We start from the raw sequence: 57,671 nt of genomic DNA, 5'->3' as shown, positions 1-57,671 counted from the left end.
TGTTATATTGATCGGTTTCGACCATGTTTTACCATCGTCTGTGCTCTTTGCCAATACCAGCTGTGCGGTATGGTTTATATCCATTCCCGGATGGGAGCTCCACCAGGCACGTTGATTACCCATACCATGTGTCCATGCGGCAACCACCCAGACGGTATTCGTTTGAGTATCTACCAAAATAGAGGGATCTCCTACCCCATTCTGTGCTTTAGGCAAACCGCCATACTCACCAAATGAAAGCGGAAGACGCATTTTCTCCCAGCTCTTCCCTCCGTCAGTGCTACGACTCAAACCCACATCTACATATTCCTGTAAATCGACACTACTATTATATCGGACATCGTACACTCCCAATAATGTTCCTTTATTGGTTGTCACTAATCCGGGAATACGGAAGGAAGCAGAACCGTCATTACCAGCATGACGAACTCCGACTGCCATCCGGTGAGTAATAGCTTTCGGAGAAATAAATTTACAATAAAGTTCTTTCCCATCCACTTTTACAGCACGTAAATCAGAGACTATTTTAGTATGCAAAGAGGCATCTGTTTTTATCTGCAAACTGATCCAAAAAAAGTTGACACCTGGAAATAAATTGTAATTACCTCTTAATACAACTTTTTCCGATGGTCCGACCTCTGCACATTTTATGGAATAGGAAGGATTAGCCGCCAATGTCGCACCCGGTCGATGGCTGGATATGTACTCTACAGGGGCAAAGCGATTTTTGTTTTGATCTTGTAAGGCCTCTGTTCCTCCATAATAGAGTTTGATTGCCTGAACATCCGCTAAGTTGGTACTTTTACTGAAATCTAAAACAACTTCATCGAGTATCTTGCTTTCCTTTGCATCCAACCGGATATAGAACAGAACATTATCCTGCCGCTCTATCAAAACCGGGATTTGTGTTTCATGGATAAATACTGTGTCTGAAGCTTTTACGTCAAAAGAATAGCCTAATAAGACAAGGAAAAGTAAATAAAAAATTCTTCTCATAATGGGGGGTATTAGTTAGTTTAACGCGATAAAGATAAAACTTTTCTACCATAATACAGCTATGCAAACAGTTAACTTTCATTTTACCAAGTTCTGGTAGGACTAGTCAATACTTTGACCACCATTCTGGCTCTTGTCATCATTGATAAGGTAGGCCGCAAGAAACTTGTTTATTACGGAGTTTCGGGAATGGTTGTTTCTCTGATTCTCATCGGCCTGTACTTCCTCTTCGGAGATTCCCTGGGAGTATCCAGCCTCTTCCTGCTCGTTTTCTTCCTGTTCTATGTATTCTGCTGTGCCGTGTCTATCTGTGCCGTGGTGTTCGTGCTCCTCTCGGAGATGTATCCCACCAAGGTTCGCGGACTGGCCATGTCGATAGCAGGATTCGCTCTGTGGATCGGAACGTACCTGATCGGACAGTTAACCCCCTGGATGCTCCAGAACCTTACCCCCGCCGGAACATTCTTCCTGTTCGCCCTCATGTGCGTGCCGTATATGCTAATTGTCTGGAAACTCGTGCCGGAGACCACCGGGAAGTCGCTGGAGGAGATTGAAAGATACTGGACCCGTTCGGAATAAATATAAAACAGACCTTAATAACAATAAACTAACATTTTATAAATATGGATAGTAAGAATAACATTGGTCATTCAGCAGACATCTCTTTAACTGCTGAATTACCCATACCAATCTATAATGGAAATACGATTATGGATTTCAAAAAACTGGCAAGTCTGTACAAGGATGAGCTCCTGGACAACGTCCTTCCTTTCTGGCTTGAACATTCACAAGACCATGAGTATGGTGGTTACTTCACCTGTCTGGACCGTGAAGGAAAAGTATTCGATACGGATAAGTTTATTTGGCTGCAAAGTCGTGAGGTATGGATGTTCTCCATGCTTTACAACAAAGTGGAGAAACGTCAGGAATGGCTAGACTGTGCCATTCAGGGTGGCGAATTTCTAAAAAAATATGGACATGACGGCAATTATAACTGGTATTTTTCCCTCGACCGTTCGGGTAGACCATTGGTAGAACCGTACAATATATTCTCGTATACATTCGCTACCATGGCTTTCGGACAGTTGAGCCTTACAACCGGTAATCAGGAATATGCGGACATTGCCAAGAAAACTTTCGATATAATCCTTTCCAAAGTGGATAATCCGAAAGGGAGATGGAATAAGCTTCATCCGGGTACCCGTAATCTGAAGAACTTTGCCTTGCCAATGATCCTCTGTAACTTGGCACTGGAGATAGAGCATTTATTGGATGAAACGTATCTGCGGGAAACAATGGATACTTGTATCCATGAAGTGATGGAAGTTTTCTATCGTCCTGAACTCGGAGGTATCATTGTTGAAAACGTGGACATAGACGGTAATTTGGTCGATTGTTTTGAAGGCCGTCAGGTGACCCCGGGACATGCCATTGAAGCGATGTGGTTTATCATGGATCTAGGCAAGCGTCTGAATCGTCCGGAATTGATAGAGAAAGCCAAAGAGACTACTCTCACGATGCTTAATTATGGCTGGGACAAGCAATATGGAGGTATCTACTATTTTATGGATCGTAACGGTTGTCCTCCCCAACAATTGGAGTGGGACCAGAAACTCTGGTGGGTCCATATCGAAACGCTTATTTCCCTGCTGAAAGGCTATCAATTGACGGGAGACAAAAAATGCTTGGAATGGTTTGAAAAGGTACATGACTACACTTGGGAGCATTTCAAGGATAAAGAATATCCTGAATGGTATGGCTACTTGAACCGAAGAGGCGAAGTATTGCTACCACTCAAAGGAGGAAAATGGAAAGGATGCTTCCATGTGCCAAGAGGACTGTATCAGTGCTGGAAAACATTAGAAGAAATAAAAAATATAGTATCCTAATTAGTTCTAAATTTAATATTATGAGAAAAATTCTGTTTTTAATTTTAATGCTAAGTTCTGTCAGTATACAAGCACAGAATTTAATTGTGAAAGGAGTTGTCTCTGATGAATCCGATGTATTGCCAGGAGTAAGTATCTTTGTTGAAGGTACGTCTAAAGGAACAATTTCAGATATTAATGGAAAGTATTCTATTGAAGTAAAGAAAGGAAGTAAATTGGTTTTCTCTTATGTCGGTTACCGGACAGAAGAACTAGTCGCAAATACTTCTGTACTAAATGTAAAGATGAAGACTGATGCTATCCAGCTAGAAGAAGCAATAGTTGTGGGATATGCTAAACAGAAAAAAGCTACATTAACCGGAGCCGTATCTTCTGTTAGTTCTGAAACTATAACAAAAAGAAGCGTAGCATCCTTATCTACTGCTTTACAAGGTGCCATGCCCGGTGTGACTATTCAGCAAACTTCCGGTGAACCTGGTGGTGATGGTGGCTCTATTCGAATTCGCGGTATCGGTTCTATTAATTCAAATACGGATCCGCTGGTTTTAGTTGATGGAATTGAAATGAGTATCGACCAAGTAGACGCCAATACAGTAGAGAGCATTTCTGTTCTGAAAGATGCAGCTTCTGCATCAATTTACGGTTCCCGGGCATCTAATGGTGTTATCCTTATTACAACTAAAAGAGGACAAAAAGGAAAAATAACAACTACGTATAGTGGCTATCTGACAATTCAGCGCCCGACTAACATGCCCGAACCGGTGGCTGCATGGGAGTATTTACAAGCAGAACTAAATGCTTGGGATAATGCAGAAATTACAGTATCCGATGCACAAAGAGCTCAACAACTGCAACAGATAGAAGAACAAAAAACATTACGTCCAGATAATTGGAACAGGTATGATACAAATTGGAAAGACGAAACGATGAAAAGTCATTCAATCATGCATAATCATAATGTAACAATTAGTGGTGGTAGTGACAAACTGACTTTCTTCGGTTCTGGTACTTATCTATATCAAGATGGTTTGATACCTAATGATAATTATAGTCGTACCAACCTTCGTTTAAATGCAGATGCTCAAATACTTCCATGGGCTAAGTTTAGCATTGAAACAGCATTAAGACAAGGTAAAAAAGTAAATCCGGGTTTGAGTACTCCCAAACAGATTATCAATCAGTCTTTATATATGTTGCCCACTCTTTCTGCTGCCAGAGAGCTGGATGGAAATTGGGGATATGGAAAGAATGGAATGAATCCTACTGCGCAGGCATATGATAGCGGAGAAAAAATAAGTAAAGGTACGGATGCTGTAGTAAACGGTACATTAACTCTAACTCCTATTAAGGGATTGGAGCTTGTTGGACAATACTCTCGTCGTCAATCCACAAGTAGAGAACGAGCTTTAATAACCCCATATACAACGTCTTTAAAAGGCCAAATTATGGGATCATATCCAACAGATGATTCATTAACAGAGAGCTGGAGCGAAACCGTTAGAAATTATTATCGTGCACAAGCTTCGTATGAAAATAAATTCTTTGACCATTATGGAAAAATATTAGTCGGCTTCCAGGCAGAAGATAATCTGAACACTTCTTTCTCTGGTGGAAAAAGGGGTTTCGACCTAGGACGTTATTATTTAGGTAATGGAGATTCTGCAACCGCAACTTCCTCTGGTGGGGCAAATTCATGGGCTATGATGTCGTGGTATGCTCGTTTGAATTACAACTATAAACAGCGCTATTTACTGGAGGTGAATGGTCGTTACGACGGCTCTTCCCGCTTTACCAGAGATAATCGATGGGGATTTTTTCCTTCGGTATCTGCCGGTTGGGTCATATCTGAAGAAAACTTCATGAAACCTACCCGTAAAGTGCTTGACTTTTTAAAAGTACGTGCTTCTTACGGCCTTTTGGGAAATCAAAACATCGGTAATTATCCTTATGCTGCAACCATTGCTACTGGATACGGATACTATTTAGGTGGTGATGAAGCAGACAAAGAATTAGTATCAGGCGTTGCCCAAACGACGTTGGCTAATTCTAATATCAGTTGGGAAAAATCAAAGCAAATAAACTTTGGTATTGATTTCAGTTTGTGGAATGGTTTGTTAAGCGTTACAGCCGATTATTACATCAAAAATATTTATGATATGTTAATGAAGTTCCCATTACCATACTATGTAGGAATGAGTCCCGCGTATACCAATGCAGGAGATATGTCCAACAAGGGTTGGGAAGTGAGTGTCAGTCATAAAAATAAATTAAATGACTTTACGTATGGAGTAACATTTACTTTAAGTGACAACCGCAACAAAATTACTAATCTAAACGGACTTAATTCTCAAGATAAAACAATGGTAGAGGGTTATCCTAACAAAGGTATTTGGGGATATGTGACTGACGGATACTATAAGGACTGGGATGATGTCAATAATTCTCCAAAATTAGGAGATGCCCGTCCGGGATTTGTTAAGTATGTTAAAGTTTATCAGGGGGAAGATTCCGATCCTATGACAATTGATACTCGGGATATGGTTTATCTTGGTGACCCATTCCCGCACTTTGAATATGGCGTAACATTAAATGCTGGTTGGAAAAATTTTGATTTTACAGCATTCTTCCAAGGAGTAGGACAACGTGTAAATTACATGAGCGGAGTTGGTCTTAAACCTTTTGCCAATGGTTCAAATCTTTTCAGACATCAAATGGATTCATGGACTCCGGACAATCAGGATGCAGCATACCCGATTTTGGTTCCTGAAGCCAATGCGGGCCCTAACTATCAAAAATCTGATAAATGGGTACGAGACGCCTCTTATTGTCGTTTGAAGAATGTTGTTTTAGGCTATACTTTACCTAATTCATGGACTAAAAAATTAAATATTGGTAGCTTGAGAGTGTATGCTAGTGGACAGAATCTATTTACTATTAGTAATTTCTATAAGGGATATGACCCGGAGGTTGCATATAGCGGCTCTGTTGGCGGGGAATTCTACCCCATTATGCAAACATTTACGTTTGGTATTGATTTAAAATTTTAAATAATCAGATATTATGAAAAAAGCAATCAAATATATATTTAATAACAAGGTTCTGGCAAGTGGAGCTTTGATATTATCATTAGGGATAGCGGGCTGTAGTGACTATTTAGACAAAGAGCCTATGAGTGAATACTTATCATCCAACTTTTACAATAACGATGGTGCAATAGCACAAGGTGCTAATGGGTGTTACCAACGTCTACTGATGGACCATAGTAATACTAGTAGTATACCTTATTGTATATTATGGGATATGTATACTCCTTATGGTATCGAACGCGCAGACAATAGTTCTATCGGCGTTGGCAATATTGAGTTACGTACGAATTTCACAGTAGAACAAACGTGGTCTATTCTATACACTTCTGTAGCAAGATGTAATTCAGTGTTAGATGGAGCTAAGCCTTTTTATAATGAATTAAGTGATAAGGCCAAAACCTACCTTGCAGAAATTCAGGTTTTGAGATCTCATTATTATATTCAACTAGTTTCTTTATGGGGTGATATTCCATATTTTACATCTGCAGTCACAGAGGAACAAACAAAGCAAGTTTCTCGTACACCTTGGAAAGAAGTTGTAGATGATATATTAAAAACATTGGACGAAGCTGCGGATATTTTACCTTGGACAGCGGCCAATTATGGACGCGTCGATAAATCGGTAGCATTAGGACTGAAAGCCAGATTGGCTTTATATGCCGGTTCATGGTGTAAATTTGGTTTTGGTATGGATGGTGAAAAAGATCAGGCTAAAGCTACAGAATACTTTAAAATTGCAGCAGCAGCTTCTAAAAAAGTTATAGACGAAAGTGGACGTGATCTGGCTACTAATTATGCAGATCTGTTTACCCGGATAGGGCAACTAAAAGAAGACGTAAAAAAGGAAACAATGTTATTTATGATGTTTTCCAACCAAATTCATTCTTTTACCCAATACATGTCTCTAGGCGAACAAGTTCGCATGATTGGACAAAGTGGGCGTTTTCCTACTCAACAGTTAGTAGATACCTATGAAATGAAAAATGGTAAACGTATTGATGAAACAGGTTCCGGATATAACCCCAAGAAACCATTTGAAAGTCGTGACCCTCGTTTAAAAGAAACGGTTTACACTCATCATGACGTTATCATCGGTAATACTGGTGGAGATAATAAAATGAAATTCTTGATGGAAGTTTATAATCCTCAAACTACTTCTTGGGATAAAGACGGTAATGAAAAGTTGGTTGCCAACTTAGATTATGCAGGTGCTGTTGCTCAATATGGATATGTAAGTAGTGGTGTGGGATTTGCCTGGAAGAAATATAACCATTTTGATGATGAGGCAAACGCTAATCCGAGCTATAATATCCTGATTATGCGATTTGCAGAGATTCTTTTGACGTATGCCGAAGCAAAAATAGAACTTAATGAATTAGATGCAACGGCAGTAAATGCAATAGACCGCGTCAGAGCTCGTGTAGGTATGCCTGGTATCTTAAGTGTTGATCCGACACGTGAGAATGATCAATTAAAGATGCGTCAAATTGTACGTCGTGAACGTAAAGTGGAATTAGCCAAAGAGGCATTAATGTTATTTGATATGCGTCGTTGGAGAACAGGTGATATTCAGAATGCTGAACCCACTTATGGTTATCCGAAAGCGACAGGTGTAGATCCGGCTACAGGCAAATATCCTGATGGATATGAGCAGGCTACTCCGGATATGGTTCCTTCTTATGGCGCTTCAGGATCGGACAGAGATATCAATGATATTGCTAGTTATGCAGCATATGGTGATAAATTAAGATCTCGTGATAAAGGCCGTAGTTGGAATAATAGGCATTACTTATGGCCTGTTCCACAAACAGAGCGAAATAAATGTCCTTGGTTAGAACAAAATAAAGGATATGGTGAGTAATATCTAATGTGTTTAGTATGAATAGATTAATTATTATATTATCATTACTGTTAGTGCCGGTTTTTATATCGGCACAGACCGTAGTGACAATTGAAGCTGCAAGTCCGGATCCGACATTAACTGTACGCGGTCCTGAAAAGCAGATAGACTTATTCAATAATTCTGCCTGGGAAAAGCAAGAAAAAGGAATTGTCCTATTATCTACGGAATATAAAAAAGCTATAAAATCGACTCAAAGCACATATACAGCCGTAGTGATAAATGGAGATATGAAAGTGATTAAAGTCCTGAATGGTGTAATCTCTAAAAATGCTCAACCAGCATTTAGCGCTCCTTTGGATATAACATTGGGACAGGCAGAGTTTACATTAATTGGTTATGATACTGACTATCTAAAGGATGGTTACCGTAAATTTCTTGCCGAGAACTTCCATGTAGGAGATGTTGTAAAGCTGCGGATTGATGGAGAAGTACATTCATTGGATAAAGTGATTGCTTTTTCCAAAGGGAGTATTCCGCCTCAAATAGAATTGGATAATGATTTCTTATTTACTGTTGTAGGAAGTAAGACTACATTAAGCGGTTGTATTGCTAATTATGATAAAAAAGCCAATTATCAGTTGTTTATAGAAAACCGAACAGAAACAAAACCAGTAGCTGTTACAACAAAGGGGCTATTTCGTAATCAGTTAACTCTGAATGATGGTACTAATTTCTTCAATTGGATATTGAAAAAAGAAGGGAAAGAAATTACTCGTAAGTCTGTTGCCATATTCTCCAAAGTTCCAAATCAACAACAGAGTGAATTGGTTATGTGGGTGGAGCAGTTTCCTAATGCAAAGGTGTTAACTAATAGAGAAGCTGTAGCCACTATGGTTAATAACGCAAAGAAAGCAGGGTTCACTTCCATTGGGTTAGATGTAAAAGGACCAGAAGGATATGTTTCTTACCGCAAAAACGATCTTTCAAAAACTCCTTATCTAACTGCAACCAAAAATCCGAATAAACAAGTGAAGGATGATGGATTTGATTTGCTGGAGGTTGTACTCCAGGAAGCACATAAGATTGGACTCAAAGTCTATACTAGTTTTAATTTCTTCACAGAAGGAAATATTACTGTAAATGATTATGCCATTCTTCATGAACATAAAGACTGGGAGGAAATAGTGCAACGCCCCGAAGACAAAGGTAAACTATTGAAAATCACAGAAAGTACAAGAGGGAAAGAAGCTGCTAAAGGTAAACTGTTAGCTTTAGCTTTTGTAAATCCTTCTAATAAAGAAGTGCAGGACTTTCAATTGTTGCGCGTGGAAGAAGTTCTAAAAAATTATGATATAGATGGTATCGTATTAGATCGCTGTCGTTATGATAATTTATATGCTGACTTTAGTCATGTGACTCGAAACGCATTTGAAGAATACCTGGAGAAAGAAGGCAAAATTTTAGAGAACTTTCCTGCTGATGCTTTCAAAATAGACAAAGAAGGCACATTAGTAAAAGGTCAATTCTTTAAAGAATGGATTACTTTCCGCTCTCAAACTATTTGTGACTTTACCGGACGTATTCGCTCATTAGTAGATAAGTATAAAACTGAAAAGAATCCGGATTTAAAAATGGCAGCTTATGTAGGGTCCTGGTATGAAGTATATTATCAAAATGGAGTAAATTGGGCTAGTAATCAATTTAAATATGATGATCGATTATCATTTCCAGATAGTGAAATCTACGGAGAAAATTACAATAAAACAAGTTACTTAAACAATTTAGACTTTCTGATGATCGGAACTTATTATAAAACGCCTAAAGAAGTCAATCGATACATTACTCTAGGGAATATCCTTACATGTGGACAAATTCCATTGTTAGGTTCAATGAGTTTGCCTGATTTAAGTGTTACCGATCAGGGAAAAGTGTTTGGGGCTTCACTAAAGAATTCATCAGGTTTGATGATTTTCGATAATTGTTATGTTGATTGGAATACTTTTTTCGAACAAATGAAAATAGCTTTTTCCATTAAGAAAAAATAATGAACATATAATACTCGTGAAAGATGAAAAAACTAATAAACTTAATATTCAGTATGATGTGTATTACTACACTCTTTACTGTAACTTTTAGCTCTTGTTCAGATGATGACGAAAACAGAGCCTATGAATCTGTGCAAATAGTAGGAGTCAAAGTGAATAATGAATTATACACACCTTCTTCTGTCAGTGCAGCAGAGACGACTGTATTGATTCCCGCCGGAGTCGATTTATCTAAAGCTAAATTACAATTACTGGTTATAAATGGTACTGCTAATTTTATAGATGATCAGGAATACGATGCTCGTAAACCCCTTGATTTAACATTGAATGGATTTGATGGAACCACTGTACAAACAAAATTGCGCATCCAATCTCCTCCTAAATTGGTATCTTTCATAATAGAAGGAATGACTGTTCTTAATAGTGACATTCATACAGGTGAAGAATCATTGATTGTCCAGGTTCCGGAAGAAACTGATTTGACAACACTAAAGGTTACCATGGAATATATTAATGGAACAATTATGGACTTTCAGAATGGTGTTACACTAGACTATACAAATCCGAGAAGTTTTAAAATAAAAGGTGTAGATGAAGAAACAATCTATACTTATGAGTTTATTATCACTACGGAAGAAGTAGGTCCTGCATCTATAAAAACGATAACGATCAATGGAGTTGAAACAGATTATGTGCTTACGGATGATAAGAATGTAGCAGTTCCGTATATTCCAGCGTTAATGGATTTTACTTCTGTAAACGTAGAACTGACTACTGGATTTGGAAATAAAATAGATGAATCTTTCACTGGACAAGGATTAAATTTGATGAATGGTAACAATAAGGTTTCAATCAAAGGAAGTAATGGGGTAACAACAGAGTTCACTATTGGTATACCCCAAATTTCTGCAGAACCTGTATTCAAAAAAGACTATACAGAATTAGCCGGATTTGGATCCGACAACTTAATTAGTGTAGGAATTAGTGACCCTTATATTATTGCCGGCAACCATTCTTCAACTAAGAAAACCCCAGCATATTTTGACTATACAGGTAATAAAATCGAAAATTTGAATGAAAAAGGGTTAAGTATTGCAGGACATGGTATACGTCTAATGGCTACAGATGACAAAGGTAATATTCTTGGAACTTCATTGGCTTTATCTGGAGATAAACCTGTATTATATCGTTGGAGTAATGTAACAGCAGAAGCTAAAGAATTTATTTCATATGATAAATCAGCTCTTGGTGAATCTGCGACTCCTCGTTTAGCTGGTATTGGCATTATTGGTGATTTAGATGGTGATGCTACAATAGTTGCTACTAAAGCACAGTCAGTAGATGTCTTTGTTTGGAAAGTTACAAATGGAGTTGTGAATCCTACTCCTCAAAAATATGCGTTTCCTGTTGCTACTCCAAGTTACTATTGGAGCGTGGTTCCGATGCCTATAGGTATGACCGGATATATGGGATTCTTTAGTACAAGTGCAACTAATGGTCTTATTTGGATGAACAGTACTATGGGAGAAGTTTCCAGAAGTTCTGGAGTTAGAACCAGTGGTGGAGATGTAACAACAATTAATGGCCGTGTGTATGTAGCATATACAGCATATTCGGGAGATCAAAAAGGTGTTATGCGCATTTGTGATATAACTGATGGTAAATATAATCAAATATTCAATTATACAATGGAAGCATCGGGGGCTAATGGTAATGGCACAGCTTCTGCTTGTTTAATGGTGAAAAACAATGAACTATATGCAGTATTTGGCTGCACCGGTTCCGGCTTATACTTCTATCGTATAGCGTGTAAATAACAACTAATAAACAGGACCATACCTAATTGATATGGTCCTATTTAATCTCTTATCAATATGAAACAGAATTATAATCATATATTTTTTCTTGCTTGTCTCATTATAGGAGGCACAGCATGCTCTCATAAATACAGAACATCTTCTTCCAAGCCAATAGAAACGTTCTTTAAGAATGAAGTGAAACCTGAAAAGTTCATCGAATGTTTTCCCGGAGCCTATTATCGCAAAGTGAATTCCAGTAAGGATGTTTGGTTGGGAGTTGGAGGAACTGTTACTTTACCTCAATTATCATTCGATCAAACAAGAAAAAACGCAAAGAAACCGGGGCAATTTTTAGATAATCCATCTGTATACTTGGGAGGTAATATGGGAGATCAGGAAACGGATTTTGGATTAGCCTGGGAGGTTATTCGAGAGAAAGATGGTAAGCTATCCAAAGAAAGAAAAGCTTTTCGTCCGTTTATGAGACGCAGTGAACATATTAACGGACAAGAGCCGAATTATGCACAAGCCCCACCGGAAGATCAATATTATTGGTATCCAGGAGAAAAAGTAACAATGTATTTTCAAGTACTAGAACCCCATAAAGTACATTTTGTAATAGAAGGAGCTGGGAAACGTTTTGAATGTGACTATGACTGTGAAGGTTATATTCCGGGCGAATTGGGTACCTTTAAGCGGGTGAATGCCATTGACCAAGTTGCGAATGAAGGTAAACCGGCGCAAGCTACAAAAACAAAGGTGCTGAATAGTCGGTGGGATGAAAGTTATTATTTTAGAAAAAATAAAGATGGAATAGTGAAAGTGCCGATTCATGAAGGACGTTTCACAGATATGCGTTGCCCGGACACTCATTTCTTTGAAATAATATCAACTGACGAAGATCGAAAAAAAGGAGCAGAAACTATTAGTATTAATGGAAATGGATACTAATCCTCAAAAGAATATTATTGATTAACAAAAATGATGTAAGATGAAAAAATATTTATTCTATTCATTATTCGTGATTTTAGCTATGGGTTTTTACAACTGTTCCAGTAGCGACGATGGGGAACCGGAACCAGAACCCACAGATCCAATTAACACTTACTTTAAAGACGAGGTAAAGCCACAAGCGAGTATTGCTTGCTTTGCCGGTGCCTATTATCATAAAGCCGTAACAAGTAAAGATTTATGGCTAGGCATCGGAGGAACTATAAAGTTACCTACAGCTACTTTTGACGAAGATCGTAAGAATCCTAGTAAACCAGGACAATACCTTGATAATCCTTCTATATATTTAGGAGGAAATATGGGTGGACAGGAGACTGATATAGGTTTGACTTGGGAAGTTATAAAAGATGAACAAGGCAATATCAGCGCTGAAAGAAAAGCATTCCGCCCGTTCATGAGACGCACAAGTCATTCAAGTGGACAGGCATCTAACTATTCAAATGCTCCTGCGCAAAAAGAATATTATTGGTATCCGGGTGAGGAAGTTACAATTTCTATTCAGATCATAAGAAGTGGAGTTCTCAAATTTATTGTGGACGGTAATGGTAAGCATTATGAGTCAGAATATGAATGTGCCGGATACAAACAAGGAACTCGTGGAGAATTTAAACGTGTAAATGCTATTGACCAGGTATCTAATGAAGGAAAACCGACACAAGCCACGAAAACAAAAGTTGAAGGTGCTCAATGGAAGGAAAGTTTTTTATTCAGGATGTATGACGGTAAAATAGTAAAAGCTCCACTTCATACAGGAAGATATACTGATATGCGTTGTCCGGATGCTATGTATTTCGATATTAATTCAACAGAAGCAGAACAGAAGATTGGTGCTGAATCTGTAGAGATTAATGGTGCAGGATATTAACAAATAGATATATTTCAAATAATAAGTCATGAATAAAAGAGCCTTCTCTCTTGATGCATTAAGAGGATATGCCATTATTACTATGGTTTTATCGGGTACCATTGCTTCAGGAGTATTACCAGGATGGATGTACCATGCACAAGTGGGTCCCCGCTCTAATTTTGCATTTGACCCATCATTTTACGGAATAACATGGGTTGATTTAGTTTTCCCATTCTTTTTATTTGCAATGGGAGCAGCTTTCCCTTTTTCTATTGGTAATAAGCTGGAAAAAGGAGAATCTAAATTAAAAATAGCGTGGGATTGTATATTACGTGGATTCCGGTTAACTTTCTTTGCTATTTTTATCCAGCATATGTATCCTTGGGTAACATCTTCTCCTCAAGATGTGCGGTCGTGGTTGTTGGCCCTATCGGCATTTGTTCTTATGTTTCCCATGTTTATGAGAATTCCGGTTAAAATGTCTAAATGGTTGCGTGGAGGGATACAGCTATCTGCTTATATGTTAGGCGTTTTCATGTTACTTACTGTAAGTTATGCTAATGGCAGAGAATTTAGCCTGTCATATAGTAATATTATTATTCTAGTTTTGGCAAATATGTCTATTTTCGGTTCTTTGGCATACTTGTTTACGGCAAATAATAAATGGGCCAGAATAGCTATTCTCCCATTTATTATGGCTGTTTTTCTAGGAAGTAAAACTGACGGCTCTTGGGTGAAGGTCCTGATGAACTATTCTCCGATTCCCTGGATGTATAGTTTTTATTATTTGAAATACTTATTTATTATCATTCCCGGAAGTATTGCCGGCGAATACTTAAAAGAATGGCTACAAAACAGAACAGAGGCCGCTTCGTCTTTAGAAGAGAAAAGGAAAATCCCCCTAATTCTATTATTAACTACTGGGGTTATTATCTTTAATCTGTATGGTCTGTATACGCGTCAGTTATTATTAAACTTAGGTGGTACAGTTGTTATTTTAGCTTGTATTTATTGGCTTCTGAAAACAAGAAGTAACAACATGGATTATTGGAGAAAACTATTTGTTGCGGGAGCTTATTTACTTATGCTAGGTTTATTCTTTGAAGCTTATGAAGGCGGAATCCGTAAGGATGATTCAACCTACAGTTACTATTTTGTTACTGCTGGTCTTGCCTTTATGGCGATGATTGTTTTTTCAATTCTATGTGATATCTATAAATATCGGCGATTGACACGCCCATTGGAAATGGCAGGACAAAACCCTATGATTGCCTATGTAGCTACTAATTTGGTAGTAATGCCTATGTTGAATCTGATAGGAGTAGCATCATGTTTAGCCTATCTTCAGCAAAATGCCTGGCTCGGTTTCTTACGAGGAGTTATTATCACTGCATTGGCGACATTAATAGCTATAATTTTCACAAAACTTAAATGGTTCTGGAGAACATAATCGAGATATGAAACTACTAATAAAGAAAATAACGTATATCATCTTCATCCTGTGTTCCTATTGCTCTTATGGTGAAGCTAAAATTCAGCTCCCCTCTATTTTAGGTAACGGGATGGTGCTCCAACAAAAGTCAGAAGTAAGGCTGTGGGGGAAAGCTACACCTAATAAGAAAGTTACCATATATACCTCATGGAACGCACAACAGCAGGAAGTGAATAGTAATAAAAAGGGAGATTGGATAGTAACCGTCACAACTCCGGAAGCTGGAGGTCCGTACACTATTCGTATTTCAGATGGTGAAGAACTGCTATTAGATGATGTTTTGATTGGAGAAGTCTGGTTGTGCTCCGGTCAATCGAATATGGAAATGCCCGTGAAAGGCTTTCGGGGCCAACCTGCTGCAGAATCACAGAATACGATAGTAAATGTAAATCCTAATCGTTCATTACGATTGTTTACAGTGCAACGTGCATACAGTAGTATTCTGGAAGAGGATGTAACAGGGCAATGGGAAAAAAACACTCCAAAGTCTGTTTCTACTTTTAGTGCCGTAGCTTATTATTATGGCGATCAATTACAGAAAGTTTTAGGAATACCGGTAGGGTTGATTCATGCCTCCTGGAGCGGGTCTTCAATTGAGCCATGGATTAGTAAAGAAAATCTCCTGCAATTTCCCGAAGTCGATCTGACTCCGGCAGAGAATCCACAATTGAAATATGCTAATGGTACTCCTACCGTATTATACAATGCCATGATTAAACCGCTGGAGAATTATAATATTAAAGGAATGATATGGTATCAAGGAGAGTCTAATTCTGCACGGCCGGAACAATATCAGCGTTTGTTTGCTGTGTGGGCCAAGCAAAACAGAGCATTGTTCCGTTCGAAAGACTTGCCTATTTATTATACAGAAATAGCACCTGTTGCGTCACCTGTAGACCGACCGTTTCAGAGGGCCATCTTTCGAGAAGCGCAATTGGAAAGTATGCATGAAGTTTCTAATACAGGTATGGCATTCACAAACGATCTTGGTTCGGAGAAATTCATTCATGCGCCCAAAAAACGAGAGATCGGCCAGCGTTTAGCGTATTGGGCATTAGCTAAAACATATCAGTTAGAGGGATTTGAATATAGTGGTCCTATCCATCGTTCATATATGAAGAACGGAAAGATAATTGAAATTCTCTTTGATCATGCAGATGATGGACTAAACCCGGAGAATGAGCCTTTAGTAGGTTTTGAGATTGCAAGTGAAGATAGTATATTTTATCCAGCCAATGCCGAAATCATAAATGGAACCTCTCGTGTAAAAGTATGGAGTGACAAAGTGGCTCAACCAGTTTATGTACGTTATGCTTTCCGTAATTTTCTGCGTGGAAATCTGGTAAACAATGCCGGATTACCAGCAGCTCCTTTTCGGATGGACTTGCGAAAAATGGATTTTCAGAACCCTGAAAAGCTAGGATGGGCCCGTGTCACTACTTTTGGGAAGTTACCCGAATACATTAGTGTTTATCATTCTCCGGAATGGATTGAAAGTACACGAACAAATGCTTATATAGCAGTTGTAGATACCAAGAAAGGAGGGAGTTTGGATGTCGGAGGTGCAGATAGTGGGGTAAAAACTCCGATAGAATTTTACCAGTCAGAAAAAAGAAAACCATCTATTGTATTAAATGGAGGATATTTTGCTAATGGAAGGACTGTTAGTCTTATATGCAAAAATGGAAAAATCTTATCTGACAACATATCTGTAGTGAATCGCTTATTGGAAGGTAAAAAGACTGCATATTACCCTACCCGTTCAGTTTTCAGTCTTTATACAGATGGGACATATCATGTTGACTGGATATATAAATCGGCTCAACAAACCTATGCGTATGATATGCCGGCCTTAAACAGCTCCACACGTCCTCCGTTATCTGTGCCATCAAAAGGCTTTCCAAAAGGGGCAAAAGTCTGGACTGCCGAAATGGGAATTGGTGCAGGTCCTATATTAATCAAGGATGGAACGATTCGTAATAGTTGGGTAGAAGAACTATTAGACGTTGCAAGTGGTATAAATCCACAGACTTGTCAGCCTCGTTCTGCGGTAGGAGTTACGCAAGACGGGAAATTGATTTTATTTGTTTGTGAAGGACGCGAACAAACACCGGATATTCCAGGTATGACTCTAGCCCAACTTGCCCGGTTAATGAGATCATTCGGGTGTGTAGATGCACTTAATTTAGACGGAGGAGGTTCGAGCTGTATGTTGATTAATGGTAAAGAGACTATAAAACCATGTAATAAATATCATCATCAACGACCGGTTGCTACTGTGTTATTTGCAAGATAGTATGATCTAAAACTATGATATGATGAAAATCTTTATTAGAATATTATTGTTATTCTACTATGTCTTTATACTATTAGCCTGTGGAGATAAAAAAGAGTCTATTTCCATAAATTATATACTTATGGCTAGAGTAACCAATATGCAAACTGACGAAATTAAAATTGATACTCCCTCCAGGACTATTTTCATTAAATTGATAACAGGAGGAGATTTATCCAATGTACACGTAAATTTAACTTTGGCTAAAGGGGTAGAAATGGTAGAACCAGCAAATACAGAGTCCGTATATGATTTCACCAAGCCAGCTTCTGTTACTCTTAAATACAAAGAAGAGATAATAACATATCATTTTATAATAGACACTGAATATAATATTGTAGATCCGGCAACTTTGGGGTGGGTAAAATCGACCGAATGGGGAACTCTTCCCGATTATCTGGCTATATACAAATCACCTTCTACTTTAAAAGGTAAAAATGCAGTAGCTTACATTGCCGTAGCTGATATGGATAAAAATGCAAGTTTTAGTGTACTTGGAAATGCCACAGGAGTAAAAACACTCACACAATTTTATAATGCAGAATCTGTAAAACCTGCAATTGTGATGAATGGAGGGTATTTTGCTTCCAATGGCGCCACTGTGAGTTTACTCTATAGAAACAATGTAATGTTGGCTCCTAATTTGCAATCAATGTCGCGTTCGGATGGAACCTCAAATGTGGCATTTTATCCCACTCGTTCAGCTTTTGGAGAAATAGAGAATGGCAAATTTGAGGTAAATTGGGTATATACTGTATCTTCCGGTCAAACCTATGCTTATCCCGCTCCTTCACCTAATAAGTCAGGAGTTTCCCCTATGCAGATTCCGTCAGTAAATTATCCGGAGGGAGCTTCTATATGGAAAGCTAAAAATGCAATAGGAGGAGGTCCTGTACTATTAAAAAACGGATTGTATAAAAATACATGGGAGGCAGAATTATTCGATACTGCCAGTGGTATCGGACCAACCAGTAACAACCCACGTTCTGCTATTGGTATTACTGGAGATAACCGATTGATATTTTTTGTTTGTGAAGGAAGAAATAAGACACCTAATGTTCCGGGATTCACATTAGAGGAGGTCGCTTATATTTTAAGAGATCTTGGCTGCCTGGATGCTATGAATCTGGATGGCGGTGGTTCGAGCTGTATGTTGGTTAATGGACAGGAGACTATCAAGCCAAGTGATGGTGCACAACGTTCTGTAACAACAGCAGTAGCAATAAAATAGAGGTAATTATAGAATACTAGTAATTAACCAACCAATTATTATTTATGAGTAAAAAGTTAAGGTTTTGTTTATGTCTTTCGATTTTATTTATTAGTCTACAAAGTATAGCAAAAACAACAGAGCAAGGGATTCGGGGAGTCTGGGTCCCTGCTCCCCGTTTCACCCCTGTATTACATTCCTATCAGGGAGTGAAAGATTTTGTAAAGACATTGGATGAGTTGAATATGAATTCCATATTTCTTGTATCTTATGCGGAAACTAAAACGATATATAGAAGTGACGTGTTGATGCATTATTCTACTTATAAAACACAAGAAGAAAGTTATTTACTAAGTGGATATTCAAAGCAATATCAAAGTCCAACTAATGATCCGGTACGTGATTTGATTGATGAAGCTCATAAACACGATATAAAAGTGTTTTTCTGGTTTGAGTATGGCTTTATGGGAGAAGGACGTCCGATATCACCTAATAATCCTTTGTTAGCAAAGAACCCCCACTGGCTAGGAATAGACAATCAACAACACCCTGCTAATTATAATCAACATGATTACTATTTCAATGCCTATAATCCTGCCGTGCAGAATTTCTTAATAGAACTTATAGAAGAAGCATTGATGCTTTATCCTGATTTAGATGGTATTCAAGGGGATGATCGCTTTCCCGCTATGCCTCGGAATTCCGGATATGATACCTATACAGTTTCTCTTTATCAGTCACAACATCAAGGGAATAATCCTCCTGTAGATTATAATAATTCGGAATGGGTACATTGGCGTTTGGATATTTTAAATACCTTTGCAAAACGATTATATAAAAGAATCAAAGCAAAGAGCCCAAATGTAATGATTAGTTTCGCCCCAAACCCCTATCCTTGGTGTGAAGAGAATCTAATGCAGGAATGGCCTCGTTGGTGTAAAGAGAAAGTTTGTGATCTGTTAGCTGTTCAGTGTTATCGTTATAGTGTTGACGCTTATCGTGCTACGGTTTCAGAAGTTTTAAAGTATATACATCAGAATAATCCAAACCAATTGTTTGCACCTGGCATGATTTTGATGGAGGGAAGTAATTCCAAAATGTCTCCGGAACTATTACAAAAGCAACTTCGTATAAACCGAGAGTTGGGGATTAATAGTGAAATTTATTTTTATAATAAGGGGATTGATAATCCTTCTGTTAGGAAAGTCTTAAAACAGACATATTATCAGAAGATTAAATTTCCAGAAAATTAAATGCTATGATAAGATATATTTTAATTGGACTTTTACTTTGTGGACAAGCCATAAGCTTTGCCCAGATAATATACTATGATGCATCAAACTTCCCTCTATTAGGAAAAGTAACAGAAAACAATGGAGCACGATATGAAAGGTTTCCAGACTCATTAAAAAACATATCACGTCCTCCTCTCTGGTACTTGAGTCGTAATTCGGCAGGAATGGCAATACGATTTCGTAGTAATTCCACTCATATAGCTGTGAAATGGGAGAATCTCTTCAATAATCATATGAATCACATGACTGATACGGGAGTGAAAGGACTTGATTTATACTGTTGGGAAGGTAATGGAAAATGGAGATTCATAAATAGTGCCCGTCCAAATGGAAAAACAAATCAAGCAACAATCATTGCTAACATGCAACCGGAAGAGAGAGAATATATGCTTTATCTTCCTCTCTATGACGGTTTGGTTTCGCTATCTATAGGGATTGATTCGTTAGCTACTATTGATCAGCCTTTAATTGATTATCCGATTCGCCAGAAGCCGATTGTATTTTATGGAACCAGTATTCTTCAAGGAGGTTGTGCTTCACGTCCCGGAATGGCACATACAAACATTATATCAAGAAGATTAAATCGTGAATGTATCAATCTGGGATTCAGTGGAAATGCACTTTTAGATTTAGAAGTTGCCAAAGTGATAGCCGAGGTAGATGCCAGTGTTTTTGTTTTGGACTTTGTGCCTAATGCTTCTGTAGAACAGATGAAAGAACGTATGGAGACATTCTATCTTATCATTCGTAGTAAACATCCGGATACGCCAGTTATTTTTATAGAAGATCCTATTTTCACTCATACACTTTATGATGAGAGAATAGCTAAAGAAGTGCAAAGAAAGAATGACACATTAAAGGAGATATTCAATCGGCTAAAAAAAGAAAATGAAAAGAATATCATTTTTATTTCTTCCAAAAATATGCTGGGAGAAGATGGAGAAGCTACTATAGACGGTATTCATTTCACAGATTTAGGCATGATGAGATATGCAGATTTAGTTTGTCCAATCATTAAGAAAGCAATCAAATAAAATAGTGACGCTATCGGCTCGGTATAGCGTCACTATTTTTAATACTCCTAATAGATGGCTTTTTATATGTTATATCGGTAAAAACAAATCTCCAAATATCAAAATGGTAAAATATCATTTTGGTATTTGAATGATGCTATAATTGAATTTATTCAGCTTGTTAACTGGACATAGAAAAGAATCGCGTAGATTAAGCATTAGTATTATTCAGAAATTAAAGAAATCCTTCCTTTGTAGAGCACAATCATTTCTATTTAATATCATGCATTACATAGTGAATATATTTATCAATCTTTTCGTGCTTTTTGTTTAATAAAACAAATTCATCAAAGCACTTCTAATAAATCAATAAATCATGTTTTTACGAGCAGAATATGCTTCCTTTTAAATGTACGTGACGTTTCTTTAAAACCAACCGTGTGTTTCTTTAAAACTAACCGTACGTTTCATTACAATCAAGCGTGTGTTTTTCTATAATAATACGGTAATTTATATGCAAATGACCGTTCTTTTATTCGTAATTATGCATATAAATACCGTATTTTATTGTTTTCTCTTTCTACTTTCTCTCATTTACAAAAAGTGAGAAATAATAAAATCAAAGAAAGAACGACAATATGTCGATCAATTTGATATAAACTAATCATATTGATATTTATGTTCTCCAAAACCATTTGATTTTTGTGAAGAACATAGTTACTAAAACAGCCAAAGAAGTAAGGATTACTCCTTGAAGAAATCCCAACCAGGCATTTTGTTGAAAATAAGATAATAATGAAGCAATTCCAAGTATATTAGCCAATGGCATAATCAACAAATCGCCGACCACATAAGCTATCATCGGATTCTGACCGGACATCACCAAAAAACGAGTACTTTTCACACACCGGAAATAATCACAAACGATACTTAGAAATAAAAGAGCTAGAAAAGCCAGTCCGGAAGTGACAAAGAAATAACTAAAAGTAGTTGGATCTTTTTTAATACCATCCTGGAAAGGCTCAAAGCACAAACCCAGAAGAAGTAAATATGCCCCTGCGTTAAACAACTTTCTCCATAATAAAGCTATTCCATCCACTTTACGTGGAAATATACACTTACCAGCTAATAACAATAAAACAGTAAACACAAGGTTGACAACCAAATTACGAGTGTATAGACCGTAAAGATTGCTAATGATGATAACAACGGATAATATCATCAACATAATACTCATTTTATGATAAGGAGATGTAGCATAATCATCCGTCTCTTTTTGATATGCTTTCATCCACTCCGCTAAATACTCCCCGGCTATACTGCCGGGAATAACGATAAATAAGTATTTCAAATAATCAAACCGATACATCCACGGCAGAGGAGTATAATTAAATACACTCTGTGTCCACGAACCGTCAACCGTACTCCCTACTATCATAGCCATCAGCAATATCAGAATTCCTAAACGCATCCAACGATTATGCATTGTGAAAATGTAAAGGATAGAACCGAAAATAGCCATATTAGCCAACAGCAAAATGATAATGTTGCTGGAGAATAAGCTGAATGTTTTCCCATCCGCATAAGAAGTGGTAGCCAACATAATGGCAGCGACAATGTAAGCTCCCACTTTTATTGAAATATGTACCCAATCCGGCATTTTCAAAGGAATGCGCATGAACATGGGAAATAGAACAGCAAAACAGAGTATAGCCAGCAGCCATGCTCTCATATCTTGCGGAGAACTTAACATATACGGATAAAAATGCTGGATGAAAATAGCAAAGAAAGTCAACTGAATCCCCCGTTTGACAGCTTCATAAACCAGTTTTAACTTTGAATCACCTTTTTCAGCACGCTTCCTTATGGAAAAAGGAAACGCGGTTCCCATAGCGAACAGGAAAAAAGGAAACACAAGATCTACCCAAGTAATACCGGGCAACAGAGGATTAAACACATGATCTGGCGGAGGCGTTTGAGCATGACTCATCCAACCGGGAAGAACATGCGTTACGATGGTAGCCGAAAGCACCATCGTAATAATCGCATATCCCCGTAAGGCATCTAAAGCTAAAGCTCTGTTGTTCATAAAGCTCCCCCCTCGCGCATTCCTTTTTCTACTTCTTTCCAAAGATTCTTTTGGATGATGTGTACTATATCAAATACCATTAGTCCATCCGATCGACGAAGGTTCATCTCTATTGTTTCGGATAATTTCCCCGGATTATCATAGAACTGATCCACCAAGATGCCGCCCATAAACTTGTTGTCTTTAAGAATCTGACGCAAGTGCTGACAGGAACCTTCTACACAGTACCATGTACCGGCTTGAGCCTGCGAATCTGTCTCGTTCCAGATGTTGCGGTTCGTTTTCTTGTATTCCTCTATCGTTATGTCTGTATAGTAATTTCCGGTTGCATACAAATCGATCAGTTCCGCGTATCCGTAATTTTTATATTCGGGAGTGGCCCAACTGAAGTCTTTAGCCGGATCATACTTTTTGCTGGCGAAATTAACTCCCACTTCATAGTAAGACGGATACCAAGCTCCGGTATATGTGCCGAAAGAAACTTTTGGATTGGCGGCTTTCACTTCCTTACGTGCCAATGCCATAAAATCAGTAATGTTTTTCGTTCTCCATTCCATCCATTTCTGGAAATACTTTCCCGGTTGTGTGATAAACTTCCCATCCGTATTCTTCTTCCAAACAAAAATATCTTCGGGGAACTTCGCCATTTTCTTACCTATATACGCTTCAAACTTTTCGCGTGAAAGCGGTGAGAAGTCGGCTGTTATACCATCATAGCGTACGCGGTCGAGCATCAAGCCATCCAAATCAGGGTATTTGGTCACTACTTCTTTCAGTACATTTAGAATATGCGCACGATACTCCTCATTCAGAGGATTAACCATAGCACCATATTTTTGTTTTTCTTCCGTAATCGGAATAATGCCTTTATCGGGAGTATATACCATGGATGCCCAGTCCGGATGTCCACTATATACCATTCCACGATCGAAATAATTGTGTCCGGCACAGAATACATTTAATGAAGCATGAATCTCAAGCCCCAATTCGTGCCCTTTTTTAATGAAGTATTGCAAATAATCAAAATTCCCGGCCTTTGCGCCTTTCCACTCTTTCATTTGTGAGGCAAACTGACTTTGATAAAGTACTTCTCCCGTAATGGGCCGTATATCCACTATTGCATGAGTGAAACCTACTGATTTGATTTTCTCCAAATAATAGTCAATCGAGTCTTTATGGCTGAAACGTTCGAAGTTAGCTTCGGCATCGAACCACATTAACGCAGGTTTCTTTTTGATTACAATCCGGAAAGGAGAAGCAGGAATAGCCGCATTATTGCATAATTCTCCCAACATATAATTCCGGAAACAATAACGTACCTCTATGGGGTCATTGATCGAATCATTCCAGACCTTTACAGTAGAAGAACCATTGATAATTTCCGCTTTGGCCGGTCGGAATATACCATCCGTCCCCACTATTTCAAATCCTTTCACGTTTTGATTTTCCGGAGTCAATCCTTCTTCACCATGTTCAAAGTCTATTTCTACTACATTCCCTTTTACCCAGTGGGATTTGTATATAGGACCGGAATATTGAATACCTTTACGATGATACGTTTTTGCCAATGCCCAATAAGCCAGTCGTTCACCGACCTTTATCTTATAGGGCGAATGAATAAAGTTTTCACTCCCGGCATCACCTGTGGTCACCATTCCAACATTTGGAACAGCTGACATCAGCTCCAGCTGGCATTGACGGAACCAAGCCCAATCCAGTTTATCATTGCCTTCCGATTTCCATGGTGCAATCTGTACGTAATAAAATGGCATTTGGGGATTGTTGAAGAATGTTCTCCATTGAGAAACCATTGCAGGAAATAATCTCTTATATAATCCGGGATCGGGTGTGTTTGCTTCACCTTGATACCAAATCACTCCTTTAACAGGAAATCCTTTCCATGGATTCACCATTGCATTCCACAATAATGTAGGAGTCCCTGCCGTCCACCCGAACTCTTTCTGTGCTACATCAGGCAATGCTATTTCCGGAAAGCCCGATAAAGTCTCTTTATTCATCCAAGCCTCTATTTTTGACATGCTCCAGGAACAATGTATCAGACCGACAGGAACATCCAAAGATTGCTGTAACTGATTGCCAAAGAAATAGGCAGTTGCACTGAAATCAGCAACATCTTCCGGAGAGGCTTCTTTCCATTCTCCGTCCACCCCAGCTTCCTGTGGAATGGTACTCCAGGCATTTTTTACAGTATAGAAACGCAGTGGACGTTTGGGATTAGCAGATACAATGTATGGTTGGGAACCAAACACAGGCTGTCCACGGAATCCTTTCACTGGCATTTCCATATTCGACTGTCCGGAACAGAACCAGACTTCTCCTATTAAAATATTCTGCAATGTGAGGTCCTCTCCATCCGAGAACGTAATACTATACGGACCTCCAGCTACCGGTGTTTGGAGAGAAAGTTTCCATTCACCTTTTGCATCAACATTCGTTTGGATTTTTTTATTATTCCATGAAGCGGTAGCCTGCACACGTTTTCCCGAAGTCGCTGTTCCGGAAAAAGTAACTTCCGATTGTTGCTGTAACACCATATTATCCCCCCAAATGGAAGTAAGGGTTACTTTCGCTTCTGTTTTCAGGAGAAACGAGAAGCATATCAATAATATAAAATATTTGGCTTTTAACATATGATTCTTATTTGTTTTCGACAGCTTCAGTATACACATTGCCGAAGCGATCTGTTACTTTCACTTCTATTTTAGCATTTTTATTACGGGGAGTAGCATGAAATAGATGTTCGGTAAGAACTGGGGAAATCCATTCATATTTCACCTTTTCTTTGTCAGAACAGATTGCTTTGGCTGCAGGATCATATCCTTTGTAGCGTTGCATTTCTCCCATTCGCTTTCCGTTTTCATACCATTCCACTTTCCACTGTTCATCCCAGTTCCATACGTTAGCAATAATATCGGAAGGGTACTCGTCAGATGATCCGGCCTGATATACATGTAATTGATGCTCTTTCGGGTAGCCTGCACTTTTATATAGCCATTTCACTTGGTTCCCGTCTACTTCATATACCCCATATCCCCTCGGAGTACCATCCACATTAATATCTGCACGCCACCAAGTACCGCATACGGCAGCTGTGTTATGTTCCATTAATGAGTCATTAAAACATACGTTTACATTAAAATGTGTATGTCCGGAAATGATGTGGGCATTATAACCTTCCAATAATTTATATAGTGCAGCTGTATTGACCGTTTCATCTTGATCTAGCGTGTTATATCTTAGCTTCTTCTGAAGACTGGAAGGAATGTGCATCACTACAAAGACAAGTTTGTCTTTGGGCACATAAGAGAGGTCTTTCTCCAGCCATTGGAAAGTACGTTCATCAATGTAACCTATATATTGATAATCACGGTTGACATAAAAGCAATTGTCAAGCACGATATAATGAGCATTACCTTTATTTAATGAATAGTAGATAGGACCGAAATAACTTTCGAAAGTGCGATAAGAATATTCAAAAGTACGCCCTCCATACGTCATGTCGTGATTACCAATTGCCCGATAGATGGGAATCTCTAATGATGATACCGTATCTATATAGGAAGGATATAAAGAAGGAGTATCTCCTACGATATCCCCACAATCTATGCCGAATACTTCTTTTTTGCCCATATACGGACGAATATATTCTTTCATATCTTGCAGATATTTAGCATAAGCCTTTACGTCATCTTCGGAAGTAACCTGCGCATCTGCCTGCACCAAAAACAAATGATTGATCTCATTTTGCGGATTTCTTACCAATTCGAAGTCGTAAATATCTTGCTTGGCCGGATTCAGCTTCTGATAGAATAAAGGTATTGTTTGTTCTGTTTTCGGTAAATATCCGGAAGGAGTGGATAAATAAATGAAACGAACATCCCTATTAGGGGGGAGAGTATATTGGCCTTGTTGGTCAGTCAACACACAGTCTATTCCGTCGGTCACTACTACCCCCGGGACTCCTGTCCCATTACAGGTTACTTTCCCGCGAATAGGGTTAGAAGGAATCTGGGCTTGTAAATTCAAGCCCAGACCTATTAATAAAAAGAATTGTAATAAATATATTTTCATAATTAGTTGGTTAGTTCAAACCTCATTCTTCGATAGATTCCAGATATTTATCAAAGCCTGTTTTAAAAGCGTTCCAATAGTCGTATTTCTTAACGTGGCAAAGGTCGAAGGCAAAGAAGCCGTCACTATTACTGATACAAGCATCAATAGCATCCGGAATTTTTGCAGATTGTCCTCCGTCAGTCCATCCGGTACTGTTACCGATATCTGGTCCGCCTGCAAAAGGTACATCTCCTTGTAACAGTTCACGTCCATTCTTACAAAAACCTTCCATGGTCCATTCGCCACTTCCATATATATTGTTCACGGAAGCATAAGCACCCAAAAAGATATAGTCCAAATGGTCCGCATATCCATAATTCTTATAATCGGAAGTAGCCCATTTCGGATAATAAGCGGAGGTGTTGTATTTAGGGCTGGCCCAGTTCACGCCTGATGTATAGTATGTTGAATACCAGGCACCAACATAAACTCCAAACTTGATATTGTTATTGACAGATTTAACTTTCTCGCGTGCCTTTACTATGAAATCATGAATAACTTTCGCTCTGAATTCCAACCACTTCTTAAAATAAACAGGCTGGTCAGAAGGTATTTCATCCGTACCGGGTGCCATAATATCTGCCGGGAAGTTTGCTACAGTTTCACCGATGTATTCTTCGAACTTCTGTTTGGAAATATCTGAAAAATCGCTTTCTAAGCCATAGTCATCATAACGACAACGATCCAATATGATGCCATCCAAATCATATTTAGCCAAGTCGGCCAACAACTGTAAAACAAAGTTTTGTACATCATCATTAGCGGGATTGAAAAATTTCGCTCCATAATCGGTTTCATCGTCCAACAAATCCATCGTATTGGTTAGCCCGTCAGCTAGATTAGCTACACTAGCCCATCCTTTTTTTGATTCATCACGGAACAAGACTCCATCATGTCCTAAATTATACGGACATAAATAGCCTCCTACAAATGTATTGATAGAAGCATTCACTTTTAATCCTTGTATACGAGCCTCCTCAATAAATGCCTGTAAATAATCCCAAGTTTCCGTCCTTTCATAATAACTATATCCGGAATTACCCCATACATCCATACGTTTCACCTGATCTACAACATTAGTATTGAATAATACATCTCCTGTAGTGGGACGTACATCGACAATAATATCAGTGAATCCTGCCGCTTTTATCTTTTCCATATCTTTGGCTATGTTTTCCTTACTATTGGCATAGTCAGGAAAATTAGCAGCCGCATCAATCCAAATATATCGTGGCTTAGCTTCTGCAACATCCGGCTCGTCCGGCTTTTCTGTCGAATTATCGTTCCACGGCCATCCGGGAATTCCATCAGAATCATCACTACAGGAGGTTATTGTAACTGCTCCCAAGAAAGTCAATATTAGTATTTTTAGAAATTTTCTCATATCATACTTGTTTTATTAGGTAGATACTGCCTGATATATCCGCAGTACATTTTTTATTTAAGAGTGACTACTGATGCTACGGATCTTTCGTCTCCGCTGGAGTCACTTGTCTTGATAGTCTCTTGCCCATTGACTAACATGCAACTGGAACCACCGCCATCCAAATTGATAGCATCCGTACATCCCAGTGTTTTCATGATATTAGCTACATTTTCGGTGGTCATACCGGCAACTCCCGTTGTCATTCCATCTCCTTCACACACAAAAAGAATCATTTTCTTATCATTGGTGATACCAATAGCCGAACGAGGTCTGTTCACCGTGGCCCCAATATCTGATAAGATTTCTTCTTCGTATGTATTCTTTATGTTTCCATCCAACAGAAGTACGGGGCCACCGCCTATTCCTGTTTTAGCATTTAAGACAGTTCCTGTAGACGGAAAATTTTCGTCAGGAGTTGTTTCTGATTTTACCGGTGAGGGCTCCGAATACCAATAAGTAACATTGGATAGTGTTGTGTAAGTCCACATTGATTTGAATGAGCCATCATTCATTTCACAGAATGCAGCTAATACAGGATACCAGAATGGACCGTTAGTCCAATCTTCTGCTGTTACATCATTGTTCTTACACACCATTTCACCGTTACGCCATATTAGGCTTAATGAACCCTCATAGAAGAAACCTCCATTGATTACAATCGTGGAGTTATTTTCTTCATAAAATTCTTTTGGCTTTTTCAATCCTGTTTTTTCTCCTAATACACCAAATGTTGCTTTACTCATATTACCCACAGCAATATAAGCTATCGCCTTTTTGCCTTCCAATGTTTCCGGTGATTTATATACGTTGATATGTTCAGGTAAAGTTCCATAAGTGTCTTTTACATTAGTCCAGCCCAAATTTACAATATCAGGATTGGCTTCAACAGGTTCAGTTGGAGTCTCCGGCTCTGCCCATGGCCAATCCGGAATATCAGTGTTATCATCACCACATGCTATAAAAAAAGGTAGTAATAATAACAACCATGACATTTTTTTCTTTGTTGACATATAGCTACTCCTTTAAATGATTTACGGATTTCTTTATCCCATATATGACGAGTAGATACTTTCTCATCATATATGAGATAAAGAGATTAATTATTTGTCGATACAATCAAATTCATATCCTCCGATAACCTTACAGTTGTTATCCACGTAGTAAGCACGGAGCTTATATCCATCTGTTGTCGGAGCAAGCAATACATCACCTGTTGCAGCTACACCATCGGATGAATTGTATGAGGAAAGTGAAGGATTGAATGACAGAGCATCTGAAGTAGATATTGTACCAGTGAATGATCCGTCTGACGTTACATCATACATATATAAGCATGGAGTTCCACCCCATTGCGGGAAATGAGCTGTACATACCAATACAAGATATTGTGCATTATTAAAGCTTCTTGTATCCAGACAGTTGTTATTCATTGCCCAAGAATTACCATTGTCGGAGTCTTCCAGAGATTTACTTGCATTATTATTTGTTCCATTCACCCAATAAAGAATGTTAGAATCATAGTATGACAAAAAATAATCACTTTGAGCAGTAGTTCCTTTAGTCACAACTTTAGTGTTTGATGCGGGAGCTCCCCAATTACCTACACCATTCACTGTTACTACTTGAGGACTTCCCAATACACCGTCTGTTATAATCCAACGAACAAACTTATTGGAACCTGAACTGGCTGTTCCGTCACAAGTAGCAATAATAGAGGCATTAGTATTAATATCTCCTTGAATAGACACTTTCGTACCCATATCTAACCCTGTATTATTAGTATAAGTAGTCAATAAAGTTGGAGCAGTCGTAACAGAAGAAGTCTTATAGATTGAGAAAGACTTGCCATTAGTAGCCTTCGTTGCTAATAATATATTTCCCCTACTATCACTTGTCATACATCCTAAAGATGCAACACTCACACTACCCAAAGTTACATTACCAATCTTATTTCCCGTAGATGCATTGTAATATGCAGGAGTTGTGGTACCATCACCCAAGCAAACTACCAGATTATTTCCGGAAACAGCTAAAGAAGGTGCATTTGCTCCAGTCCAAGGTAAGCCGATAACTCCCATATCCAATTTAAATAATTCTGTCTCACTACCTTTTCTATATCCGTAAGGAATCTTATCCGGTACTGCTTTTTGAATAGTATAAGTTTGCTTTGTCACTCCATCGTGAGCAATCACTGTAAGCTCAACAGGTGAATTAAAATTAAGAGGCTCTGTTTTAGGATCCGGAGACATGGTCGCATGAGCCGACAGTGAATAATCTGCCAAGCAAGAAGATAAATCTTCCGCAGAGATTAAAGATACAGTTTTGTGGTCTTCATCAATAATACCTGTAATGTCTTCAGACGGTATTGAGAAACTTAATAACTGACACTTAGTAGACTTAACTCTTTCGCCTGTGATGCAGATTTGTTTCTTATATCCTTGAGCGTCTGTATAAGTGAAATAATTCTCTTTAGTCAGATCGAGAATTGAAAGAACCGGTTCAATAGTACAGTTTGGTGCCAACTTTGCCTGAATCCTCATCGCTTTCATATATTCTGAAGTTTCATTATCACTATTTTCCGGATAATACCATGGCATAGGAATTACATACTTATCTACAGAAGCATCTGCAATAGTATATACCACAGCCTCTTTATCCACGTATGGCCCAGAAGTAAAGAGTGCAGTCAAGCTCGTGATTCCCTGTCTGTCCGCAGTAGGAAGCACATATTCCGGATCCTGGCAAGAACTCGTGAGAGCCAAAATCCCTAATAATAGATATAATATATTCTTTTTCATAATGTTTTCATTTTAGATTTATTGCCATTCTGCATATTGAGTTACCGCACCGTTATTGTCCAACTCTGCCTGTGGCATTGGGAAACGATACATCTTAGTCGGGAAATTACGATCTTTATCATCACATTCTGTATAAATGTAAGTGAAAGACCCATTTGCATTTTTCTCTATTTTCATTCCATGAAGACGAATACCGGTAAATGCTGTCGCAGATAATTTCCAACGACGCATGTCCCAATAATAATGTCCTTCATAAGCAAGTTCTACTTTGCGTTCCTGACGGATGGCTTTCATTAAATCATCCCCACTTTTGTCTGTGTAAGACAATCCCACTCTGTTACGAATATCTTTTATGTCTTTATTTGCCTTATCCGTATAGCCATTCAGATGATAACATGCTTCTGCATGATTCAGTAATACCTCTGCGTAACGAATTTCTGTCCATGGCTGTGTACTGGCTTGTATGGAAGTAAAATTATGAGCTTCATCTACCAGTTTACGTAAATAATACCCGGTAGTAGAACGTCCTTCCGGTTTGGCATCTGTTTTCCATGCAGCCCAACCATCAGTACCGTTTACGAAAGATTCTATCGGTCTGCCTTTCCATGTTGCTCCATTATAGAGAATGGTAGCTTTAAAACGTGGTTCCAATTTGGCATAAGGAGGAGTCGTTGTAGTACCTTCAGCAGTATGCCATGCACTCCAATCGGGGAAGCCACTACCATCTGCATATTCATACGATTCAACCATTTCTTGTGTCGGGGTACCGAATCCTCCGGTCATGGAATTGCCGTCGAGCGCTTTATCACCTCCAGGAACCATATATCCATCAAAGTCATGAGTCACAGTGGAACTCTTATCATAACAATATTGTAGAATGGCTTCTTTGCTTCCTGCTTTAAAGGCATTTGAATAGTCTTCTTTTGCTTCTAATTCATAACCCATTCCCATCACCTTTTCAGCTGCAATACGAGCGTCATCCCATCTTTCCGCATACAACATAGCTCTCGATAACATTGCATAAGCAGCTCCGCTAGTTAAACGTCCGTTAGGAGTTTTATCAACAGGCAAATGTTCACCGGCATATTTTAGATCATTATATACAAAATTCCATCCGTCGGCTTCCGAACTAACTGGCATATCCTTTTTTATATTATCCAGATTCTCATCGTATATAATCACTTCTTTATAACGCTTTAATAAATCTGTATAGAGATACCCTCTGAAGAAACGCATTTCAGCTTCCAAGCGTTCTTCATCAGCCTGACCAAATGAAGCATATTTCTTTAATTTGTTGATACCTTCATTGACACGGCGCACATATTCGTACATCGTCCCCCAGTTGCCAAGGTAAGTACTAACATAATTCACTGTGAGAACAGAACCTCCATAAGCAATTTCACTAGGTATCTGACATTTAGCCATATAATTGTAGGAACCATATTTAAGCTGATCTGTCAGAGCTTCTGTCATTCCTGCCAAACATTGTCCATCCCTGTAGACTCCTAAATAATCTATATAGCGATAGAAATCGTTGACTGCCTGTTCTGCATAGTCGAGTTTACTCCATACAAGTTTATCTGATGCTCTGTCTGTTGGAGTCATGTCCAGATAATCACTACATGAGCCAAGCCCTAAAGAGGCTCCCAACAATATGATACTTAATACTTTTGTTTTCATAATAGAACTTTTAAAGGTTTAGAAAGTCAAAGTTATACCGCCCATAATGGTGCGTTGTTGAGGATAGTATCCGTTATTTACTCCCGGAGATTCAGGATCGATTCCATCAGGAAGACCGGAAATCGTGAATAAATTAGAACCTTCTACATAAATTCTAAGATTCTGAATGCCGACAGGACTCATCCATCTCTTGGGGAATGTGTAACCCAATTGTGCGGATTTGAGACGAAGGTATCTACCGTTACGCAACCAGAAAGTGGAAGCTAATCCATTATCTCCTCCGTGTCCTTGATTACCCAGTGTAAGTCGTGGGAATGTTCCATTCGGATTTTCTACTGTATATGCATTCTGAACCAGATATAGTGGTGAGTTGGCACCTTCTTTAAATGCCTGTGTCCAGACTGTATTATCGTCATATCCATTGTAATAAGTTCCTGTCAACGATACATCAAACAGTGCACCTCCAGTAAATTGTGCACTTAAATCGAATCCATTCCAAGCACAATTCAGGTTCAAACCGTAAGTTAATTCGGGACGATTGCCACGTCCAACACGTGTTCTGTCATCTTCGTCTATTTTACCATCACCATTTAAATCTCTGTATTTGATATCACCGACATTAGGACGAGTGCCATACCAGGCTGAATTGTCTATTTCTTCTTCCGAACGGAATAAGCCATCTGCAACCCACACAACAGAAGCATCAACACTACGTCCTGTGCGTTTTCTCCACTCTACTGTGTTCGGACTATCTGGATAACGGAGATAACGGTTTCTTGCAAATGTCAGATTGAAGCTTGCGCCATAGGAGAATGGCTTACCTGCCAAGTTTAATTTATTACGATGGCTCACCGTTACTTCAACGCCTTTGCTATCCACCTTATTATAGTTGGCATAAGTATAATAATATCCTCCCATAGATGGCGGGTAATCGCCTCCCATTGCTGTCAAAATATCATAGGTATAATTATAGAATGCGTCAAACTCCATTCCCAACAGACCATTCCACATCGTAAAGTCAAATCCTGCATTGTAGGTTAAGGTGTTCTCCCAAGTTAGAGTAGGATTGGCAATTACAGAGGCGCGTAATGCTTGCATTACTTTTCCATTCAGAATTGTCTGGTATGCATTTTTGTTACCATCCATCAAATTGTAAGTACTAAGGAAAGCATACGGACTCACTGCATCGTTTCCTAATAAACCGACAGATGCACGTATCTTCATATCATCCAGAAATGTCAGACTAGACATAAAATCTTCTTTAGATATTCTCCACGCTACTGACGCTGACGGGAAGAATGCCCAACGTTTCCCACTAACATTGCCGGCAAATTTGTAAGAACCATCATATCGACCTGTAAACTCTGCCAAATACTTATTGTCATAGTCATATTTCAAACGAAAAACATAACCAATACTACGGTTTGCATCACTGTATCCCGAGATTGGAGAGTCTGCCGGTTGTCCAAAGCTCAATTCCGGTAGTTCAGAGAAACTCATGTTCTTATTATAGCCGGAGAAACTGTTTTCTTTATAATCCCGGATTTCTGCCAATACCATTGCTTCTACATTATGTTTTCCGAAGGAGCTTGCATAGTTTATACTTCCTTGGCCTACCATTTGATGAGAACTATACTGTCCTTCACCTAAATTTATTCCATTTGCTGTGCCGCGAGGATCGTCTGCTTTAGACCAAGTCCAATCTGCTGTCGAAGTCGGCATTTTATGTATATATGTGGAGTAAGGCGTATTCAAATTCTTATTATGAGAAGTTGTATAGTCATAAGCTCCGGTTACTTTTACACTCAAACCTTTAACCCAAGGCACATTGTATTGCAATGAGATGTTGGTCTGCAAATCAAAGCTATTGGTATGCTTGTATCCGGATTCATAAATAGCAGCCAACGGACTGTTGGGCAGACTTGTGTTATTCTGTGTAGTAGCAGTATAAAGTCCGTCATATGTTTCCGGCAAATAGGGATGCATCATTATAGTCTGATGAGCTACTGACAACCAACCTTGTTCACCCAATTCGGAATTAGAATCCGTACCGCCTGAAGCATATCCCGGAGTTTCACGTTTACCGACATTTCCTGCAATACCTAAACTTAACTGGAAGTTCTTAGCCAGTTGAGTCTCAAGATTAGTTCTTAAATTGTATCTCTTGTAAGAGAAATTGTCAATGTTACCTTTTTGACCTAAATAACCCACAGAAGCAAAGTAACGCATCTTATCACTGCCTCCTTGTATGGTTACATTATGTTTCTGGTTGATACCAGTTCCAAATACTTTATCAATATAGTTAACATTATCCCATCCGTCAGTAGGATCACCATTCAACATAGCTTCCACATTCGCCTTTGTAAAAACGGGATTATATTGACTAATGTTTGAAATGCTTCCATTAGCCATTTTATCCATCATGTCAGCCATATTATAATAATATGCAAATTGAGGTCCATTCATAAACTGCGGGAAGTTTGCATTCATAGATGCTCCTATTGAACCATTATAAGTGATTTTGGATTTTCCTTCCTGACCTTTTTTTGTAGTTATAATAATAACACCACCGGCTCCTTTTAATCCATAAACAGCTGCAGAAGCTCCATCTTTCAAAACAGATACACTTTCGATATCATTAGGGTCAATATCATTAATAGAACGAGGCATTCCGTCTACTATATAAGTAACATTATAAATAGAGCCACGAACTCGTAATGTAGCCTGATCGTCTCCGGGTTCACCAGATACTTGAACAGATGAAATACCTGGCAAACGTCCACCTAAAAGACTCGACACATTGGTTGCCGGTGCTTTCAGCAGTTCGTCGCCTTTCACCGCAGATACGGCTCCGGTTAAAGATTGCTTCTTGGCAGTACCATATCCTACCACAATCACTTCATCCAAAGCTGCCACATCATCTTTCATAACCACATTAATGGTCGTCTGACCTGCTACCTTTATTTCCTGATCTGACATTCCAACATATGAGAATGATAAAATGTCTTTTGCGGTGGCCTGAATGCTATATTTTCCATTTACATCTGTAATAGTGCCATTAGTAGTTCCTTTTACGACAACACTTACTCCTGGTAGCGGTTCTCCTATACCATCAGTAACAGTTCCTTTCACTAAACTCTGTGCATGACTACTGATAGCACATGCAAATAGCGCGTATATTGAAAACATAAATATTTTCAATATACGAGAGTTCTTCTTGATTTTTGAGTTAAACTCTGTCATAGAATTAATTTTTAGATTATTAATATAGATTGGTTAACATATCCATTATTGTTTATAGCTGTTCCAATACTTTCCAGCATTGGTATAACCCTCTTGGTACATGGAAACATCCTTTCCATTTTCCTCCTTTGAGTGGTAGTAGCACTTCACCTCTCCGATTTAAGTATCCATACCATTCGGGACGCTCTTTATCTTTAAAATGGGTCCATGTATAATCGTGTACTTTTTCAAACCATTCCAGACATTGGTTATCTCCGGTCAATTGATAACTCTTCAGAAGAGATATGAGTGTTTCAATATGCACCCACCAGAGTTTCTGGTCCCATTCCAGTTGTTGGGGAGGACAACCGTTACGATCCATAAAATAGTAGATACCTCCATATTCTTTATCCCAACCATATTCAAGCATTGTAAGAGTGATATTCTTAGCCTTTTCGATTAATTCCGGACGGTTTAGGCGTTTCCCTAAATCCATTATAAACCACATGGCTTCAATCGCATGGCCAGGGGTAATCTGCCGTCCTTCAAAGCAATCTATCAGATTACCATTCACATCTACATTCTCAACAATGATACCACCAAGTTCGGGACGATAGAAGACAGACATAACTTCATGAATACAAGTATCCATCGCTTGTTCCAAATAGTCCTTGCCTAAAATATGCTCAATTTCCATAGCAAGATTGCATAGTATCATCGGCAGGGCAAAATTTTTTAGATTACGAGTGCCCGGATGAAGTTTATTCCATTTACCTTTCGGATTATCTACTTTGGAAAGGATAATATCGAAGGTTTTCTTGGCAATGTCAGCATATTCCTGATTACCGGTTGCAAGGCTTAATTGCCCGAAAGCCATGGCAGCGAATGTATATGAAAAGATATTGTATGGTTCTACCAATGGTCTACCCAAACGGTCAAGGGAAAAATACCAGTTATAGTCTCCATCATGTCCATATTTTTTTAAAAACTCACCACCTTGAACGGCACAATCCAGCCATTCCTTACGTTTTTCCACTTTATTGTAAAGCATAGAGAACATCCACACTTCGCGGCCTTGCAGCCAGATAAATTTATCTGTATCGAAAACTCTTCCTTCACGATCCAAACAGGTGAAGTAGCCTCCATATTCATGATCTTGTGAGTTTTCAAGCCAGAAAGGAAGAACATTATCCAAGAGTTCATCCTTGTATTGATTTGCCAGTTTCTTAAAATCCATACATCTTTTATTATTAAGTTATTAAGGTCTTTTTGTTTTACTATTCCGAACGGGTCCAATATCTTTCAATCTCTTCCAGCGACTTCCCGGTAGTCTCCGGCACGAGTTTCCAGACAATCAGCATATACGGCACGCACATGAGGGCGAACAGGAAGAATGTTCCGGCGGGGGTAAGGTTCTGGAGCATCCAGGGGGTTAACTGTCCGATCAGGTACGTTCCGATCCACAGAGCGAATCCTGCTATCGACATGGCCAGTCCGCGAACCTTGGTGGGATACATCTCAGAGAGGAGCACGAACACCACGGCACAGATAGAAACGGCACAGCAGAATACATAGAACAGGAAAAAAATAAGCAGGAAGAGGCTGGATACTCCCAGGGAATCTCCGAAGAGGAAGTACAGGCCGATGAGAATCAGAGAAACAACCATTCCCGAAACTCCGTAATAAACAAGTTTCTTGCGGCCTACCTTATCAATGATGACAAGAGCCAGAACGGTGGTCAAAGTATTGACTAGTCCTACCAGAACTTGGTAAAAAAGAGAATCGCCACCTGAAAGTCCTGCATTTTCAAAAATAGAAGGGCCGTAATAAAGCACTGCATTCACTCCCATAAATTGCCCTAAAATGGCAATACAAACACCGATAATAACAGCTTTGAAGATTCCAGGCTTCATTAATAACGACCATTCCGATCTCGTTTCAGAGGTCAGTACAGATTTCGTTTCTCTTAATTGACTTTTCGCTTCTGTAATTGAATTATATATTTTTTCTAATATATTTACAGCCTTCAATTCCTTTCCACGTACGATTAACCAGCGAGGACTTTCCGGAATAAAGAATATGATTATGAAGAATAAGATTGCTGGCAATGTTTCCATACCCAACATACCTCTCCATACTTCAGTTATAAATACTTTATTCAACCAATCCACACTCAATTGCGTACCACTCTCCGCCCATGCCAATAATTGATAGTTAACTAAATAAGCTCCTAAGAAACCGACTGTTACAGCCAACTGATACAATGACACCAGGCGTCCTCTATACTGTGCCACGGCTACTTCAGATATATAAAGAGGAGAAACAATGGAAACAACCCCTATCCCTACTCCACCTATTATCCGATAGATCACCAATTGAGTAAAATCGGCAGATAGTGCACACCCCAAAGCTGATGTAGAGAACAATACGGCTGAAATAACCATCGTAAGTTTTCTTCCTAACTTATCACTTAAGATTCCTGCAAAAAGAACACCTACAATAGAGCCTACTAAAGCACATCCTACATACCATCCCTGTTGCAACGTATCTAACTGAAATAGTTGAGTCACCTGGGCAATTGTTCCCGATATAACCGCGGTATCATATCCGAACAAAAAGCCTCCCAATGCTGCCACAACAGAAAGGAATATAAGATAACCAAAATTGATTGTAGACTTCATAACATTTATTTTATTTCAAAATATTCTTTATATCTGTCATATAAATGACCAGCTTGCAAATAGGCTGACTGTGGACTCATAAAATGAGAAAATTCAAAAGTAATAGCCTTATCATATCCGGCACGTTTGGCAGCTTCCAGTTTCAGCCGAAGTTTATCAAACTTAATGGGTAGAAAACGAATAGGCATATCACGGTCAAAAGATTCGGCATTTGTCCAACATTGCATACCATACTTATCTGCTAATTTTTTATTGACAGAAAAGAATGCATCCAATTCATCATAATCAATATGACCATCTTGAAATGCACATGCATCTACCACATCATGAATTCCATCAAAAATTTCATCCCATTCTTTTTCGTGTTGTTGTACAGAAACGGCATCTTCTTTAGTCATTTTCGTCGTTCCCATTATTGCTTTCTTTCCATCAATCCAAGGCGATATAAAAGTCGGCAATCCATTAGATATATCCTTACATTGTTTTCCTAATGTATGGAAAGCACCAATCGCACCTTTCGTTGCCCGACTTATTTCACCACTGATATACCATCCTCCGAAACTTTTATACTTGGAACCATAATTTTCCCAGACCTCATCAATCACATATTTGTTATCTTCCACCTCCCAAGTCATATCTCCTGTGTCCCAGTATTTGCCCGAATCGTATAGTCCAAAATAGAATTTCATTCCGTACTTTTCAGCCAAACGCAAAAACATATCTACCAAATCAACAGAAGGCATATAACACCCCTTCTTCAGCAGATAAGGAGAAGGAAAAGTTACAAATTTACGATAACCCGAACGGATCATTATTACCGTATCAATTCCTATATTTTTCATATGCTGAAAATCCATGTCCCATTCTTTCTCACCCCAGTTTTGATGTGGAATATCATGTGAAATCTCATCCAAAAAAGTTCCGGTGATTTTTAATCCATTGTTTTTAGGAACAATGAGTTTACTTTCCAAACCATCAGCTACCACTACTGTACTGGCACTAGCCTTTGAAGTACAAGATTCAAACAAAGTTGGTACAGCCAAAGCTGATGCACCAGCTAATGTCGCTTTTTTTAGAAAATCTCTTCGATCTAATGTTTTCATATTAGTTTAATTAAAACAGCAGTTAACACTTATATTATCATTACCTATTGAATATACTGTCCTGTAATATCTACTTTTTTATTATTGAAAGGATCTAATATCTGATCAATCAAAATTGCCATTTCACTTCGTAGAATATCTCGATCCATATCAAAATTCTTCAAATCAAATTCATCCCATATCTCTTCTACTCTACCCTCCTTTATTTCGATACCTTCTTTTTCGGCAATCTCTCCTATCATCTCTGTAGCTTTCTGAATTGATATGGTGTTATTACCTTCAATAACTTGCTTATTGACAAAGGGATAGACATCACCTAATCCTTCCAGTTCATTCGCCAATAACAAAGTATCTGCTCTGAACCACATTTGATTAGCCCAATCGACACTTTTACCTATACCCTTCAAAATTCCTGTAGAACCTACACGTTGCAACGATTTAAACATCGGATGATCTATTGCAACATCTAAATAAGGCAATAAATATCCTTTCGCGTCCAATATTGCATTTTGCACTTCACGAACAGACACCTCGCTAATACTCTTATTTTCTTTCACTGCAAGGGCTGCCAATGCTCCCGCTGCTTGTCCGATCTGCATAACCATCGGTTGCAAACGAGTGGTACCATTAATTATATTAGAAACAGATATTGATTTTTCAGCAACGATCAATCCTTCAACATCTTTTGGAATCAAAGTTCCTAAAGGCAAACCGTATGAAGGTACCGGATGAAAATAAAGATTAGGCAATTCTTCATATCCATGATAACGGGTATGATGATGATCCACAGGATAATTTCCTACAGCGATACAAGTACGATAAAGAGGTTGGGACTGTTTGAACGGTTCACAAACATGATTTAGACTAAAGCGCACTAATCCATGGATTCTCCTAGACTCTCTATGATAAGGAATAAAGGGTAATTTGTCAGCAGTAGGATATTCATCGTCAGCTAAGCCCAATGTATTAAAACCTAATTCATGTTGCAGAAAATAGACGAAACACATCGTATAATGTTTTGCATATTTCAGAGCTTCTTCACGTTCCTCACGGGTCATTTCGACCAAGTTTACATAATAATCATTGCCTTCTATCGGCCAATTAATCATGTATTTATTATTAGGAAGTTTTCCATAAGTTATCATCATTTCCTTAGACCATACACGATCCGGCTCTTTAGGCGTGATACAAACAGGACTGGCACAAGCACAAGCAAATTCATCCTTATTATATCCTTCAGGACAAGGAATAGTCACATCTTTGCCATAATCTTTTAAAATTGCTACATATGTAATATCCTGAACTATATTATTTTTCTCTTCCGGAGCAATATCTTCCTTTGTATCATGACGGCTTTCCATACCGATATCATACTTCACACCGCACATTTTTGCTATATCCCCTAGCTCGGTACCATCAATCAATATTTTAGCACTTACTTTTTTAATCGTATGATCTTGCATCTGAATTTGAGCAATCCAAGAATCATTTTCTCTCTCCAATTTGACCAAAGTAGCATTATGCCATACTTTTAGATTTTCCTCTGCATTAACCATTTCATGGAAAATTTTATTTCCAACTGAAGGTTCAAATAACACTGAACTCACCCAACCGGTTTTTAGAGAATCAAGTCCACCATAATAATCTGCCAAATGTCCGCGAAACTCTCCAAATAGGCCTGCCGGTAAATCATAGTTTCCGTCAACAGCACTTACACCTGCAGAAGTGAGCATTCCACCCAGCCATTCTGTTTCTTCCACTATCAATGTCACAGCCTCCATTCGAGCAGACTGAATACCAGCAGTTACCCCACTAGCACCACCACCAATAATTAGCACATCAACAGAATCATCTGAATGAGAGCATGCCGTGAAACACAAAGCAAATAATAAACACAGACCTAAAAAATAGTTTCTCATACTTAATTCATTTAAGGATATAGACTTTTATTAATAATATCACGGCACAAATATAGCTATATTTATTAAATAAACAATAGATAATAAAATATTTTATTAATAAAATCACTATTGCTTGCATTATTAATTAATAGATGGGGTAATTACCTTATAAATCATCATATTTTATTTATTATATCCGCGTTCAACCATAACTACATTATCCTATATATAAGTCCATTACACAATATATAGGGAATATAACATACAAGATATTCTAATTTTCAAGGTTCCAAAACCATATATTAATAAAAAAATTAATTATCTTTGTGTGAATTACCAAATATGCATAGTTATGAACCAACAATTCTTGAAAGAAATAGAAAAGGGCTCTAAAAGCGCTCTCGTCAAAAAGAGGATTATTACACATTATATATATAATGGCAGTTCTACAATTCCCGATCTTTCAAAAGAGCTGGATTTAAGTGTACCGACCGTCACCAAATTTATTGGTGAAATGTGTGATGACGGATATATTAATGATTATGGCAAATTAGAAACAAGTGGTGGACGCCATCCCAATCTCTATGGGCTCAATCCGGAATCCGGTTACTTTTTGGGGGTAGACATCAAAAGATTCGCCGTCAATATCGGACTAATAAATTTCAAAGGCGATATGGTAGAATTGAAAATGAATATACCTTATAAGTTTGAGAACTCAATCGAAGGGATGAATGAGTTATGCAAACATATTCTTAATTTTATAAAGAAGCTCACTATTAATAAAGAGAAGATCTTAAATATTAATGTCAATGTGTCGGGACGTGTAAATCCTGAATCAGGGTATAGCTTCAGCCAGTTCAATTTCGAGGAAAGGCCGTTAGCAGATGTATTATCCGAAAAATTGGGATATAAAGTAACTGTTGATAATGACACGCGTGCAATGACTTATGGTGAATATATGCAAGGCTGCGTGAAAGGAGAAAAAGATATCATTTTTGTGAATGTAAGTTGGGGAGTAGGTATCGGAATCATTATTGATGGTAAGGTTTATACTGGAAAATCCGGATTCTCCGGTGAATTTGGACACATGAGTGCTTATGATAATGAAATAATCTGCCATTGCGGCAAAAAAGGCTGTCTGGAGACGGAAGCTTCCGGTTCAGCACTTCATCGTATTTTATTGGAGCGTATTCAAAGTGGGGAAAGCTCCATACTATCTACGCGAATCACAACCGAGGAAAACCCGATCACTCTTGATGAGATAATTGCTGCCGTGAATAAAGAAGACCTGCTTTGCATTGAAATCGTAGAAGAAATCGGGCAGAAACTAGGCAAACAGATTGCCGGGTTAATCAATATCTTCAATCCGGAACTAGTAATTATAGGTGGAACTTTATCTTTAACCGGTGATTATATCACACAACCTATAAAAACAGCTGTACGCAAGTACTCTCTAAATCTGGTTAATAAAGATTCAGCCATCATCACCTCTAAGTTGAAAGATAAAGCAGGAATCGTCGGCGCGTGCATGTTGGCACGCAGTAGAATGTTTGAAAGCTAGTTTTATCTTCTACGCTGGGAGAAAAAGTTATCTATAAAGCGAACGATATAGACTACAGCTACTCCGGCGACAACTAAAACAATAATACGACTCAACATAGATTACATTTTTATATTTCACATCTATTACATACACAGGATTTTCCTTTTTAAGAACAGGAAATCCTGTAAAAATTAGAACGCTGATTATTAAATAATAATCAGCGTTCTAATTTGAGAGCCGCTAGCCAGACTTGAACTGGCGACCTACGCGTTACGAATGCGTTGCTCTACCAACTGAGCTATAGCGGCGTTTGTCTCTCGTTTACGGCGTGCAAAATTACAGCTTTATTTGAGAAAACAAAAAGAATCCGATTATTTTTTGAGCTTAATTTTTAAATCAACTTTTGTTGACGTTATCTAAAACTTTTCTTTGCGTTCAAATTTTCCGTCCTCGGTATAGTACTTCCATGTACCCTTCGGTTTATTATTTGCATACTTTCCACGAAGTTTCAATGTCCCATCTTCATAATATTCGCGGTAACGACCATGGCGTTTCCCTTCTTTTACTTCCGCTTCACTCTTCAATGCTCCCTCCGGATAAAACTCCCGTAAAACGTTTCCTTCAAACTTTTCGATATAGAAACGTTTCAGTTCGCTCATCTGCTCTTTTTCGGTCTCTGCATCTTCGTTCATTTCCTTATCATCTTCATCGGTAGCAATAGCAACGTCAACCTCTTCCAGTTGATATGGGCTATAATCCATCACATACTGCAAAGAAACCGACTGATCCTCTCCTATAATCTGCATAGTCCAGTAAGGAAATGAATACAAAACGTCTTTGTTTGATTGTATTTCATTCCATGTAGCAGGATTCATCATCGGTTTCAACTGGGAATAAAACTTGCGCACATCTGTATATAAGAAAATAGTAGAACTTGATTTTAAATATGACAGTGCATTTTCAAAACCCGGATTATTTTTTAATAAATTCTTCTGCTCGTAATCTTCTACAAAGGAAAGTAAAGAAGCAGCTTTATTACTAAAAACTACATAATCGTCAACATAAGTATAGTATGGCTTCTCAAATTTATCAAATAGCTTTCCAAAGAACAAGCGAAAAAAGCCTTTCATTTCGACATAATTAATCTCGAAATCCTTATAATTAGCAGTCTTAATCTTAACCGGAGTACGTCGCTTAATCTTCTTTTCAATGAATTCCATGTTCTTACGGGCATCTTTAATACTTTTAGCCCTGATAGCCAGAATCAGTTCGGGATCATGTCCTAACAAACCTGGTTCGGATTGGGTAATAGCAAACTCTCCTGACATCCAACTCAAAAAGTTTTCTTCCAAAGATATACCGAATAACCCTTCTATCTTTTTCCGGGAACTTTGATAAGAATCATACAACTGTTTATTGTGAACCGACAGTGCATTCTCCAGTTCCTTTACAAAGGTCACCGGACTATTGAAACCTATATTCGTATAAAGAGCTGTCCGCCCGGACAGAATCTCATGTGCTTTCATTTTATGTTTTCCCGAATTCAACAAAGCAGTGACATAAGGATCGGCAGAATCTTTTTTCAATGTATATCCTTTCACTTCCATCCGCTCCTTATTCGTATTTAAATAAAGTCCGGCAAAATTCATGGAATTGCTAAACAGATCAATGTACTCATTTCTTGTACCTAAATAAATAGACATAAATTGAGGTACACGCGCATAATTGACGAAAACCCTGACAAGCCCCTTACCGGAAACCAACTTCTCTGTTTCAATAAAAGACTGATCAAGCCCGATTTTAGGTTTATTACGCGAATCAATAGCCGACTCGACAAGTCCGGATGTGTATGAACCAACCAAATGATTATCGACAAAAGCAATATAGAAAATATCCCTCGTCTCGGGATCGCGCATTTCAAGGATATTAATGCTATTATGCATCCGATTAGTCACAGTAAAACCACTCATAACCAATACGGTTTCAACCTGGTCTTTCAATAAGTCCATCTTTGATGTCTTCTGCATATCCAGAATAAGTAGAAAATCCCAATTAGTGGGACGAGTCTTATGGAGCGAAATAAGCATATCCCGCTCACCAACAAGCGACAATAATACCTTATTGCTTTTAACAACGGAATCCAGCTTCTCCACACTTTTCGTCACCTCCTCAAAAGATTTCGCTTTCTTCAGGCATTGCCACGTCTCGCTTCCACTAAACTTCTCCCAATCTTCAATCGGAGCCGATGACTGAATAATAAATGCCGCATCTTCCGGAACCAGATAGATCTGCTGAATATTACGATCAGGTGAGACAAATAAATAAACTACGGAATATACAACATATACCGCCAAAGCCAATGCAGTCACAACTAAAGTTCTCTTCACTATTTTCGAGGTACTTTTTTTCTTCTCCGGGCCTGCATTTTGCTCTCCTTGCCCGCAATTTAATTCATCCATTATTGAATTGTTATAAACTTGAATGGACAAAAATAGTAAAAAAGATGAGATTAATTAGTTAATTCATACTCATTTAGTGAATTAGTTCAATAAACAAGATTTTATAAAAAACAGTATAAAGGAGATATCCTCCCTCCTATTTTTATAAAAAACTATTCTGAATAAAGCATAAACCATTGACTCGTATCGTAAATATGTACTAACTTTACAGCATGAAAAAGAAATTCCAACTCGAAGTTCCGGGAGGAGCCGATAAAGTCTTACTTCATACCTGTTGTGCTCCTTGTTCATCAGCCATTATTGAATGTATGATGCAACATCACATCACCCCTGTTATCTATTATTGCAATCCTAACATCTATCCGCTGGAAGAGTATATGATAAGAAAAGACGAATGTACACGCTATGCCCAATCATTGGGATTGGAGATAATAGATGCTGATTACGATCATGAAAACTGGCGATGCCATATAGCAGGAATGGAGCAGGAACCCGAAAGAGGAGGACGCTGCCTACGTTGCTTTAAACTACGCTTATTGGAGACCGCCCGTTATGCACATGAACATGGTCTTTCCGTAATAACCACAACGCTTGCTTCCAGTCGTTGGAAAAGTCTGGAGCAGATTAATGAAGCCGGACAATATGCCACCGCTTCATACCCGGATGTCACATACTGGGAACAGAATTGGCGGAAAGGCGGACTTAGCGAACGACGCATCGCCATCATTAAAGAGTATAACTTCTACAACCAACAATATTGCGGTTGTGAATTCAGCATGAGAAAAGAAGAATAAAACAAACCCGCCATCACCAGCTAACCAATGAATCGAAGTAAAAAAGGCAAAAACAGAAAGCTATTCAAAAAGAAATCACATTCCAATAACAGATTAGGATGTATCATCGCCATTATTGTGCTCATACCTATTCTTTTTGGCGTCTACTTATATTGCCAACAGATTAATATCCAGAAAAATAATGAACTGCAAACCGATACCTCCCTTCAAATTCCACTTGGCAAAGATCTGGAGACACCCATATCATTAGTTCCCCTGCAAGAACAAATCATCCGACACAGCGGATATACCGTATCATATAACAAAGATTTAAAAATACCCAACTGGGTCTCTTACGAACTAACCCGGGAAGAAACCAAAGGAAAAGAAAAAAGAGGCAATCGTTTTATCGCCGACCCATTAGTGACAGGCCCGATTGCAACTAATGCCGACTACACCCGTTCAGGTTATGATAAAGGCCACATGGCTCCTGCAGCAGATATGAAATGGAGCCCTGAAGCCATGAAAGAATCATTCTATTTCAGCAATATGTGCCCCCAACATCCCCAGTTAAACAGAAGAGGATGGAAAAATCTGGAAGAAAAAATCCGGAATTGGGCTATAGCAGATAGTGCCATTATTATTATATGTGGACCTATTATTGAAAAACAACCTAAAACGATTGGGAAAAATAAAGTCGCAGTACCTCAACGGTTTTTCAAAGTAGTCCTATCTCCTTTTGCCAAACCAATACGGGCTATCGGCTTCTTATTTAACAACGAGCAGGCAGTAGAACCTCTATCTTCATATGTAGTCACAGTGGATAGCATCGAGAGCCTGACTAACATGGATTTCTTCGCACCTTTACCCGATGAGATAGAAAACAAAATAGAAGCAAATGCAAATTATTCCCTCTGGCCGAACTAATTAATAACTCGCTTCACTAAGACTAACTTATCTACATACAAATTCTGATTCGTTCCACAATTGTAGAACGAATTAATAATCGCAATACAACCTAATACAATCAGCACATTCAATCTTTAAATATTAGAAAAGTCCGGAGTAATTCATCCTCTTTTCAACGATTCATTATAGAAAGGGATTACACCTATCCAAATTCTTTTTATCTTTGACGAACTTTTTAAATATACCTCAAAAGATGAAGAGAAAAAAGAGAAATATTCTACTATCAATTCTAATCGGAGCATTCCTCCTTTGTGCAATTGCCGGAGGCACCTTTTATTACTATCTGTTTGCTCCTCAATTTCATCCATCTAAAACTGTATATATTTATGTAGACCGGGATGACACAGCCGACTCTATCTATCATAAAATACAAAAATTCGGGCATGTCAATAAGTTCACCGGATTCCAGTGGATGGCAAAATATAAAGATTTCGATCAGAATATCCATACCGGACGTTATGCCATTCGCCCAAATGACAATATCTATCACGTATATAGTCGCTTTTCCAGAGGCTATCAGGAAGCGATCAACCTTACCATAGGAAGTGTCCGGACATTAGACCGGTTAGCACGAAGCATTGGAAAACAACTCATGATAGACTCTGCCGAAATCGCCAGCCAGTTATTCGACTCTACTTTCCAGGCTCAAATGGGATACACAACCATAACACTCCCCAGCCTTTTCATACCTGAAACCTATCAGGTATATTGGGATATGAGCGTAGACGACTTCTTTAAACGAATGAAGAATGAGCACGAACGCTTCTGGAACAAAGAACGTCTGGCACAAGCCACCGCTATCGGCATGACACCGGAAGAAGTCAGCACTCTTGCTTCCATCGTTGAAGAAGAAACCAACAACAATGAAGAAAAGCCAATGGTAGCCGGATTGTATATCAACCGTTTACATCAAGATATGCCTTTGCAGGCAGATCCTACCATCAAATTTGCACTACAGGATTTCGGTCTGCGCCGAATCACCAACGAAAATTTAAAAGTCAATTCCCCCTATAACACCTACATAAATACCGGACTGCCTCCAGGCCCCATCCGTATCCCTTCTAAAAAGGGAATAGACAGCGTATTAAACTATACCAAACATAACTATATCTACATGTGTGCTAAAGAAGATTTTTCCGGAACTCACAACTTTGCATCCAATTATGCTGACCACATGGCAAATGCAAGAAAATACTGGAAAGCCCTGAATGAAAGAAAGATTTTCAAGTAAATTTGTGATAAAACGAACGGAAAAGCCTATCTTTGCCCGATAGATTAACAAACTGTGATCAACACTAAATAAAAGAAATATATATGAGCAAGCAACTCTTACTTGGCGATGAAGCCATTGCACAAGCTGCACTGGATGCCGGACTTTCAGGTGTTTATGCCTATCCTGGTACTCCTTCAACTGAAATTACGGAATATATTCAAATGGCCCCAATAACGACCGAACAGAATATACACAACCGTTGGTGCGCCAATGAAAAAACAGCGATGGAAGCTGCGTTGGGTATGTCATTCGTTGGTAAACGGGCATTAGTTTGTATGAAGCACGTAGGTATGAATGTAGCTGCCGACTGTTTTGTCAACTCTGCCATCACAGGCGTGAAAGGCGGATTGATCGTGATAGCAGCAGACGACCCCAGCATGCACTCTTCGCAGAACGAACAAGACAGCCGTTTCTACGGAGATTTCTCACTGATCCCTATGTACGAACCCAGCAATCAGCAGGAAGCGTATGATATGGTATACAGTGGTTTCGAATTCTCTGAAAAATTGGGCGAACCTATCTTGATGCGTATGGTAACCCGCCTTGCACACTCCCGCTCTGGAGTAGAACGCAAAGCGCAAAAACCACAGAATGGCATCTCTTTCAGCGAAGATCCTCGTCAGTTCATCTTGTTACCAGGAAATGCCCGTAAACGCTACAAAGTATTACTTGCCCGCCAAGACGAGTTTATCAAAGCTTCGGAAGAATCACCTTATAATAAATATACAGATGGTCCTAACAAAAAGTTAGGAATTATCGCTTGTGGCATCGGCTACAACTATCTGATGGAAAACTATCCTGAAGGTTGCGAATATCCGGTACTTAAAATCGGCCAGTATCCATTGCCTAAAAAGCAATTACATCAATTGATTGAATCCTGTGACGAAATCCTCGTTCTGGAAGACGGACAACCATTTGTAGAAAAACAATTGAAAGGTTATCTGGGCATCGGCGTTAAAGTAAAAGGACGCTTGGACGGTACCCTGTCACAGGATGGAGAACTAAATCCTGACTCTGTAGCCCGCGCCGTAGGTAAAGAAAATAAATCAGAATTCGGTATTCCTTCTGTCGTAGAAATGCGCCCGCCCGCACTTTGCGAAGGTTGCGGACACCGCGATATGTATATCACATTGACCGAAGTTCTGAAAGAAGAATACCCATCTCATAAAGTATTCAGCGACATCGGCTGTTACACGCTAGGCGCGAATGCTCCTTTCAATGCAATCAACTCATGCGTAGACATGGGCGCCTCCATCACGATGGCGAAAGGTGCGGCTGACGGAGGTCTTTTCCCGGCTGTAGCTGTAATCGGAGACTCCACATTCACCCATTCCGGAATGACCGGACTATTAGATTGTGTGAACGAGAATGCCAGTGTAACCATCGTCATCTCCGACAATGAAACTACCGCCATGACAGGCGGACAGGACTCTGCCGGAACCGGACGTATCGAAGCGATCTGTGCAGGTATCGGAGTAGATCCGGCTCATATCCGCGTCGTTACTCCGTTGAAGAAAAACTATGAGGAGATGAAGCAAATCATTCGCGAAGAGATCGAATATCGTGGTGTATCTGTCATTATTCCACGCAGAGAGTGTATCCAGACATTAGCACGCAAAAAAAGAAGTAAGTAAGCCATGAAGAAAGACATTATATTATCAGGAGTCGGTGGACAGGGAATTCTGTCTATTGCTACAGTGATCGGCAAAGCTGCCTTGAAAGAAGGATTATATATGAAACAAGCAGAAGTGCACGGAATGAGCCAACGCGGAGGAGATGTTCAATCCAACCTCCGTATCAGCGACCAGCCGATTGCTTCAGACTTGATCCCATCAGGTAAATGCGACCTTATCATTTCATTGGAACCCATGGAAGGATTGCGCTACCTCCCCTATCTTAGCCCTAACGGTTGGTTAGTGACTAACGAAACTCCGTTTGTCAATATCCCCAATTATCCGGAAGCAGACAAAGTAATGGCAGAAATCAATAAGCTGCCTCACAAAATTGTGTTGAACGTAGACAAAGTAGCCAAAGAAGTAGGCTCCGCCCGCGTTGCCAACATAGTCTTACTGGGAGCAACCATTCCATTCCTTGACATCGACTACGAAAAAGTACAAGACAGCATCCGTGAAATCTTCCTGCGCAAGGGAGAAGCAATTGTAGAAATGAATCTTAAAGCATTGGCCGCCGGCAAGGAAATTGCAGAAAAGCTAATGTAATAACAGACATTATCATGAATACACAATATTGGGAAGAAGAACTAGAAACCATGAGCCGGGAGAAGTTGCAGGAATTACAACTTCGACGGCTTAAGAAAACAATCAATATAGCTGCAAACTCCCCATATTACAAAGAAGTTTTCAGCAAACATGGCATCACTGCAGATAGCATACAATCATTAGACGATATCCGCAAATTGCCCTTTACTACCAAAGCCGATATGCGTGCCCACTATCCTTTCGGGCTGGTAGCAGGTGATATGAGCAATGATGGTGTACGTATTCACTCTTCTAGTGGTACTACCGGAAACCCGACAGTTATTGTTCATTCACAGCACGATCTCGACTCCTGGGCCAACCTGGTAGCCCGTTGCCTGTACGCAGTAGGAATACGCAAGACCGACGTCTTCCAAAACAGCTCCGGATACGGTATGTTTACAGGAGGGTTAGGCTTCCAATACGGTGCAGAACGCCTGGGCTGTCTGACAGTCCCTGCCGCAGCCGGAAACAGTAAACGACAGATTAAATTCATCAACGACTTCAAGACTACCGCTTTACATGCTATCCCCAGCTATGCCATCCGCCTTGCCGAAGTCTTTCAGGAAGAAGGCCTTGATCCCAAAGGAACCACACTGAAAACGCTGGTTATCGGTGCTGAACCTCACACCGACGAACAACGCCGGAAAATAGAAAAGATGCTGGGCGTAAAAGCATACAACAGCTTCGGTATGACAGAAATGAACGGTCCCGGTGTTGCTTTCGAATGTCAGGAACAAAACGGAATGCACTTCTGGGAAGACTGTTATCTGGTAGAAATTATCGATCCGGAAACAGGAGAACCCGTTCAGGAAGGAGAAATCGGAGAATTAGTACTTACGACTCTCGACCGGGAGATGATGCCGTTAATCCGCTATCGCACCCGTGACTTAACCCGTATTCTTCCGGGAAAATGCCCCTGCGGCCGCACGCACATCCGTATTGATCGTATCAAGGGACGCAGTGATGATATGTTCATTATCAAGGGAGTAAATATCTTCCCGATGCAAGTAGAAAAGATACTCGTACAATTTCCCGAATTAGGCAGCAATTACCTGATTACACTGGAAACAGTCAACAACCAAGACGAGATGATCGTCGAAGTAGAATTAAGCGACCTTTCCACTGACAATTATATTGAACTGGAGAAGATCCGCAAGGATATAACCCGCCAATTAAAGGATGAAATATTGGTGACTCCCAAAGTTAAACTGGTAAAAAAAGGCTCTCTCCCGCAAAGCGAAGGAAAAGCCGTCCGAGTAAAAGACTTAAGAGACAACAAGTAACAATTCAAATTTCCATGTGCTAATATACCGACCGCTGTTCACCATGCGGAATGGAATATTAGCACATTATTTAATTAATATCATACAGCATGCAATTACTTAAAAAAAGAATTCTGCAAGACGGAAAGTGCTACGAAGGAGGTATCCTGAAAGTAGACGGTTTTATTAATCATCAAATGGACCCTGTCCTGATGAAATCAATCGGAGTTGAGTTTGTCCGCCGTTTTGCAGCCACAAACGTAAATAAGATTATGACAATCGAAGCCAGCGGCATCGCCCCTGCTATCATGACAGGCTACCTGATGGATTTACCAGTTGTATTTGCAAAGAAGAAGTCTCCTAAAACCATCCAGAATGCACTAAGCACCACTGTGCACTCATTCACTAAAGATCGTGATTATGAAGTCGTTATCAGTGCCGATTTCCTCACTCCAAATGACAATGTTCTTTTCGTGGATGACTTCCTCGCGTATGGCAATGCCGCATTAGGCATTATCGACCTCATCAAGCAATCCGGAGCAAACTTGGTAGGAATGGGATTCATTATTGAAAAAGCCTTTCAAAATGGGCGTAAAAAACTTGAGGAGCAAAGCGTCAGAGTAGAAAGCCTGGCTATCATTGAAGACTTATCCAATTGCTGCATTAAAATCAAAGACGAGTAGATTAATTGGCGAGTAGATTAATTAGGATTGAAATACTGCCCTTTATCTTTCGTTCTTTTCCCATATTGCACCGCATGTTGCGGACAAACATGATAACATGCCAGGCATGAGGTGCAATCCATCCCCCAAACAGGCTTTCTGCCCATCATCATAATATTCCCTACCGGACAACTCTTCTCACAACGCTTACATCCAATACAAGCATCCGTAGTATAAAAATTCCCGGGAGACATCTGAAAGCGATTAAATAAAGGATTGATAATCCTCGTCTTAATAAAAGGAATACTCCCTTCATGACAAAGAAACAACTCCTCTCTCCTACTTATTGAAGCATTTATTTGATTGAGAGTCGGAATAGCATCTGCCAGTTTTTTCTCCTCCAATTCTTTCTTATCTACGTCAAAACCGGGAAGCAATACATAATTATTGGGCATAGTCACAGAAAAGCCTGCATGACACTTCCAGCCTTTATGACTCAAAGCCTTCTCCAGCACCTGCTGCGTAAGCCCGGTATCATCCCCACAGGAACAAACAAAAAACAAATATTGTCTTTTATACCCCTTTAAAGAGAGTTGCCGAATAAAATTAAGTACAATTTCAGGAGGTCCCCACGAATAGATAGGAAATACAAAGCCGATCTTTTCATCTGCCTGCAAACTAAACTCCAATGCTCCATTCTTTAGCGCATCAGGAATAAAAACCAACTCTTCTTTTTGCTCTTTGGAAAGCTGATTTGCAATCCACTTAGAATTACCTGTACCGGAGAAATAAAATATCATAGAAAAGTATATAAAAAAAGCCGCATCGACGATGTGATGAAACTCTGATAGAACAAGATTTGAGCGCTCGCCCTCTTTGTAATCCACCGGCTTAAAGCTGTCCCGAAGGATGTGGCCCGCCATTGAAGAACGAAGCTTTCTCGGTGCATCAGATTAATTTGAAGAGTTTCCCGATCCAGTCGATACGGCTAATATTTTTGTATCACAAATGTAATAAGAATCTATGAGACTAACAAGAAAAAAAAAGGAATTTGTTTACCTACTAACATTTTTTTCACTCCCTTTTATCCACCTAACAAAAGAAAAGTGTCAGTTACTAGCTTAGTAACTGACACTTTGTAACTCGTAAACTATTGATGCTTAAGCAGCTTTAGCTTTAGCAACTACAGCTTTGAAAGCTTCCGGGTGATTCATAGCTAAATCAGCCAAAACCTTACGGTTTATTTCAATACCGGCTTTGTGCAGACCGCCCATCAATTTAGAATAAGACATTCCTTCAAGACGTGCAGCAGCGTTGATACGTTGTATCCAAAGAGCGCGGAAGTTTCTTTTCTTATTTCTACGGTCACGGAACGCGTAAGTCAAACCCTTTTCCCAAGTGTTTTTAGCTACGGTCCATACATTTTTTCTTGCACCAAAGTAACCTCTGGTCAATTTCAAAATTTTCTTTCTTCTTGCTTTTGAAGCAACATGATTTACTGATCTTGGCATAGTTTTACTTTTTTTGAATGTTAGCGCCGCTACTTCACGCAGCGAACTTCAGGCTAATGCATTCGGTTAATACTTTAATAATACTTTTACGCTTTTGATTACTTCATTGCTAAGAGTTCCTTAACCTGGCTTACATTTGTTGTATCAACAGTTGTAGAGTAGCACAGATTTCTTTTTCTCTTCTTGGATTTCTTAGTCAAAATGTGACTGTGAAAAGCGTGCTTTCTTTTGATTTTACCTGTTCCGGTAAGGGTAAACCTTTTTTTAGAACCGGAGTTAGTCTTCATCTTTGGCATCTTACTTGTTTTTAAATTATTAAATATATAATGGCAACGCACTATACCTGCGCGTTACGCATCCTTTCTTATTCTTCGCCCTTTTCCGGCTTCTCTGCTTTTTGTGCAGGAGCAGCAGGTTTCGGTGTTCCAGCTGTTGCCGGCTTTTTAGAAGCTTCTTTCTTTTTCGGAGAAAGCTGAATAGTCATGCGCTTACCTTCCAGTATCGGCATTTGATCTACTTTAGCGTAGTCTTCCAGGTCATTTGCAAAACGAAGCAAAAGCACTTCACCTTGCTCCTTGAAAAGGATGGAACGACCTTTAAAGAATACATAAGCCTTCACCTTATCGCCATCTTCCAAAAATCCTTTAGCATGCTTCAACTTAAAGTTGTAATCATGGTCGTCTGTCTGGGGTCCGAAACGGATTTCCTTCACATTAACCTTAACCTGCTTCGCTTTCTGTTCCTTCTGGCGTTTCTTTAATTGATAAAGAAATTTAGAATAATCAATAATACGACAAACAGGGGGTTGAGCATTAGGAGAAATTTCCACTAAATCCAATTCTCTCTCTTCAGCCATTTTCAGAGCCTGAAAGATTGGATATACTTTCGGTTCAATATCATCGCTTACTATGCGAACTTCCTTGGCACGAATCTGTTCATTGATTCTGTATTGCCCTTTTAGAGTGTCATTCTTCATTAAAAACGTTTACTTCCTAGTTTGATCTTTTTATTGTTATACTAAATATTTTATTCTGAAACGGCTGCAAAGTTACCATTTATTTATCATATTCTGAACTTCTTCGTTCAAAATTTTAGCAAATTCTTCAAATTTCATGGTTCCTTTGTCACCTTCGCCTTGTCTACGAACAGAAACTTCTCCATTTTCTGCTTCTTTTTCGCCGACAATCAGCATATAAGGAATGCGTTTCATCTCATTATCACGAATCTTACGGCCGATCTTCTCGTTACGATCATCTACAATCGCACGGATTTCGTGTATCTTCAGATACATCTTCACCTGCTCTGCATATTCATTGAACTTCTCACTGATTGGCAGAATAACTACCTGTTCCGGTGTCAGCCACAATGGGAATTTACCGGCAGTATGTTCAATCAGTACGGCAACAAAACGTTCCATTGATCCGAACGGAGCACGGTGAATCATTACCGGGCGATGCTTCTGATTGTCAGAACCCATATATTCAAGTTCAAAACGTTCCGGCAAGTTGTAGTCAACCTGAATCGTACCCAGCTGCCAACGACGACCGATAGCGTCTTTCACCATAAAGTCAAGTTTAGGACCATAGAAAGCTGCTTCTCCATACTCAATCTTAGCAGGCAATCCTTTTTCCGCACAAGCCTCGATAATAGCCTGTTCAGCCTTCTCCCAGTTATCATCGCTACCGATGTACTTTTCACGGTTCACTTTATCACGCAAGGATATCTGTGCTTCAAAATTCTGGAAATCCATAGAACGGAACACGATAGATATGATATCCATCACACGAAGGAATTCATCTTTCACTTGTTCCGGACGGCAGAAGATATGCGCATCATCCTGTGTAAAGCTACGTACACGAGTTAAACCATGTAACTCACCACTTTGTTCATAACGACAAACCGTACCAAATTCTGCAATACGCAATGGAAGGTCCTTATATGAACGTGGGAAGTTCTTGTAAATCTCACAGTGGTGAGGGCAGTTCATTGGTTTCAAGAAATACTCTTCACCCTCTTCCGGAGTATGAATAGGCTGGAATGCATCCTTACCATATTTTGCATAGTGACCTGAAGTCACATACAGCAATTTATTACCAATTGGCGGAGTGATTACTTCCTGATAATCGTAACGTGTCTGAATACGACGCAAGAACTCTTGCAGACGCAGACGCAATGCAGTACCTTTCGGCAACCACATAGGAAGTCCCTTACCTACAGTTTCGGAGAACATAAACAACTGCATCTCCTTACCGATCTTACGGTGATCACGCTTCTTCGCTTCTTCCAGCAATACCAGATATTCATCCAGCATTTTTTTCTTCGGGAACGTGATACCATAAATACGGGTCAGCATCTTACGATCTTCATGACCGCGCCAGTAAGCACCAGCCACTGAGGTCAACTTGATAGCCTTGATCGGAGCAGTCGTCATCAAGTGAGGACCACGACAAAGGTCAGTAAACGCACCCTGCGTATAAGTCGTAATGTGTCCGTCTTCCAGTTCAGAAATCAATTCACATTTATATGTTTCGCCACGATCACCAAACATTTTCAGAGCATCCGTTTTTGCGATGCTTTTTCTGACTACGTCTTCTTTCTTAGCAGCCAGTTCCAACATTTTAGCCTCAATGGCAGGAAGGTCGCTTTCTTTAATTACCGCTTCACCCGGATCCACATCATAGTAGAATCCGTTTTCAATAGCCGGTCCGATACCAAACTGGATACCCGGATAAAGTTCCTGCAAAGCTTCCGCCAACAAGTGTGCACTTGTATGCCAGAATGCATGCTTACCTTCTTCATCATCCCATTTATAAAGAACAAAATTAGCATCTTCATTAATAGGACGTCCTAAATCATAAGTCTCGCCGTTCACGCCACATGCCAGCACTTCCTGTGCCAGACGCGAGCTGATACTTTCAGCAATCTGTAAACCGTTCACTCCTTCGTTATACTCACGAACGGAGCCATCGGGAAATGTTATCTTTATCATAATATGATGATGTTATATTTTCACAATTTGAACGCAAAAGTAACTAAATCTTTTGAGTTTTCTATTTTTTATCAAAA

At 39.1% G+C, this 57,671-nt stretch carries 39 protein-coding genes, 1 tRNA gene and 1 pseudogene (1 of these 41 only partly in view); 21 read left to right on the top strand and 20 right to left on the bottom strand.

Features of this window, described 5'->3' with window-relative positions; genetic code table 11:
* Positions 1–996, bottom strand: partial view of a sialidase family protein gene (locus tag Bovatus_RS01515; RefSeq protein ID WP_004297908.1) — the 5' portion only. Its footprint begins 639 nt before the window's first position; the window shows 996 of its 1,635 coding nt (coding positions 1–996); the start codon lies at positions 994–996; the stop codon falls past the left edge of the window.
* 81 nt (positions 997–1,077) lie between these two features.
* Here Bovatus_RS01515 and Bovatus_RS01510 point away from each other — a divergent pair.
* The 13 genes and pseudogenes from Bovatus_RS01510 to Bovatus_RS01450 form a co-directional block, all read left to right on the top strand.
* Positions 1,078–1,575: pseudogene (locus Bovatus_RS01510) on the top strand (MFS transporter); the annotation flags it as partial.
* Between the two features lie 131 nt (positions 1,576–1,706).
* The gene (locus Bovatus_RS01505) at positions 1,707–2,885 is read left to right on the top strand and encodes a n-acyl-d-glucosamine 2-epimerase (RefSeq protein WP_052587885.1); all 1,179 of its coding nucleotides are present in this window, start codon (positions 1,707–1,709) and stop codon (positions 2,883–2,885) included.
* A gap of 47 nt (positions 2,886–2,932) precedes the next feature.
* Positions 2,933–5,932: a SusC/RagA family TonB-linked outer membrane protein gene (locus Bovatus_RS01500; protein WP_032849866.1), complete on the top strand. Its 3,000-nt coding sequence runs from the start codon at positions 2,933–2,935 to the stop codon at positions 5,930–5,932.
* Positions 5,933–5,945: 13 nt separating this feature from the next.
* Entirely contained in the window at positions 5,946–7,832 is a 1,887-nt protein-coding gene (locus Bovatus_RS01495) for a RagB/SusD family nutrient uptake outer membrane protein (protein WP_004297583.1), read from the top strand.
* Between the two features lie 17 nt (positions 7,833–7,849).
* Positions 7,850–9,859, top strand: coding sequence for a family 10 glycosylhydrolase (locus tag Bovatus_RS01490; RefSeq protein WP_004297582.1), 2,010 nt, complete (start codon positions 7,850–7,852; stop codon positions 9,857–9,859).
* A 23-nt stretch (positions 9,860–9,882) separates the two neighbouring features.
* Positions 9,883–11,676 (top strand): DUF5018 domain-containing protein, encoded by a 1,794-nt coding sequence (locus Bovatus_RS01485; protein WP_004297581.1) that lies wholly within the window; start codon positions 9,883–9,885, stop codon positions 11,674–11,676.
* A gap of 57 nt (positions 11,677–11,733) precedes the next feature.
* Positions 11,734–12,609 (top strand): hypothetical protein, encoded by an 876-nt coding sequence (locus Bovatus_RS01480; RefSeq protein ID WP_004297580.1) that lies wholly within the window; start codon positions 11,734–11,736, stop codon positions 12,607–12,609.
* A 40-nt stretch (positions 12,610–12,649) separates the two neighbouring features.
* On the top strand, positions 12,650–13,534 hold the full coding sequence (locus tag Bovatus_RS01475) for a hypothetical protein (protein ID WP_004297579.1): 885 nt from the start codon (positions 12,650–12,652) through the stop codon (positions 13,532–13,534).
* 28 nt (positions 13,535–13,562) lie between these two features.
* Complete coding sequence (locus tag Bovatus_RS01470; protein ID WP_004297578.1) at positions 13,563–14,966, top strand: DUF5009 domain-containing protein; 1,404 nt, start codon at positions 13,563–13,565, stop codon at positions 14,964–14,966.
* Between the two features lie 7 nt (positions 14,967–14,973).
* The gene (locus Bovatus_RS01465; protein ID WP_004297577.1) at positions 14,974–17,304 is read left to right on the top strand and encodes a phosphodiester glycosidase family protein; all 2,331 of its coding nucleotides are present in this window, start codon (positions 14,974–14,976) and stop codon (positions 17,302–17,304) included.
* A gap of 121 nt (positions 17,305–17,425) precedes the next feature.
* Complete coding sequence (locus Bovatus_RS01460) at positions 17,426–18,574, top strand: phosphodiester glycosidase family protein (RefSeq protein ID WP_167560846.1); 1,149 nt, start codon at positions 17,426–17,428, stop codon at positions 18,572–18,574.
* Positions 18,575–18,618: 44 nt separating this feature from the next.
* Positions 18,619–19,806, top strand: coding sequence for a glycoside hydrolase family 10 protein (locus Bovatus_RS01455; RefSeq protein WP_004297575.1), 1,188 nt, complete (start codon positions 18,619–18,621; stop codon positions 19,804–19,806).
* A 5-nt stretch (positions 19,807–19,811) separates the two neighbouring features.
* The gene (locus tag Bovatus_RS01450; protein ID WP_004297574.1) at positions 19,812–20,882 is read left to right on the top strand and encodes an SGNH/GDSL hydrolase family protein; all 1,071 of its coding nucleotides are present in this window, start codon (positions 19,812–19,814) and stop codon (positions 20,880–20,882) included.
* A 655-nt stretch (positions 20,883–21,537) separates the two neighbouring features.
* Here the strand turns inward: Bovatus_RS01450 and Bovatus_RS01445 are convergent.
* The 12 genes from Bovatus_RS01445 to Bovatus_RS01390 all read right to left on the bottom strand — a co-directional run bounded on the left by Bovatus_RS01445 (position 21,538) and on the right by Bovatus_RS01390 (position 41,913).
* Positions 21,538–22,950: a DUF5009 domain-containing protein gene (locus Bovatus_RS01445; protein WP_004297572.1), complete on the bottom strand. Its 1,413-nt coding sequence runs from the start codon at positions 22,948–22,950 to the stop codon at positions 21,538–21,540.
* Complete coding sequence (locus tag Bovatus_RS01440) at positions 22,947–25,601, bottom strand: alpha amylase family protein (protein WP_052587884.1); 2,655 nt, start codon at positions 25,599–25,601, stop codon at positions 22,947–22,949. The genes Bovatus_RS01445 and Bovatus_RS01440 overlap by 4 nt, the downstream gene beginning before the upstream one ends.
* Positions 25,602–25,608: 7 nt before the next feature.
* Complete coding sequence (locus Bovatus_RS01435; RefSeq protein ID WP_004297569.1) at positions 25,609–27,042, bottom strand: calcineurin-like phosphoesterase C-terminal domain-containing protein; 1,434 nt, start codon at positions 27,040–27,042, stop codon at positions 25,609–25,611.
* A 22-nt stretch (positions 27,043–27,064) separates the two neighbouring features.
* Entirely contained in the window at positions 27,065–28,468 is a 1,404-nt protein-coding gene (locus Bovatus_RS01430; protein WP_004297568.1) for an alpha amylase family protein, read from the bottom strand.
* Between the two features lie 53 nt (positions 28,469–28,521).
* The gene (locus tag Bovatus_RS01425; protein ID WP_004297565.1) at positions 28,522–29,520 is read right to left on the bottom strand and encodes a phosphodiester glycosidase family protein; all 999 of its coding nucleotides are present in this window, start codon (positions 29,518–29,520) and stop codon (positions 28,522–28,524) included.
* A gap of 90 nt (positions 29,521–29,610) precedes the next feature.
* The gene (locus tag Bovatus_RS01420) at positions 29,611–31,308 is read right to left on the bottom strand and encodes a DUF5018 domain-containing protein (RefSeq protein ID WP_004297564.1); all 1,698 of its coding nucleotides are present in this window, start codon (positions 31,306–31,308) and stop codon (positions 29,611–29,613) included.
* Positions 31,309–31,326: 18 nt separating this feature from the next.
* Positions 31,327–32,988 (bottom strand): RagB/SusD family nutrient uptake outer membrane protein, encoded by a 1,662-nt coding sequence (locus tag Bovatus_RS01415; RefSeq protein ID WP_004297563.1) that lies wholly within the window; start codon positions 32,986–32,988, stop codon positions 31,327–31,329.
* Positions 32,989–33,006: 18 nt separating this feature from the next.
* A complete protein-coding gene (locus Bovatus_RS01410; protein WP_004297561.1) occupies positions 33,007–36,231 on the bottom strand; it encodes a SusC/RagA family TonB-linked outer membrane protein in 3,225 nt (1,074 codons plus the stop codon).
* Positions 36,232–36,283: 52 nt separating this feature from the next.
* Positions 36,284–37,447 carry a n-acyl-d-glucosamine 2-epimerase gene (locus Bovatus_RS01405; protein ID WP_004297559.1) on the bottom strand — a complete coding sequence of 388 codons (1,164 nt, stop codon included), beginning with the start codon at positions 37,445–37,447 and terminating at the stop codon, positions 36,284–36,286.
* Between the two features lie 40 nt (positions 37,448–37,487).
* A complete protein-coding gene (locus tag Bovatus_RS01400; RefSeq protein WP_004297558.1) occupies positions 37,488–38,891 on the bottom strand; it encodes a sugar porter family MFS transporter in 1,404 nt (467 codons plus the stop codon).
* A gap of 5 nt (positions 38,892–38,896) precedes the next feature.
* Positions 38,897–39,994: a DUF4434 domain-containing protein gene (locus tag Bovatus_RS01395; RefSeq protein WP_004297556.1), complete on the bottom strand. Its 1,098-nt coding sequence runs from the start codon at positions 39,992–39,994 to the stop codon at positions 38,897–38,899.
* Positions 39,995–40,038: 44 nt separating this feature from the next.
* Complete coding sequence (locus Bovatus_RS01390; RefSeq protein ID WP_004297554.1) at positions 40,039–41,913, bottom strand: FAD-dependent oxidoreductase; 1,875 nt, start codon at positions 41,911–41,913, stop codon at positions 40,039–40,041.
* 334 nt (positions 41,914–42,247) lie between these two features.
* Between Bovatus_RS01390 and Bovatus_RS01385 the strand changes: the two genes are divergently transcribed.
* Positions 42,248–43,456, top strand: a complete 1,209-nt coding sequence (locus tag Bovatus_RS01385; protein ID WP_004297552.1) for an ROK family transcriptional regulator — start codon at positions 42,248–42,250, stop codon at positions 43,454–43,456.
* 217 nt (positions 43,457–43,673) lie between these two features.
* Here Bovatus_RS01385 and Bovatus_RS01380 read toward each other — a convergent pair.
* Positions 43,674–43,746, bottom strand: a tRNA-Thr gene (locus tag Bovatus_RS01380).
* Positions 43,747–43,854: 108 nt separating this feature from the next.
* Positions 43,855–45,897 carry a toxin-antitoxin system YwqK family antitoxin gene (locus Bovatus_RS01375; RefSeq protein WP_004297551.1) on the bottom strand — a complete coding sequence of 681 codons (2,043 nt, stop codon included), beginning with the start codon at positions 45,895–45,897 and terminating at the stop codon, positions 43,855–43,857.
* Positions 45,898–46,109: 212 nt separating this feature from the next.
* Here Bovatus_RS01375 and Bovatus_RS01370 point away from each other — a divergent pair, with 212 nt between their 5' ends.
* The 7 genes from Bovatus_RS01370 to xpt all read left to right on the top strand — a co-directional run bounded on the left by Bovatus_RS01370 (position 46,110) and on the right by xpt (position 53,115).
* Positions 46,110–46,691: an epoxyqueuosine reductase QueH gene (locus Bovatus_RS01370; protein WP_004297549.1), complete on the top strand. Its 582-nt coding sequence runs from the start codon at positions 46,110–46,112 to the stop codon at positions 46,689–46,691.
* 27 nt (positions 46,692–46,718) lie between these two features.
* Positions 46,719–47,597 carry a DNA/RNA non-specific endonuclease gene (locus Bovatus_RS01365; protein WP_004297548.1) on the top strand — a complete coding sequence of 293 codons (879 nt, stop codon included), beginning with the start codon at positions 46,719–46,721 and terminating at the stop codon, positions 47,595–47,597.
* A gap of 235 nt (positions 47,598–47,832) precedes the next feature.
* On the top strand, positions 47,833–48,870 hold the full coding sequence (gene mltG, locus Bovatus_RS01360) for an endolytic transglycosylase MltG (RefSeq protein WP_004297546.1): 1,038 nt from the start codon (positions 47,833–47,835) through the stop codon (positions 48,868–48,870).
* An 83-nt stretch (positions 48,871–48,953) separates the two neighbouring features.
* Complete coding sequence (locus Bovatus_RS01355) at positions 48,954–50,546, top strand: thiamine pyrophosphate-dependent enzyme (protein ID WP_004297545.1); 1,593 nt, start codon at positions 48,954–48,956, stop codon at positions 50,544–50,546.
* A gap of 3 nt (positions 50,547–50,549) precedes the next feature.
* The gene (locus Bovatus_RS01350) at positions 50,550–51,131 is read left to right on the top strand and encodes an indolepyruvate oxidoreductase subunit beta (RefSeq protein ID WP_004297544.1); all 582 of its coding nucleotides are present in this window, start codon (positions 50,550–50,552) and stop codon (positions 51,129–51,131) included.
* Positions 51,132–51,145: 14 nt separating this feature from the next.
* Positions 51,146–52,453: a phenylacetate--CoA ligase gene (locus tag Bovatus_RS01345; protein WP_004297543.1), complete on the top strand. Its 1,308-nt coding sequence runs from the start codon at positions 51,146–51,148 to the stop codon at positions 52,451–52,453.
* Between the two features lie 89 nt (positions 52,454–52,542).
* Positions 52,543–53,115, top strand: a complete 573-nt coding sequence (gene xpt, locus Bovatus_RS01340; RefSeq protein WP_004297542.1) for a xanthine phosphoribosyltransferase — start codon at positions 52,543–52,545, stop codon at positions 53,113–53,115.
* Between the two features lie 17 nt (positions 53,116–53,132).
* Here xpt and Bovatus_RS01335 read toward each other — a convergent pair whose 3' ends face one another.
* The 5 genes from Bovatus_RS01335 to thrS all read right to left on the bottom strand — a co-directional run bounded on the left by Bovatus_RS01335 (position 53,133) and on the right by thrS (position 57,594).
* The gene (locus Bovatus_RS01335; protein WP_052587883.1) at positions 53,133–53,894 is read right to left on the bottom strand and encodes an EFR1 family ferrodoxin; all 762 of its coding nucleotides are present in this window, start codon (positions 53,892–53,894) and stop codon (positions 53,133–53,135) included.
* 360 nt (positions 53,895–54,254) lie between these two features.
* Positions 54,255–54,605, bottom strand: a complete 351-nt coding sequence (gene rplT, locus Bovatus_RS01330; protein WP_004297540.1) for a 50S ribosomal protein L20 — start codon at positions 54,603–54,605, stop codon at positions 54,255–54,257.
* Between the two features lie 98 nt (positions 54,606–54,703).
* Positions 54,704–54,901, bottom strand: a complete 198-nt coding sequence (rpmI, locus tag Bovatus_RS01325) for a 50S ribosomal protein L35 (protein WP_004297539.1) — start codon at positions 54,899–54,901, stop codon at positions 54,704–54,706.
* A 68-nt stretch (positions 54,902–54,969) separates the two neighbouring features.
* Positions 54,970–55,581, bottom strand: a complete 612-nt coding sequence (gene infC / locus Bovatus_RS01320; protein WP_004297533.1) for a translation initiation factor IF-3 — start codon at positions 55,579–55,581, stop codon at positions 54,970–54,972.
* A 72-nt stretch (positions 55,582–55,653) separates the two neighbouring features.
* Positions 55,654–57,594 (bottom strand): threonine--tRNA ligase, encoded by a 1,941-nt coding sequence (gene thrS / locus Bovatus_RS01315; protein ID WP_004297531.1) that lies wholly within the window; start codon positions 57,592–57,594, stop codon positions 55,654–55,656.
* Between the last annotated feature and the right edge of the window lie 77 nt (positions 57,595–57,671).

Source organism: Bacteroides ovatus, assembly GCF_001314995.1.
Classification (GTDB): Bacteria; Bacteroidota; Bacteroidia; order Bacteroidales; family Bacteroidaceae; genus Bacteroides; species Bacteroides ovatus.
The sequence above is the reverse complement of the archived record's forward strand: the minus strand, read 5'-3'. Positions and strand labels throughout refer to the sequence as shown.

Excerpts from the sequence above, each read along its gene's own strand:
- Bovatus_RS01505 (WP_052587885.1), top strand. The coding sequence starts at position 1,707 with ATGGATTTCAAAAAACTGGCAAGTCTGTACAAGGATGAGCTCCTGGAC.
- Bovatus_RS01500 (WP_032849866.1), top strand. The coding sequence starts at position 2,933 with ATGCTAAGTTCTGTCAGTATACAAGCACAGAATTTAATTGTGAAAGGA.
- Bovatus_RS01495 (WP_004297583.1), top strand. The coding sequence starts at position 5,946 with ATGAAAAAAGCAATCAAATATATATTTAATAACAAGGTTCTGGCAAGT.
- Bovatus_RS01490 (WP_004297582.1), top strand. The coding sequence starts at position 7,850 with ATGAATAGATTAATTATTATATTATCATTACTGTTAGTGCCGGTTTTT.
- Bovatus_RS01485 (WP_004297581.1), top strand. The coding sequence starts at position 9,883 with ATGAAAAAACTAATAAACTTAATATTCAGTATGATGTGTATTACTACA.
- Bovatus_RS01480 (WP_004297580.1), top strand. The coding sequence starts at position 11,734 with ATGAAACAGAATTATAATCATATATTTTTTCTTGCTTGTCTCATTATA.
- Bovatus_RS01475 (WP_004297579.1), top strand. The coding sequence starts at position 12,650 with ATGAAAAAATATTTATTCTATTCATTATTCGTGATTTTAGCTATGGGT.
- Bovatus_RS01470 (WP_004297578.1), top strand. The coding sequence starts at position 13,563 with ATGAATAAAAGAGCCTTCTCTCTTGATGCATTAAGAGGATATGCCATT.
- Bovatus_RS01465 (WP_004297577.1), top strand. The coding sequence starts at position 14,974 with ATGAAACTACTAATAAAGAAAATAACGTATATCATCTTCATCCTGTGT.
- Bovatus_RS01460 (WP_167560846.1), top strand. The coding sequence starts at position 17,426 with ATGGCTAGAGTAACCAATATGCAAACTGACGAAATTAAAATTGATACT.
- Bovatus_RS01455 (WP_004297575.1), top strand. The coding sequence starts at position 18,619 with ATGAGTAAAAAGTTAAGGTTTTGTTTATGTCTTTCGATTTTATTTATT.
- Bovatus_RS01450 (WP_004297574.1), top strand. The coding sequence starts at position 19,812 with ATGATAAGATATATTTTAATTGGACTTTTACTTTGTGGACAAGCCATA.
- Bovatus_RS01445 (WP_004297572.1), bottom strand. The coding sequence starts at position 22,950 with ATGAACAACAGAGCTTTAGCTTTAGATGCCTTACGGGGATATGCGATT.
- Bovatus_RS01440 (WP_052587884.1), bottom strand. The coding sequence starts at position 25,601 with ATGTTAAAAGCCAAATATTTTATATTATTGATATGCTTCTCGTTTCTC.
- Bovatus_RS01435 (WP_004297569.1), bottom strand. The coding sequence starts at position 27,042 with ATGAAAATATATTTATTACAATTCTTTTTATTAATAGGTCTGGGCTTG.
- Bovatus_RS01430 (WP_004297568.1), bottom strand. The coding sequence starts at position 28,468 with ATGAGAAAATTTCTAAAAATACTAATATTGACTTTCTTGGGAGCAGTT.
- Bovatus_RS01425 (WP_004297565.1), bottom strand. The coding sequence starts at position 29,520 with ATGTCAACAAAGAAAAAAATGTCATGGTTGTTATTATTACTACCTTTT.
- Bovatus_RS01420 (WP_004297564.1), bottom strand. The coding sequence starts at position 31,308 with ATGAAAAAGAATATATTATATCTATTATTAGGGATTTTGGCTCTCACG.
- Bovatus_RS01415 (WP_004297563.1), bottom strand. The coding sequence starts at position 32,988 with ATGAAAACAAAAGTATTAAGTATCATATTGTTGGGAGCCTCTTTAGGG.
- Bovatus_RS01410 (WP_004297561.1), bottom strand. The coding sequence starts at position 36,231 with ATGACAGAGTTTAACTCAAAAATCAAGAAGAACTCTCGTATATTGAAA.
- Bovatus_RS01405 (WP_004297559.1), bottom strand. The coding sequence starts at position 37,447 with ATGGATTTTAAGAAACTGGCAAATCAATACAAGGATGAACTCTTGGAT.
- Bovatus_RS01400 (WP_004297558.1), bottom strand. The coding sequence starts at position 38,891 with ATGAAGTCTACAATCAATTTTGGTTATCTTATATTCCTTTCTGTTGTG.
- Bovatus_RS01395 (WP_004297556.1), bottom strand. The coding sequence starts at position 39,994 with ATGAAAACATTAGATCGAAGAGATTTTCTAAAAAAAGCGACATTAGCT.
- Bovatus_RS01390 (WP_004297554.1), bottom strand. The coding sequence starts at position 41,913 with ATGAGAAACTATTTTTTAGGTCTGTGTTTATTATTTGCTTTGTGTTTC.
- Bovatus_RS01385 (WP_004297552.1), top strand. The coding sequence starts at position 42,248 with ATGAACCAACAATTCTTGAAAGAAATAGAAAAGGGCTCTAAAAGCGCT.
- Bovatus_RS01375 (WP_004297551.1), bottom strand. The coding sequence starts at position 45,897 with ATGGATGAATTAAATTGCGGGCAAGGAGAGCAAAATGCAGGCCCGGAG.
- Bovatus_RS01370 (WP_004297549.1), top strand. The coding sequence starts at position 46,110 with ATGAAAAAGAAATTCCAACTCGAAGTTCCGGGAGGAGCCGATAAAGTC.
- Bovatus_RS01365 (WP_004297548.1), top strand. The coding sequence starts at position 46,719 with ATGAATCGAAGTAAAAAAGGCAAAAACAGAAAGCTATTCAAAAAGAAA.
- mltG (WP_004297546.1), top strand. The coding sequence starts at position 47,833 with ATGAAGAGAAAAAAGAGAAATATTCTACTATCAATTCTAATCGGAGCA.
- Bovatus_RS01355 (WP_004297545.1), top strand. The coding sequence starts at position 48,954 with ATGAGCAAGCAACTCTTACTTGGCGATGAAGCCATTGCACAAGCTGCA.
- Bovatus_RS01350 (WP_004297544.1), top strand. The coding sequence starts at position 50,550 with ATGAAGAAAGACATTATATTATCAGGAGTCGGTGGACAGGGAATTCTG.
- Bovatus_RS01345 (WP_004297543.1), top strand. The coding sequence starts at position 51,146 with ATGAATACACAATATTGGGAAGAAGAACTAGAAACCATGAGCCGGGAG.
- xpt (WP_004297542.1), top strand. The coding sequence starts at position 52,543 with ATGCAATTACTTAAAAAAAGAATTCTGCAAGACGGAAAGTGCTACGAA.
- Bovatus_RS01335 (WP_052587883.1), bottom strand. The coding sequence starts at position 53,894 with ATGATATTTTATTTCTCCGGTACAGGTAATTCTAAGTGGATTGCAAAT.
- rplT (WP_004297540.1), bottom strand. The coding sequence starts at position 54,605 with ATGCCAAGATCAGTAAATCATGTTGCTTCAAAAGCAAGAAGAAAGAAA.
- rpmI (WP_004297539.1), bottom strand. The coding sequence starts at position 54,901 with ATGCCAAAGATGAAGACTAACTCCGGTTCTAAAAAAAGGTTTACCCTT.
- infC (WP_004297533.1), bottom strand. The coding sequence starts at position 55,581 with ATGAAGAATGACACTCTAAAAGGGCAATACAGAATCAATGAACAGATT.
- thrS (WP_004297531.1), bottom strand. The coding sequence starts at position 57,594 with ATGATAAAGATAACATTTCCCGATGGCTCCGTTCGTGAGTATAACGAA.